The organism is Sinosporangium siamense (assembly GCF_016863435.1).
GTDB lineage: Bacteria > Actinomycetota > Actinomycetes > Streptosporangiales > Streptosporangiaceae > Sinosporangium > Sinosporangium siamense.
In genome coordinates this window covers 1-45,267 of record NZ_BOOW01000005.1, presented here as the reverse complement: position 1 = coordinate 45,267, position 45,267 = coordinate 1, and the positions used below count along the sequence as shown (strand labels likewise).

The 45,267-nt window shown below is 69.6% G+C and carries 41 protein-coding genes; 18 read left to right on the top strand and 23 right to left on the bottom strand.

The window, feature by feature from the left end; translation table 11 throughout:
- Positions 1–46: 46 nt before the first annotated feature.
- The 4 genes from Ssi02_RS02025 to ctaC all read right to left on the bottom strand — a co-directional run bounded on the left by Ssi02_RS02025 (position 47) and on the right by ctaC (position 4,424).
- On the bottom strand, positions 47–1,276 hold the full coding sequence (locus Ssi02_RS02025) for a L,D-transpeptidase (protein ID WP_239128526.1): 1,230 nt from the start codon (positions 1,274–1,276) through the stop codon (positions 47–49).
- A gap of 267 nt (positions 1,277–1,543) precedes the next feature.
- The gene (locus tag Ssi02_RS02020; protein WP_204020441.1) at positions 1,544–1,939 is read right to left on the bottom strand and encodes a cytochrome c oxidase subunit 4; all 396 of its coding nucleotides are present in this window, start codon (positions 1,937–1,939) and stop codon (positions 1,544–1,546) included.
- The gene (ctaD, locus tag Ssi02_RS02015; protein ID WP_373870074.1) at positions 1,936–3,543 is read right to left on the bottom strand and encodes an aa3-type cytochrome oxidase subunit I; all 1,608 of its coding nucleotides are present in this window, start codon (positions 3,541–3,543) and stop codon (positions 1,936–1,938) included. The genes Ssi02_RS02020 and ctaD overlap by 4 nt, the downstream gene beginning before the upstream one ends.
- A 62-nt stretch (positions 3,544–3,605) precedes the next feature.
- The gene (ctaC, locus tag Ssi02_RS02010) at positions 3,606–4,424 is read right to left on the bottom strand and encodes an aa3-type cytochrome oxidase subunit II (RefSeq protein WP_204020437.1); all 819 of its coding nucleotides are present in this window, start codon (positions 4,422–4,424) and stop codon (positions 3,606–3,608) included.
- A gap of 133 nt (positions 4,425–4,557) precedes the next feature.
- Here ctaC and Ssi02_RS02005 point away from each other — a divergent pair, with 133 nt between their 5' ends.
- Genes Ssi02_RS02005 through Ssi02_RS01995 form a run of 3 tightly spaced genes read left to right on the top strand, consistent with a single transcriptional unit; the run spans position 4,558 to position 6,437 of the window.
- The gene (locus Ssi02_RS02005) at positions 4,558–5,691 is read left to right on the top strand and encodes a cysteine desulfurase family protein (RefSeq protein WP_204020435.1); all 1,134 of its coding nucleotides are present in this window, start codon (positions 4,558–4,560) and stop codon (positions 5,689–5,691) included.
- Complete coding sequence (locus tag Ssi02_RS02000; RefSeq protein WP_373870072.1) at positions 5,691–5,948, top strand: sulfurtransferase TusA family protein; 258 nt, start codon at positions 5,691–5,693, stop codon at positions 5,946–5,948. The genes Ssi02_RS02005 and Ssi02_RS02000 overlap by 1 nt, the downstream gene beginning before the upstream one ends.
- 54 nt (positions 5,949–6,002) lie before the next feature.
- Positions 6,003–6,437 carry a CBS domain-containing protein gene (locus tag Ssi02_RS01995; protein ID WP_204020431.1) on the top strand — a complete coding sequence of 145 codons (435 nt, stop codon included), beginning with the start codon at positions 6,003–6,005 and terminating at the stop codon, positions 6,435–6,437.
- A 207-nt stretch (positions 6,438–6,644) separates the two neighbouring features.
- On the opposite strand, the gene Ssi02_RS01990 is transcribed toward Ssi02_RS01995, so the two are convergent.
- Together Ssi02_RS01990 and Ssi02_RS01985 are read right to left on the bottom strand one after the other, a co-directional pair.
- Positions 6,645–7,631: a carbohydrate kinase family protein gene (locus Ssi02_RS01990; RefSeq protein ID WP_204020429.1), complete on the bottom strand. Its 987-nt coding sequence runs from the start codon at positions 7,629–7,631 to the stop codon at positions 6,645–6,647.
- 173 nt (positions 7,632–7,804) lie between these two features.
- Positions 7,805–8,164, bottom strand: coding sequence for a HesB/IscA family protein (locus Ssi02_RS01985; protein WP_204020427.1), 360 nt, complete (start codon positions 8,162–8,164; stop codon positions 7,805–7,807).
- Positions 8,165–8,436: 272 nt separating this feature from the next.
- Between Ssi02_RS01985 and nadA the strand changes: the two genes are divergently transcribed.
- Positions 8,437–9,591, top strand: a complete 1,155-nt coding sequence (gene nadA, locus Ssi02_RS01980; protein WP_204020425.1) for a quinolinate synthase NadA — start codon at positions 8,437–8,439, stop codon at positions 9,589–9,591.
- A gap of 57 nt (positions 9,592–9,648) precedes the next feature.
- Here nadA and Ssi02_RS01975 read toward each other — a convergent pair whose 3' ends face one another.
- The 7 genes from Ssi02_RS01975 to Ssi02_RS01945 all read right to left on the bottom strand — a co-directional run bounded on the left by Ssi02_RS01975 (position 9,649) and on the right by Ssi02_RS01945 (position 17,991).
- On the bottom strand, positions 9,649–10,398 hold the full coding sequence (locus Ssi02_RS01975; protein WP_239128525.1) for an SIMPL domain-containing protein: 750 nt from the start codon (positions 10,396–10,398) through the stop codon (positions 9,649–9,651).
- A gap of 80 nt (positions 10,399–10,478) precedes the next feature.
- On the bottom strand, positions 10,479–13,886 hold the full coding sequence (gene lysX / locus Ssi02_RS01970; protein WP_204020422.1) for a bifunctional lysylphosphatidylglycerol synthetase/lysine--tRNA ligase LysX: 3,408 nt from the start codon (positions 13,884–13,886) through the stop codon (positions 10,479–10,481).
- A gap of 49 nt (positions 13,887–13,935) precedes the next feature.
- Positions 13,936–15,432, bottom strand: a complete 1,497-nt coding sequence (locus Ssi02_RS01965) for an alpha/beta fold hydrolase (protein WP_204020420.1) — start codon at positions 15,430–15,432, stop codon at positions 13,936–13,938.
- The gene (gene pspAB, locus Ssi02_RS01960; RefSeq protein WP_204020418.1) at positions 15,429–15,989 is read right to left on the bottom strand and encodes a PspA-associated protein PspAB; all 561 of its coding nucleotides are present in this window, start codon (positions 15,987–15,989) and stop codon (positions 15,429–15,431) included. Before pspAB ends, Ssi02_RS01965 begins: the two co-directional genes overlap by 4 nt.
- A gap of 23 nt (positions 15,990–16,012) precedes the next feature.
- Entirely contained in the window at positions 16,013–16,912 is a 900-nt protein-coding gene (gene htpX / locus Ssi02_RS01955; protein ID WP_204020416.1) for a zinc metalloprotease HtpX, read from the bottom strand.
- A gap of 9 nt (positions 16,913–16,921) precedes the next feature.
- A complete protein-coding gene (gene pspAA / locus Ssi02_RS01950) occupies positions 16,922–17,200 on the bottom strand; it encodes a PspA-associated protein PspAA (RefSeq protein WP_204020414.1) in 279 nt (92 codons plus the stop codon).
- On the bottom strand, positions 17,197–17,991 hold the full coding sequence (locus tag Ssi02_RS01945) for a PspA/IM30 family protein (RefSeq protein WP_204020412.1): 795 nt from the start codon (positions 17,989–17,991) through the stop codon (positions 17,197–17,199). The genes pspAA and Ssi02_RS01945 overlap by 4 nt, the downstream gene beginning before the upstream one ends.
- Positions 17,992–18,139: 148 nt before the next feature.
- On the opposite strand from Ssi02_RS01945, the gene Ssi02_RS01940 reads away from it, so the two are divergent.
- Positions 18,140–18,760 (top strand): DUF3043 domain-containing protein, encoded by a 621-nt coding sequence (locus tag Ssi02_RS01940; RefSeq protein WP_204020411.1) that lies wholly within the window; start codon positions 18,140–18,142, stop codon positions 18,758–18,760.
- A 235-nt stretch (positions 18,761–18,995) separates the two neighbouring features.
- On the opposite strand, the gene Ssi02_RS01935 is transcribed toward Ssi02_RS01940, so the two are convergent.
- From Ssi02_RS01935 to Ssi02_RS01910, 6 genes are all read right to left on the bottom strand, one after another.
- On the bottom strand, positions 18,996–20,186 hold the full coding sequence (locus tag Ssi02_RS01935; RefSeq protein ID WP_204020409.1) for an SMI1/KNR4 family protein: 1,191 nt from the start codon (positions 20,184–20,186) through the stop codon (positions 18,996–18,998).
- A gap of 393 nt (positions 20,187–20,579) precedes the next feature.
- Positions 20,580–23,381, bottom strand: a complete 2,802-nt coding sequence (locus tag Ssi02_RS01930; RefSeq protein WP_204020447.1) for a DUF5682 family protein — start codon at positions 23,379–23,381, stop codon at positions 20,580–20,582.
- 248 nt (positions 23,382–23,629) lie between these two features.
- Positions 23,630–24,745: an ATP-binding protein gene (locus Ssi02_RS01925; protein WP_204020407.1), complete on the bottom strand. Its 1,116-nt coding sequence runs from the start codon at positions 24,743–24,745 to the stop codon at positions 23,630–23,632.
- A gap of 10 nt (positions 24,746–24,755) precedes the next feature.
- The gene (locus tag Ssi02_RS01920) at positions 24,756–26,045 is read right to left on the bottom strand and encodes a VWA domain-containing protein (RefSeq protein WP_204020445.1); all 1,290 of its coding nucleotides are present in this window, start codon (positions 26,043–26,045) and stop codon (positions 24,756–24,758) included.
- 239 nt (positions 26,046–26,284) lie between these two features.
- Entirely contained in the window at positions 26,285–27,790 is a 1,506-nt protein-coding gene (locus tag Ssi02_RS01915; RefSeq protein WP_204020405.1) for a hypothetical protein, read from the bottom strand.
- Positions 27,790–28,281, bottom strand: coding sequence for a hypothetical protein (locus tag Ssi02_RS01910; RefSeq protein ID WP_204020402.1), 492 nt, complete (start codon positions 28,279–28,281; stop codon positions 27,790–27,792). The genes Ssi02_RS01915 and Ssi02_RS01910 overlap by 1 nt, the downstream gene beginning before the upstream one ends.
- Before the next feature lie 288 nt (positions 28,282–28,569).
- Here Ssi02_RS01910 and Ssi02_RS01905 point away from each other — a divergent pair, with 288 nt between their 5' ends.
- Entirely contained in the window at positions 28,570–29,568 is a 999-nt protein-coding gene (locus Ssi02_RS01905) for an aldo/keto reductase family protein (protein WP_204020400.1), read from the top strand.
- A gap of 196 nt (positions 29,569–29,764) precedes the next feature.
- Here the strand turns inward: Ssi02_RS01905 and Ssi02_RS01900 are convergent, their stop codons facing one another.
- Positions 29,765–29,971 (bottom strand): hypothetical protein, encoded by a 207-nt coding sequence (locus Ssi02_RS01900; RefSeq protein WP_204020398.1) that lies wholly within the window; start codon positions 29,969–29,971, stop codon positions 29,765–29,767.
- A 466-nt stretch (positions 29,972–30,437) separates the two neighbouring features.
- On the opposite strand from Ssi02_RS01900, the gene Ssi02_RS01895 reads away from it, so the two are divergent.
- The 3 genes from Ssi02_RS01895 to Ssi02_RS01885 all read left to right on the top strand — a co-directional run bounded on the left by Ssi02_RS01895 (position 30,438) and on the right by Ssi02_RS01885 (position 33,003).
- Positions 30,438–30,983 (top strand): EF-hand domain-containing protein, encoded by a 546-nt coding sequence (locus Ssi02_RS01895; protein ID WP_204020396.1) that lies wholly within the window; start codon positions 30,438–30,440, stop codon positions 30,981–30,983.
- Between the two features lie 350 nt (positions 30,984–31,333).
- Positions 31,334–32,260 carry a bifunctional adenosylcobinamide kinase/adenosylcobinamide-phosphate guanylyltransferase gene (locus Ssi02_RS01890; protein ID WP_239128522.1) on the top strand — a complete coding sequence of 309 codons (927 nt, stop codon included), beginning with the start codon at positions 31,334–31,336 and terminating at the stop codon, positions 32,258–32,260.
- Positions 32,257–33,003, top strand: a complete 747-nt coding sequence (locus tag Ssi02_RS01885) for an adenosylcobinamide-GDP ribazoletransferase (protein ID WP_204020392.1) — start codon at positions 32,257–32,259, stop codon at positions 33,001–33,003. The genes Ssi02_RS01890 and Ssi02_RS01885 overlap by 4 nt, the downstream gene beginning before the upstream one ends.
- Here Ssi02_RS01885 and Ssi02_RS01880 read toward each other — a convergent pair.
- Genes Ssi02_RS01880 through Ssi02_RS01870 form a run of 3 tightly spaced genes read right to left on the bottom strand, consistent with a single transcriptional unit; the run spans position 32,944 to position 35,285 of the window.
- Complete coding sequence (locus Ssi02_RS01880; RefSeq protein WP_239128521.1) at positions 32,944–33,897, bottom strand: CPBP family intramembrane glutamic endopeptidase; 954 nt, start codon at positions 33,895–33,897, stop codon at positions 32,944–32,946. The two genes, Ssi02_RS01885 and Ssi02_RS01880, sit on opposite strands and share 60 nt — an antisense overlap.
- A 34-nt stretch (positions 33,898–33,931) precedes the next feature.
- A complete protein-coding gene (locus tag Ssi02_RS01875; protein WP_204020390.1) occupies positions 33,932–34,912 on the bottom strand; it encodes a hypothetical protein in 981 nt (326 codons plus the stop codon).
- Positions 34,913–34,937: 25 nt separating this feature from the next.
- The gene (locus Ssi02_RS01870; protein ID WP_204020388.1) at positions 34,938–35,285 is read right to left on the bottom strand and encodes a GntR family transcriptional regulator; all 348 of its coding nucleotides are present in this window, start codon (positions 35,283–35,285) and stop codon (positions 34,938–34,940) included.
- Between the two features lie 68 nt (positions 35,286–35,353).
- Here Ssi02_RS01870 and Ssi02_RS01865 point away from each other — a divergent pair, with 68 nt between their 5' ends.
- The 9 genes from Ssi02_RS01865 to Ssi02_RS01825 all read left to right on the top strand — a co-directional run.
- Entirely contained in the window at positions 35,354–36,886 is a 1,533-nt protein-coding gene (locus tag Ssi02_RS01865; protein ID WP_204020386.1) for a leucyl aminopeptidase, read from the top strand.
- A gap of 106 nt (positions 36,887–36,992) precedes the next feature.
- On the top strand, positions 36,993–38,372 hold the full coding sequence (gene lpdA, locus Ssi02_RS01860; protein WP_204020384.1) for a dihydrolipoyl dehydrogenase: 1,380 nt from the start codon (positions 36,993–36,995) through the stop codon (positions 38,370–38,372).
- A gap of 28 nt (positions 38,373–38,400) precedes the next feature.
- The gene (gene sucB / locus Ssi02_RS01855) at positions 38,401–39,903 is read left to right on the top strand and encodes a 2-oxoglutarate dehydrogenase, E2 component, dihydrolipoamide succinyltransferase (RefSeq protein WP_204020383.1); all 1,503 of its coding nucleotides are present in this window, start codon (positions 38,401–38,403) and stop codon (positions 39,901–39,903) included.
- 221 nt (positions 39,904–40,124) lie between these two features.
- On the top strand, positions 40,125–40,847 hold the full coding sequence (locus Ssi02_RS01850; RefSeq protein ID WP_204020380.1) for a VOC family protein: 723 nt from the start codon (positions 40,125–40,127) through the stop codon (positions 40,845–40,847).
- Positions 40,848–40,857: 10 nt separating this feature from the next.
- Positions 40,858–41,751, top strand: a complete 894-nt coding sequence (locus Ssi02_RS01845; protein ID WP_204020378.1) for a TIGR01777 family oxidoreductase — start codon at positions 40,858–40,860, stop codon at positions 41,749–41,751.
- 95 nt (positions 41,752–41,846) lie between these two features.
- Positions 41,847–42,581: a Type 1 glutamine amidotransferase-like domain-containing protein gene (locus Ssi02_RS01840; protein WP_204020376.1), complete on the top strand. Its 735-nt coding sequence runs from the start codon at positions 41,847–41,849 to the stop codon at positions 42,579–42,581.
- A gap of 32 nt (positions 42,582–42,613) precedes the next feature.
- The gene (gene lipB, locus Ssi02_RS01835) at positions 42,614–43,300 is read left to right on the top strand and encodes a lipoyl(octanoyl) transferase LipB (RefSeq protein WP_204020375.1); all 687 of its coding nucleotides are present in this window, start codon (positions 42,614–42,616) and stop codon (positions 43,298–43,300) included.
- A 63-nt stretch (positions 43,301–43,363) separates the two neighbouring features.
- A complete protein-coding gene (lipA, locus tag Ssi02_RS01830; RefSeq protein WP_204020374.1) occupies positions 43,364–44,293 on the top strand; it encodes a lipoyl synthase in 930 nt (309 codons plus the stop codon).
- Between the two features lie 93 nt (positions 44,294–44,386).
- Positions 44,387–45,267, top strand: an 881-nt coding sequence (locus Ssi02_RS01825; protein ID WP_373870073.1) for a glycoside hydrolase family 3 protein, incomplete at its 3' end; no start/stop codon positions are given.

Sequence of the window (45,267 nt, the reverse complement as noted above, 5' to 3'; positions counted from 1 at the left end):
CACTACGGCGAAGCACTGGCCGGCTTCCGCCGTACACGACCTCGCGTCACAGTTTTTCGGTGTCGAAGCCCAGGGAGACGGCGCTGCCCTTGACCCAGCGGTGCCAGGGCATCTGCCACTGGCCCCAGCCGTTGAAGGGTTCGAGCTCGCGCGGGCTGCCCGTGACGTTGATGGGGTCGCCGCGCAGGGTGTTGCGCATGAACCACCTGGCGTTCTCCGGAGCGACGTTGACGCAGCCGTGGCTGACGTTGGCGCTGCCCTGGGAGCCGACGGACCAGGGGGCGCCGTGGACATACTCGCCGCTGTTCGAGATGCGCACGTTGCTGTAGACGGTCTGCCGGTAGTAGCCGGGGCATCCCGGGCCGCAGCCGACGGTCGAGGAGTCCATGATCACGACGGGTTCCATGGACATGGCGATGTGTTTGCCGTTGGTGGTGTAATACTTCGTCACGCCGCCGCGGCCGGCGCTGATCCCGAAGTTCCTGATCACCCTGCCGTTTCGCCGCACCTTCATCATGTGCGTGTCGGTGTTCACCGTGCTGACCTGAGTGCGGCCGACGGCGAACTCGTGGGTGAAGTCCTGGGTGGCGTAGCGCCCGTTGTCGACCTCGACCCCTCTGAGCTGGCCGATGAGTTTGACCTTGGTGTTGCTCGGCCAATACTCGCGGGGGCGGAAGTGCACCGTGGTGCCGTCCACCCAGTGCCAGGCGCCCTCGACGCGCTTGGAGGTGACGACGCGCAGGTTGCGTTCGACGTCGACCCGGTTGTTGACCTCGCGGTCGAAGGTGATCATGATCGGCATGCCCACCCCGACGGTCTCCCCCTTGGTGGGCGTGATGTCCTTGATCGCGAAGGGTGCGGTGGACTTCACCGTGCTGAAGGTGCTGTCGACCTTCGTGGCCTTCCCTGAGGGGTTGGCCGCGGTGGCGCTGACGGTGTAGGTGGTGCCGGGCGCCATGCTGCGGCTGCTGCGCCACTGGGTGCGGTCGGCGCTGAGCACGCCCTTGACGGCCTCACCCCGTCCTCCGGCCGCGCGTACGGTGACCGCCGTCAGGGTCCCTCCGTACGTCGAGATGAGGACCGTGGTGTCGGGGGTGACCGGCCCCACCCTGCCCGAGGGAACGACGCTGATGGCCGCCTCGGCCGTCGTGGGCGCCTTCCCGTCCCCTGACTCCTCCCCGGCGCCGCCGACGGCGCAGGAGGCGATGAGGGCCATACCGAGCAGACCGGCGCCGTGGAGCGTTCCACGTAGTGAGTGACGTCCCTGTACGACCACGTGAATCCCCCCGTCACGTCACCGATCTTCCCATTCGGAGTTATTACCCCGGGATGATCCGCAGGCACATCGAACACACCAAGCGAACGGCAAAGAAGCCCAAAAGCGGGTGCCCCTAAAAGGGGCACCCGTTCTATTTCTCCGTTATCACCGACGGAACCAGGTTTCACGGACACAGCTATAAGCACCGGCACGAAACGACGATCAGGGCGGAACAACAAGAGGGCCCCTCCTGAACGGAGGAGCCCTCTCATCAAACACGCCGGGTCAGTGCGAGAAGTTGCCCCGGTAGTACTGGAAGACGAAGCCGATCATGGACATGATGACGGCGAACACGCCGATCATGAACAGCCACCAGCCGATGACGAACCCGAAGAAGGTCAGCGCGACGGCGAGGCAGACGAACAGCGGCCACCAGCTGTGCGGCGGGAAGAAGCCGAGCTCCCCCGCGCCGTCACTGATCTCACCCAGCTTGTCGTCCTCCGGCTGGTCCCCGATCCGCTTAGCGGTGTACATCAGGTAGTAGCCGATCATGAAGGCGAACCCCGTGGAGATCGCCAGCGCCGCGGTGCCCGCGGGCTCACGTGACCAGAACCAGTAGACGACGTCGGCCGCGGCGAAGAAGATGCCGCAGAGCAGGAAGAGCCACCCCTGGACCTTCATGAGGACTCACCCTCCAACTGAGGCTTGGCCGAAACGTGCGGGTAGTGCAGGTCGAACGCGGGACGCTCGGACCTGATGCGCGGCAGCGAGGTGAAGTTGTGCCGCGGCGGCGGGCAGGAGGTCGCCCATTCCAGCGAGCCGCCGAAGCCCCACGGGTCGTCCACCGTGACCTTAGGCGCGTTACGCCAGGTGGTCCACACATTGTAGAAGAAGAACAGCGTGGAGGCACCGAGGACGAAGGCGCCGATCGACGAGATCATGTTGAGGTCGGTGAAGTCGTCGATCGGGCTGTAGTCCGCGTAGCGCCGCGGGAAGCCGACGACGCCCAGCCAGTGCTGCACGAGGAAGGTCGCGTGGAAGCCGATGAACAGCGTCCAGAAGTGCCACTTGCCCAGCTTGTCGTTGAGCATCTTGCCGGTGAACTTCGGCCACCAGAAGTAGAAGCCGGCGAACATCGCGAAGACGACGGTGCCGAAGACCACGTAGTGGAAGTGGGCGACGACAAAGTAGCTGTCGCTGATCGCGAAGTCGAGCGGCGGCGAGGCCAGGATGACACCGGTCAGACCACCGAGAAGGAAGGTGATCAGGAAGCCCACCGAGAACAACATGGGTGACTCGAAGCTGAGATGCCCTCGCCACATCGTGCCGATCCAGTTGAAGAACTTCACTCCGGTCGGCACCGCGATGAGGAAGGTCATGAAGGAGAAGAACGGCAGCAGCACTTGCCCCGTCGGGAACATGTGGTGGGCCCACACGGTGACCGACAGGCCGGCGATGGCGATGGTCGCGCTGACCAGGCCAATGTAGCCGAAGAGCGGCTTGCGGCTGAAGACCGGGAAGATCTCCGTCACGATGCCGAAGAACGGCAGGGCGATGATGTAGACCTCGGGATGGCCGAAGAACCAGAAGAGGTGCTGCCACAGCATCGCGCCGCCGGTCTCGGGAGCGAAGATCAGCGTCCCGAGCTTACGATCGGCCTCAAGGGCGAGCAGCGCGGCGGCGAGCACCGGGAAGGCCAGCAGCACCAGGATCGAGGTGAGCAGGACGTTCCAGGTGAACATCGGCATGCGGAACATCGTCATGCCGGGGGCGCGCATGCAGATGATCGTGGTGATGAAGTTGACGGCGCCGAGGATGGTGCCGAGGCCCGACATCGCCAGACCCATGATCCACAGGTCTCCACCCATGCCAGGCGAGCTGATCGCGTTGGACAGCGGCGTGTAGGCGAACCATCCGAAGCTGGCCGCGCCGTTGGGGGTGAAGAAGCCCGAGACGGCGATGATGCTGCCGAAGAGGTAGAGCCAGTAGCTCACCATGTTGAGACGCGGGAAGGCCACGTCGGGGGCGCCGATCTGGAGCGGCATCAGCTCGTTGGCGAAACCCGCGAACAGCGGGGTCGCGAACATCAGCAGCATGATCGTGCCGTGCATGGTGAACAGCTGGTTGAACTGCTCGTTGCTCGTGATCTGCAGACCGGGCTGTGCCAGCTCGGCCCGCATGATCAGCGCCATCACGCCGCCGATCAGGAAGAAGATGAACGACGTGATGAGGTAAAGGTGACCGATGATCTTGTGGTCGGTCGTCGACAGCCATTTGGCCAGCACGTGCCCGCGGCTGGTCGGCTTGGCGCCCCCGAGGGACGGGCGGACCGGGTGGTCGATGGCGGTCACTGGGTCCTCCCAGCCTGGCCGGCGATGTAGGCGTCGTATTCGGCCTGAGGCACGAGCTTCACCGAGAACAGCATGCGGCTGTGGTCGGTACCGCAAAGCTCGGCGCAACGGCCCGCGTAAATGCCGGGCTTGTTGAGCGTTGTGATCTCAAACTTGTTGTTCTTGTTGATGTTGCCCGGGATCACGTCGCGCTTGAAGAGGAACGACGGCACCCAGAAGGAGTGGATGACGTCGGGCGAGTGAAGCTCGAACAACACCTTCTTGTTGACCGGCAGCACAAGCTGCGGGCCCTTGTCGTAGTCGCTCACCGGCACGCCGACGACCTCGGCCTTCTTGCCCTGGTAGTCGGTGGTGAAGCGCCAGCTCCACTGGAAGGCCTCAACCTTGACCTTGACGTCCGGGGACTTCGAGAACTCACCCAGGTAGTTCTGGTCGCGCGCGGTGAAGTAGAAGAACACCGAGACCATGACGATCGGGACGACCGTGTAGAGGATCTCGATCGGCAGGTTGTAGCGCACCTGCGGCGGAAGCTCTTCCTTGCTGTTCTTCTTCTTCCGGTGGAAGAGGCACGCCCACAGGATGAGAGCCATAACGACAACACCCGTGGCGATGGCGGCGATCCAGGACCCGTTCCAGAGGTTCTGGACTACCTCGGCCTGCTCGGTGATGTTGACGGGCATGCCGCCACGGGACCACTCGTCAAGTGCCTCACTGCTGCAGCCCGTCGCGGACACCACCAGCAGCGCCAGAGCCGCCGCACGTGGCACCCTGCGCCGGGCCAACGGACGCCGTACAGCACGGCGGGTCGGACTCACGGATCGCCTACCCCACAGAATGAAAGCCCAGGGCGGAAGCCCGGGGCGGTCGTTTCGATATTCACGCATTGGTGGGGACACATTAGCGCGGACTGATGCCGCCCCTGTTCCCAGCCCCCGTTAGTGTCGAGCTGTGGCGTACTTCGACGCGGCGTCGACCGAGCCGCTTCATCCCCAGGCCAGACAGGCACTGATCGCGGCGCTGGACGTCGGCTGGTCAGATCCCTCCCGACTCTACGGGCCGTCGCGGCGTGCACGCATGCTTCTCGATCAAGCGCGCGCGGAGATCGCCGAGGTGCTGGGGGCACGGCCCGACGAGGTGTCGTTCACCACGTCGGGCACCCAGGCGGTGCACCTCGGCGTGCTCGGCACGCTGTCGGGCAGGCGCCGGGCCGGCCGCCGGCTGGTGACGAGCGCCGTGGAGCACTCCAGCGTGCTCCACGCCGCCGGCACGCACGAGCGTGACGGCGGCACGGTGGAGACCGTGGGCGTCCGGCGCACCGGCGCGGTGGATCCTGCGGCCTTCGAGGCGGCGGTGCTGGAGCCGGGCACGGCTCTGGCCTGCCTGCAGACGGCCAACCACGAGGTGGGCACCCTCCAGCCGGTGGCGGCGGCGGCCGAGGCGTGCCGTAATGCCGGGGTGCCGCTCCTGGTGGACGCGGCCCAGACGGCGGGGCGCGTGCCGGTTCCCGCGGGCTGGTCGGTGCTGACGGCGAGTGCCCACAAGTGGGGCGGCCCCGCGGGTGTGGGCGTGCTGGCGGTGCGCAAGGGCACCCGCTGGCGCTCGCCGCTGCCCGAGGACGAGCGTGAGGGCCGCCGCGTGCCCGGCTTCGAGAACGTGCCCGCGGTGGTGGCCGCCGCCGCGGCGCTGCGGGCGATGGCGGCCGAGGCGGGCACGGAGATGACCCGCCTGTCGGGATTGATCGATCGCATGCGCAAGACCATCCCGGAGATCGTGCCGGACGTGGAGATCATCGGAGATCCGGACGAGCGGGCGCCGCACATCCTGACCTTTTCGTGCCTCTATGTCGAAGGTGAGGCGTTGTTGACTGCATTGGACACCCTTGGTTTTGCGGTTTCGTCAGGAAGCTCCTGTACGGCGAGTACGCTTCGTCCATCGCATGTTTTGGAGGCCATGGGCGTGATCACACATGGAAACGTGCGTGTGTCGCTGCCGCGGGGTGTGGCGGCGGCCGAGATCGACCGGTTCCTCGCCGTCCTCCCGGATGTCGTGCGCCGGATTCGCGAAGACGCTGGGGTGAGATGATGAGCAGGCCGACCGAGACTGCGCCGCAGCCCGCGCTGACGATCGACGCGCTGGGCAAGAAGTGCCCGATCCCCATCATCATGCTCGCGGAGCAGATCAACCAGGTGCCGATGAACTCGGTGGTCGCGGTGCTCGCCGACGATCCCGCCGCCTTCACCGACGTGCCCGCCTGGTGCAGGCTCAAGTCCCACCACCACGTCGGCAGTTACGACCTGCCGCAGGGGGGCTGGGCCATTCACGTGCGCAGAAATTACTGAACCCGGACAAAAGGGGTATGACCCACTAAGTCATCTCATTTCAGGGGGGACATGATGACTTGTGGAGAAACCCATGAGCACGCCCGCGATCTGATGACTGCGGGTGCACGCTGCGTCGAAGCCCATGAGACTCTCGACAGAGCCGCCCAGATGATGCGGGACATGGGCGTGGGGGCCCTGCCCATCTGCGGCAGCGACGACCGGCTCAAGGGCATCATCACCGACCGCGACATCGTCGTCAGGTGCGTGGCCGAGGGCCACGACCCGAGCACGGTGCGGGCGGGTGACCTCGCCACCGGCCTGGTGTGGGTCGACGCCGAGGCCGGTGTGGCCGAAGCGCTCTCGATCATGGAGCGGCACCAGATCCGCCGGCTGCCCGTCATCGAGAACCACAGGATCGTCGGCATGATCAGCGAGGCCGACCTCGCGAGACACCTGCCCGACGACCAGCTCGCACACTTCGTGCACAGGATCTACGCCGGAGTGTGACCGGCACCGCTCCCCGCCGCCCGCCGGGCCCCGCGTCCAGGGGCTCAGGCGGGCGGCGGGAGCCCGAACCGCCCACGAGAACCCCGGAGTGCTCTCAGAGCCGTGCGCGCCCGCCGTCCAGGCCGTGCGCCGAGCCGGCGATCGCCGTACAACCACTGAGGGGAAAGCCCCGGCGACGATCCCTAGAACGGAAGGCCCGCGGGGCTCTCAGGCGTGGTGGCACCGCAGGTGGGGGGCCACCTCGGCGGCTGCGTCGGCGCCGTAGGCCGAGGAGAGGCGGTCGAGGAAGACCTGCCGCTTGAGCTCGTATTCCTGGCAGCCGACGCGCTCAAGCACGTGGGTGGCCGTGAGGTTGCCGACCTGCGCGCAGCGCTCCAGGGACAGGCCCCAGGACAGGGCGGACAGGAAACCGGCCCGGAAGGCGTCGCCGACGCCGGTCGGGTCGGCCTTGCCGAGCTCGGGGGCCGGCGGGATGTGCAGGGAGGGCTCGCCGACGCGGTCGACGCGGGCGCCCTTGGGGCCGAGCGTGGTGACGCGGACGCCGACGCGCTTCAGGAGCTCCTCTTCGCTCCAGCCCGTCTTCTGCTCGATGAGGGCCTTCTCGTAGTCGTTGCCGAACAGGTAGGCCGCGCCCTCCACGAGGGTCTTGATCTGCTCGCCGTCCATGCGGGCGAGCTGCTGGGAGGGGTCGGCGGCGAAGGGGATGCCGCGCGTGCGGGCCTCGTCGGTGTGGCGGAGCATGGCGTCGGGGTCGTTGGGGCTCACGACCACCAGGTCGAGGCCGCCCACCCGGTCGGCGATCGGCTGGAGCTCGATCAGCCTGGCCTCGGCCATGGCGCCGGTGTAGAACGAGGCGATCTGGTTGTGGCTCTCGTCGGTCGTGCACAGGAAGCGTGCGGTGTGGTGGAGCTCGGAGACGTGCACCGACGAGCAGTCGACGCCGTGGCGCTCAAGCCACGAGCGATAGTCCGCGAAGTCCGCGCCCACGGCGCCGACGAGGATCGGCGTCAGACCGAGGCAGCCCATGCCGAAGCTGATGTTCGCCGCGATGCCTCCCCGCCTGATCTGCAGATCGTCGACGAGGAACGACAACGACACCCGGTCGAGCTGATCGGCGATGAGCTGATCGGAGAACCGGCCGGGAAAGGTCATCAGGTGGTCGGTCGCGATGGAGCCGGTGACGGCGATGCGCACGGGGTTCTTCTCCTCGTTGTCAGCATCTTTCGAGGGCAGAGACGGTGCCGGGACAGAATCGGGACCGCCGGTGAACCACGCAAGAATACGCGAAGGCTCCGCTCACCCCCAAGGTGAACGGAGCCTCGCGACGATCATGTGGGCCGGCCGCTGGGGCGGACCTGGTGTGATCGTTAGTTGAAGGAGTCACCACAGGCACAGGAGCCCGTGGCGTTGGGGTTGTCGATCGTGAAGCCCTGCTTCTCGATCGTGTCGACGAAGTCGATGCTGGCGCCGATGAGGTAAGGCGCGCTCATGCGGTCGGTCACCACGCCGACGCCGCCGAAGTCGGTCACCACGTCGCCGTCCATCGACCGGTCGTCGAAGAAGAGCTGGTAACGAAGGCCGGAGCAGCCGCCCGGCTGCACGGCGACGCGAAGCTGGAGGCCTTCCTCACCCTGCTGCTCAAGCAGGCTCCTGACCTTGGCCGCCGCGGCGTCGGTCAGGATGAGCCCCTGCTGCTGCTCAGTGGTGTGGCCGCTCTCAACCGTCATGTGCTGCTCCCGCGTGTGGATAGCCGCCGCCGCGGGCGACTGTCTGAATGTGACGTCTCTCCTTAGACGCTACCAACACCCGTCGTGCGCCACACATTCCATGGCGGTGCCACAGATTTCGCGAGCCTCCCAGGAGCCTCTGCCGTCCGGCAGGTAGACGGCGCTCCCACCCCCGTACCTGCGGTTTTGTCATAGTTAGACCCCCCGGACCGGACAATTCACTTCTCGTATGCCATCATTAGTCGTCAGTTCGACGATAAGGGGGTGTGGTCGTGTCGACCACCCAGATCGGTCTTCCGCTCTTCGTCCTCGGCCAGTCAAAGGACCCGCACAGCGAGCGCGGGGTCGACTGCCCCGGCGAGCTTCCGCCCGCCTCGGATCCGGCGCTGGTGCAGCGGGCTCGAAGGGCCAAGGCGGCGCTCGGCGACCGGCTGTTCGTGCTCGGCCACCACTACCAGCGTGACGAGGTGATCCAGTTCGCGGATGTGACGGGCGACTCGTTCAAACTGGCCAGAGAGGCGGCGGCGAGACCGGATGCGGAGTTCGTGGTCTTCTGCGGTGTGCACTTCATGGCCGAGTCGGCCGACATCCTCACCGGCGACCACCAGAAGGTGGTGCTTCCCGACCTCGCCGCGGGCTGCTCGATGGCCGACATGGCGACCTTCGACCAGGTCGAGGAGTGCTGGGAGGTCCTGGAGGACGCCGGGATCGCCGGAGTCACCGTCCCCGTGACCTACATGAACTCAAGTGCCGACATCAAGGCCTTCTGCGGCAGGAACGGCGGCGCCGTCTGCACCTCGTCCAACGCCAAGCGCGCGCTCACCTGGGCGTTCGAGCAGGGCGAGAAGGTGCTCTTCCTGCCCGACCAGCACCTCGGCCGCAATACGGCGGTGCTGGAGCTCGGCCTGTCCCTGTCGGACTGCGTGGTCTACAACCCGCACCGCCCGAACGGCGGCCTCACCGAGGCCCAGCTGCGGGATGCGAAGATCATCCTTTGGAAGGGCCACTGCTCGGTGCACGGCCGTTTCACCGCCGAGAGCGTCGACGACGTGCGTGAGCGCGTCCCGGGCGTCAACGTGCTCGTGCACCCCGAGTGCCGCCACGAGGTCGTGACCAAGGCCGACTACGTCGGGTCGACCGAATACATCATCAAGCGGCTCCAGGAGGCCCCCGCCGGCTCGTCGTGGGCGATCGGCACCGAACTCAACCTGGTCAAGCGGCTCGCCACGATGTTCCCCGACAAGAACGTCTCCTTCCTCGACAAGACGGTCTGCTACTGCTCCACGATGAACCGCATCGACCTGCCCCACCTCGTGTGGGCGCTTGAGTCGCTCGCCGCGGGCACGCTCGTCAACCAGATCACCGTCGACGAGGACACCACCCACTGGGCCAAGGTCGCCCTCGACCGCATGCTCGCCCTGCCCTAGCCGCGAGGGGGGTACGGCACACGCCACGCGGGCCTGTGCCGTACCCCGCTCGGGTCGTCAGCGGAGTTCGAAGACCACGCGGGCGGTGACGGCGACTGTCTCCCGCCCGGCGCTGACCGACGCCTTGTCGGAGGCGAACTCGGCGCTCATGAGCATGGGCCGGGACGGGCCGCCGGTCTCCTCGCTGACCGTGACGACGCGGCCGAGCTCGCGGCCGGCGAGCCGGGCGTATTGCCGCGCCTTCTTGGACGCGTCCTCGAAGGCGCGCTCGCGGGCGACCGTGAGCGCGTCGCGGCGGTTGGACAGCTCGAACGAGATGCCGTTGAGCCGCACCTCCTCCCCCACCGTCGCCACGGCCTCGATGACCTTGTCCGCCGTGGCGACGTCGCGGACGACGGCCTGCACGCCCTGGGTGGCGCGGTAGCCCGAGATCCTCGAGTGCACCTCGAACTCCGGGCCGAGGCTCAGGTCGTTGGTCTGCAGGTCCTTGGCTTCGATGCCCTGCTCCAGCAGAGCCTTGGTCAGCCTGGCTGCCGCGGCGCGGGCCGCGGAGAACGCCTCGGCGGCCGTGGGGCGGCGCCCCTCGACGCCGGCGTTGAGACGCATGATGTCGGGGGCGGCGGACACTCTGCCCTCTCCGACGACGGTTACCCTCGGAGTTTCGTTCTGCATTGTCACCTTCGGTGTGGGAGAGTCGGCGTGGGCGATCCCCCCGAGCACAGACAGCCCGAAAACCGACGGTCCGCAGACGGACAGTCCGGCCAGCGCGGCGGCGACGGCGGCCACCGCACGAGTCATCTTGATCATGAGGGGATGTCACCAGCGGGCGCGGGGATGCACCGTGCGCCGCGCCCGGACTTGACGCTATCCGCAGGCACCCAAAAGGTCTACCGGAGGTGCAGCGGGCCCAGCCGTACCAGCGGGAAGGTCAGGGTCTGCCGGATCGACGCGCCGGTGAGAAACATCACGAGCCGGTCGACGCCGAGCCCGAGGCCGCCGGTGGGGGGCATGGCGTGTTCGAGCGCGAACAGGAAGTCCTCGTCGAGCCGCATCGCCTCGGGGTCGCCCCCGGCGGCGCGCAGGGACTGCTCGGTGAGGCGGCGGCGCTGTTCGAGCGGGTCGGTGAGCTCGGAGTAGGCGGTGGCGATCTCGGTGCCGTAGGCCACGAGGTCCCACCGTTCGGCCAGGCGCGGGTCGCCCCGGTGGGGGCGGGCGAGCGGGCTGGTCTCGACGGGGAAGTCGATGTAGAAGGTGGGGTTCACGGTGCGTTCCTCGACGAGCCGTTCATAGAGTTCGAGGACGACCGCTCCCCTGCCCCAGTGCCGTTCGAGCGGGACGTCCAGCCGTTCGGCGATGACCAGCAGCTCGTCCGCCGGGGTGTCCGGGGTGATCTCCTCGCCCGCTGCCGCCGAGATCGCGTTGTATACGGTGACCACCGGCCATTCGCCTGAGATGTCGGTCGAGGTGTGCTCCCGGAGCACCACCGGGGAGCCGTAGACGGCGGTCGCGGCCTGCTGGATCAGTTCGCGGGTCAGGGTGAGCATGGTCCCGTAGTCGGCATATGCCTGATATGCCTCCAGCATCGTGAACTCGGGGTTGTGGCGGTAGGACACCCCTTCGTTGCGGAACGACCGGCCGAGTTCGAAGACCTTCTCCACCCCGCCGACGCAGAGCCGTTTGAGGTAGAGCTCCGGGGCGATCCGCAGCTGCAGCGCCATGTCGTACACGTTGATGTGCGTCGTGAAGGCCCGCGCGAGCGCACCCCCGTGGAGCGGCTGGAGCATCGGCGTCTCGACCTCCAGGAACCCCCGCCCGGCCAGCGCGCCGCGCAGTGCGTGCAGCACGGTGCTCCGCACGCGCAGCATCTCGCGTGCCTCCGGCCGCACCACGAGGTCCAGGTAGCGCCGGCGTGCCCCGGCCTCGGCGCCGGACAGGTCGTGGTGGGCCCGCGGCAGCGGGTGCAGGCACTTGGCGGTGATCACGCACTCGGCGGCGCGCACCGAGATCTCGCCCGCGCGGGTGGTGACCACCTCGCCGCGGCAGCCGACGTGATCGCCGAGGTCCACGGTGCGCCGCCAGCTCGACAGGAGGTCCGGGTCGGTCAGCATGAGCTGAAGATCGCCGCTCCAGTCGGCGATCGTGGCGAACATCACCCGGCCGTGGTCGCGCACCAGCATGACGCGGCCCGCCACCGCCACCTCCTCGCCGGTGGCCTGGTCGGGGTCGAGGCCTGCGTGGCGGCGCCGTACCTCCGCGCAGGTGTGGGTCCGGGGGAACATCGGCGGGTAGGGGTCGGCGACCTCCGACAGCTTGCGCAGCCGCACCCGGGACTGCTCGGAGGCGGCAAGGGGCACCTCGGCCTGAGGGGCGGCGCGGATCTCGGGCGTCGCCGCGGACGAATCCACGGGCGTTCCGGCGGGGATCTCGGTGGGCGCCTCGGTGAAGGCGATCGGCGCGGCCTCCGCACGGCCGGCCCGCACTCCGGCCCGGGCCTCGGCGCCGGCCTCGCCCCGGTGGAGCAGGGTGCGCAGGCTGCTCGGCAGGAAACCCTCGGCGGCCGCGAGGGCGATGCCGACCTTGGGCAGGTCGCGGATCTCCCCGTAGGCGAGATAGCGCGGCACCCATAGGGGGCGATATTTCACATTGGACCGGTAGATCGATTCGAGCTGCAACCAGCGGGAGACGAAGAGCAGCGTGCGCCGCCAGGCGCGCAGCACCGGCCCGGCGCCCATCCGCGCGCCCTCCTCGAACACCGAGCGGAAGACCGCGAAGTTCAGCGAGACGCGGTCGACCCCCAGTGCGGGGGCCCGCTCGACCAGCCCCGCCACCATGAACTCGATCAGGCCGTTGTCGGACAGCCGGTCCCTGCGCATGAGGTCGAGCGACAGACCGGTGCGCCCCCACGGCACGAAGGACAGGATCGCGGCCTCGTCCCCCTCCGCGGTCAGCGCCTCCACAAGCACGCACCGCCCGTCGGCGGGGTCGCCGAGCCGGCCGAGCGCCATGGAGAAGCCGCGTTCGGTCTCGGCGCCGCGCCAGGCGCGGGCGCGGTCGATCACCCGGCGCATCTCCTGCGGGGCGAGATCGCTGTGGCGGCGCACCCGCAGCGTGTAACCGGCGCGTTCGACCCGGTTCACGGCCTGCCGTACGGCACGCATGCCCCGCCGGTCGATCGAGAAGGTGCCGACGTCGAGCACGGCCTCGTCGCCGATCTGAAGCACATGCAGGCCGCTGCGGTCGTAGGCGCGGGCGCCCTCCTCCCCCGCGCCGACGACCGCCGCGGTCCAGCCGTGCACCTTGGCCTGGTCGAGAAACGCCTCGATCGCGGGCGGCCACGCCTCGGGGTCGCCGAGCGGATCGCCCCCCGCGAGGCTCACCCCCGCCACGACCCGGTACGACACCGCCGCCTTGCCGCTCGCGGAGAAGATCGCGGCCCGGTCGCGGCGGGTGGCGAAGTAGCCCAGCGAGTCGCATTCGCCGTGTTCGGTGAGCAGCGCGCGGATGCGGGACTCGTTCTGCGGATCGAGTACGGCATGAGCCCGCTGTGACCTGAACAGCACGATGAACCCCGCCACGAGGGCCGTGGCGCTGAAGAGGCCGATCAGGAAGGACACCCAGTGGGGCGGCTGGCCGGTCGCGTCGAAGTCGAAGCTGATCGCCCCGCCGAGGGCCTTCTCCAGGACCCAGGTGATGTGCTCGTGCACGGGGAGGGTGCCGGGGAAGAAGGTGACCAGGAGCAACCCGACGGTGAAGGAGACCAGCAGCAGCGCGATGACGGTGGAGACGGCCTTGCGGAAGGAGGCGTGCTGGACCCTGGCGTAGAACTCGCTGTAGGCGGCGATCAGCACGACCAGCAGGGCGGTCATGAGGACGATGTTGAACGAGCTGGCGATGAGGAAGCGCAGCGGCAACTCGCTGCGGAGCTCGGGCACCAGCAGATAGACCGGGATGGTCACGACGTCGGCGAGCAGGGTGATCACGACGAGGGCGACGAGCACCCAGTAGGCGACCCGTTTGCGCCGGGCCACGGCGCCGGCGAGCAGCGCCATGAACACCGCGTAGGCCAGGTTGGCCTCCAGGGTGAACACCCCGAAGATGAACACCTCGGTGAAGGGCCGCAGGAAGTGCCGCAGGGGCGGGACCAAGGTGATGGCGGCACTGTAGATCGCGAGGACGGCGAGGATCGTCGCGAGCACTCTGGGCACGCCGGACAGGAAGCGCGACCACCGCTCCCCCCGTGCGGTGTGCCCGCCTCCGGCCTCGGGCTCGACCCGGTAGACCTGAGCGCGCCCCATCGCCATCCCCCCGAATGATGATGATCCACTTGGTAAGAGAAATACCCCTTTACCAGGGGAGATATCCGTCTATCCCATCTTGTTTACCATCGACGGGACGCCCCCGGACCCCGGGCTGACGACCTTGGACGGCTTCCACCACGTGCCGCACCGCCGCCGCCACGGCCTCCGGCCGCTCCACGTGCACCTGGTGCCCCGCGTCCGGAAGCACGACCCGCTCGGCGTTCAGGGCGGCGGCCAGGTCCCTGTGGCACGGGTTCTCCCGTCCCGCGGTGATCACCACGGTCGGGACGGCGGGATAGGGCAGCTTGCCGCGGAGCGCGGTGAGATCGTCGGCCATGTCGCGGTAGGCCAGCCACTCGCCGAGCGAGGCCGCGGCCACCCTGGCACTGCCGTACACCTCTCGCGCCCTGCCGTCGACCCGCGCGCCACCCGCCAGGCGGTAGGCCGCCGGGCCGGACAGGCGAGTGATCACGACGGCCCCCAGGGTGTGGCCGAGCGCCGGGAGCGCCCGGCCGAGCAGCCTGCCGGCCGGGGAGGTGCCTCTCCTCGGCCGGGACTCGCAACTGGGGTCCAGCAGCACCACACCCCCCACCAGCCCCGGCCAGAGCCGGGCGAACGCCTCGGCGTGCCAGGCCGCGACCGAGTGCGCCACCACCACTACGGGGGTGTCGCCGGTCAGGGCCAGCAGGCGCACGGCTTCGCGCCGCAAGGTCGGCGGGACGACCGGGGCGGGGCTGAGGCCGAGCCCAGGGCGGTCGAAGCGGACGACGGTGAGGTCGCCCCGGAGCTGCTCGGCGACAGCGTCCCAGTGGTACCAGGCGCCCGCCATGCCCGACGTCAGAACGACCTGCGGCGCCGCCTCGACGCCCTCCCGCACCACGTGCACGCCGGCCGGACGCCGCACCTGGCGCTCCTTCGGCAGTCCCACCGCCAGTGTCAGCAGCCAGAGGGTGAACACCGCCACCTGGATCCGCTGGGCGAGGCCGACCTCGGCGCGCAGGACGACCGCCACCAGCGTCCAGACCGTCGCCACCAGGGCTGCGAGGGTCCAGGCGGCTCCGCCGTACCTGATGAGGGGGCGGCGCGAGCCGATCACCAGGGTCGGCAGGCTGAGCAGCACCCCCGCGGCGGCCAGGCCGCTCGTCGCCATGTGCACGTAATGGGAGAACGACGCCTGGCCGGAGATCTCACGTGCCATGCACTCCGGGTTGCTCAGCGACGCGCAGTCGAGCGCGAAAACGCCGTCGGCGAGCGTCGCCGCGCCGAAGACCGCGAGCCCGAGCCAGCCGGCGCCCCGCCAGGGACCCGGCCGGGGATCGGGCACGAGGGCTACAGCGAGCAGGCACGCGGCCCCGGCGACCACGTCACCGAGCCTCGCCATCCACGACCAGGGCTGATCGAGGGCGCCCAGTTCGCTGAGGTAGCCGAGGGCGCGGTGGACGCCGGGGTTCATGTACTGCAGAGGCACCCACAGGCTGTAGGCGACGGCGGCCAGGACCAGCAGCCAGGCCGAGGCGAGTGCGAGGGCTCGCGTGGTGATCACGTAAGGCCCGGGGCTCCCCAGACCGGGAACCACCTGCTCAGATCCGCTTCGATCGGGAGCTCGTCCTGCAGAACCCCGCGCACCTGGATTTCGAGGGCGTTGTCCCGATGCTCATTCGGGAGCGGGGCGAAGGGGTAGAAGGTGCCCCGCTTGTAGAGGTAGACCAGGGCGAGGGGGGCGCCAGGGGAGCCGGTGAAGGAGATCAGGGAGCACAGCAGCGACGGGCCGAACCCGGCCGACTCCAGGGAGGAGTTCACCGCGTGCAGGTCGGTGACCAGGCCGCTCACGTCGTCCGGCAGGTGCGTGACCGTGACCCAGGTGTAGCCGTAGGAGTCGGCGGAACGCTCCGCGCGCTCCCCGATGAGCGCCTGCGCCTCGGCCGTGAGGTCGGTGAACACGCCGCCCTCGGCCGCACGGAAGCTCACCGAGCCCCGGCCGGTCGGGGTGAGGCCGGTCGCCGCCTGAAGCGTCACGGCGGCCGACGGCAGCCGGAACAGCGCGTCGAGGTTGGGCGCGGCCGGCTTGGTGCGGCCGAGCAACGTGTCCCACCACCCCATGGAAACCCCCTTCCCCCGGGGACTTACGGACGGCCGAGCTGCGCGCTGATGCGGGCGAGCTGTTCGAGGCGGCGCTCCAGCGGGGGGTGGGTGGCGAACAGCGCCGCGAGGCTCGCGCCGGGGGCGAGCGCGGGCGCGAAGTAGAAGGCGTTGTACGGCGCGGCCTTGCGCAGGTCCTCGGTGGGAATGCGGGACATGTCCCCGCTGATCTTGGTGAGCGCGCTGGCGAGGGCGGAGGGGCGCTGGGTGAGCAGGGCACCGGCGCGGTCGGCGGCGAGCTCGCGGTAGCGGGACAGGGCGCGGGTGAGGAGGAAGCTGATCGCATAGACGATCATGGAGACCAGCATGACGATCAGGCCGATGGGCAGGCCGCCGCGGTCGTCGCGGCTGCGGCCGAGGCCGGTGTAGAGCGCGAACCTCGTCATCAGGCCGGCCACGATGCCGAGGAACGAGGCGATGGTCATCACGGCGACGTCGCGGTGGGCGACATGGGACATCTCATGGGCGAGCACGCCCTCCAGCTCCTGCGGCGAGAGGCGGCGCAGGATGCCCGTGGTCACGCAGACGACGGCGTGCTTCTGGTCGCGTCCGGTGGCGAAGGCGTTGGGGACGTCGGTCTCGGCGATCGCCACGCGCGGTTTGGGCATGTCGGCCATGGCGCACAGGCGGTCGATGAGAGCGTGGAGTTCGGGTGCCTCCTGCGGGGACACCTCCCGGCCTCCCATCGCGAAGAGCGCGATGCGGTCGGAGAAGAAATATTGCACCAGCAGGAAGCAGCCTGCGATCACCAAAACGGTGATCGCTCTGGCTCCCAGAGCGATCAACACGGCCACGAATGCCACATAGAGCAGCCCCAGCAGGAACATGGTGAGCACCATGCGCCGGCCGAGACCCCGGTCTGCGGCAAACCGGGTGCGAGTCATGCCCCCAAGCTAGCCGGGGATAAGCCCGGAATCTCCAAGCATTGACTGCACTTCGTCCATGGAAGCGTCAGGCGGAGGCAAAATCAGCTCGGAAGGCTCCAAGCTGTCGTCGGGCAGCGGGCTGCCCACCTCGCGCACCTTGTCAAGCAGGTCGTGCAACCGGCCGCGGAACTCCCCCTCGTCCCCGGCCCGGATGGCCGTCTCCAGCTTGTCGTCAAGCTCGTTGAGCACGTCGATATCGCTCTCCGCGATCTGGACCTGCCCCTCGCCCATGATCCTTGCGATCACAAGCCCTCCCCCGGTTGGCGGTAGTTCTGAGTCTGCGGCTGGGGCTGCTGCTGCGGCTGCCCCCCGGACTCGATGGCGCTCTTCGGCGCGGGTGCCTGCCCAAGCTCGGCGCGCATGCGCTGAAGCTCCAGCTCGATGTCGGTCGTCGCGCCCATGCGGTCGAGCTCGGCCTGGATGTCGTCCCGCTTACCGGTGAAGTCCTCAAGCGCACCGCTGGCGAGCAGCTCGTCGATGGCCCCCGCGCGCGCCTGCATCTGCGCCGTCTTGTCCTCGGCCCGCTGGATCGCGAGACCCACGTCGCCCATTTCCTCGGAAATGCCGGAGAAAGCCTCGTTGATCCGCGTCTGCGCCTCGGCTGCGGTGTAGGTGGCCTTGATGGTCTCCTTCCGCGTACGGAAAGCGTCCACCTTGGCCTGGAGCCGCTGCGACGCCGTCGTCAGCTTCTCCTCCTCGGCCTGCAGGTTGTCATGCTGGATGCGCAGGTCGGCGATCTGCGACTGCAAGCCGGAACGGCGGGTGAGCGCCTCACGCGCCAGATCCTCGCGGCCCACCGTCAGCGCCTTGCGGCCCTGGTCCTCAAGGCGGGCACCCTGCTGCTCAAGCTGGTTGATCTGGAGTTCAACGCGCTTGCGGGAGGTGGCGACGTCGGCCACGCCCCGGCGGACCTTTTGCAGCAGCTCGATCTGGCGCTGATACGAATAGTCCAGAGTTTCGCGTGGATCCTCCATCTTGTCCAAGGCTTTGTTGGCCTTGGACTTGAAGATCATCGAAAGTCTCTTCATCACGCTCATGCGCGTCGGCCGTCCCCTTCTTCGTGGTCGTGCTTGGGTCGCCCCCTGCCGGACCGCCCCCCTGGGATCAGCGGAGCCGCCTATGGGTTCACCCTACGCATAACGCACGAGGGCGTCACTAAGTTGCACTCCCGGTAGGCTGAACGTCGTGTTCCGACGTCGTACCCAGCAAGCCGTGGAAGAGTCCCCCTCCACCGCAAATGATGCTAAATCCGGGGGCAAGGGACGCCCAACCCCTAAGCGCCGAGATGCCGAGGGACGTAGGCGCCAGCCCGTGACGGCTCCCAAGACCCGTAAAGAAGCCTACCGCCAACTCCGCGAACGGCAGGCGTCCCAGCGGGCCCGCGTCCAAGAGGGCCTCGCCCGCGGCGACGAGCGCTACTACCAGCCGCGCGACCGCGGCCCCGTGCGCAAGTTCGCCCGCGACTGGGTGGACTCGCGGCGCATCGTCAGCCAATACTTCCTGCCGTTCTCCCTGGTCATTCTGATCTTGACCTGGGTGCCCTTCCCCGTCGCCATGCGGCAATACATCTACTTCGGCGTCATCACGGTCGCGTGGCCGGTGATGATGGTCAGCGTGCTGATCACCGCGATCTGGGTCGGGTGGCGGGTCAAGAAGGTGGCGCTGGAGAAGTTCCCCGGGGAGAACATGAAGGGCATCGGCTTCTACGCGGCGATGCGCGCCATGCAGATCCGCAGACTGCGCTTCCCCAAGCCGATGGTCAAGGTCGGCGGGGCTCCTATGCCCACGCCTTCTTCACGCCGCTGAGGGTTCTGCCCTGGTTTTGCCCTAGTTCGGGCTGGCTCCTGCCTTGTCCGGCTCGCGGTTCGGCCCGTTCGGGCCGGCTCCCGCCCGGCCCGGCTCACGGCCGCCCTTTCCCATGCCGCTTGGCTGGCTCACGGCCGTTCCGTCCCCCGCTGTTTAGGTTGTCCGGCTCACCCTCCGTCCGGCTCCTACCGTCCCTTCCGGGTCGTTCGTAGCCGACGCGGGTACACGACCGCGCTCACTGATCAGTGGACTCACTCACGGTTCGGTGGACAGGTCCCGGCCACGACGACGGCCACTTCGACCAGTCCGTCCGCTCGGTCGAGGCCCGGTCCTGCGGCGCCGACGCGCCTCCCACCGGCACCCATCGGAGCACACCGTCGACGGCCCTCGCCCGGCGGCCGTCGAGGGGGCGCCCGGTGGTCAGCGCGTCCGCGGCCGCCCGTAGCGCGGCGTAATACGTCCTGCTGGGGGCGTCCTCGTCGCCGCCGCCCTGGTCGATCGTCTTCCCTGTGACCGCGTGCACCTCCGCGCGCTCGGCGAACGGGATCCAGCCCACCGGGTAGTCGCCGTTCACGGCCTTCCCCGGGCACGACGCGAGCCAGGCGTCGCGAAGCTGGCGTATGCCGTACAACTCGCCCGTCCCGAGGGAGAAGGCGGCGGGGCCGATCGCGCCGTTGTGGCGCAGGAGCGAAGCCCGCAGGGAGTCGGGGATGTTCAACATCATCTGCGCCTCGGCGACCGCGATCGCACGCGCTGTCGCGGGCGGGCGCAGGCTCGCGTAGGTCCGCGGGGCGTTGGTGCGCAACCATCGCTCGATCCGCACCCATTGGCGGTTCACCGCGCGCCGCATGGCGGGAGTGAGCGGGCGGACCGTCAGGCGGGAATACCGCTCGTGGCAGCGGGCCGGGTTGCGCTCTACGGCATATGAGTTCGTCGACGATGAGGCCATCGCGCTGCCGGGGTCGCGTGGGGCGGCATTCGCCTGAAGCGGCAAGGGCGCCGGCCGCGCCGGCTTCTGGGCGAACGTCAAGGTCTCGAACCCCTCGACCAGCACCAGCAGCACCACCAGCGCCGCTCCGGCCAGGGCGAGGCGCTCCAGCAGAGGGTTCGCCTTCCTCGGCGGGCGGGGACTCCTGGGGGCCGCGAGCGCGTCCTTGAGGGGCGCCGGCTTGGCATAGCGCGCGAGATCGTCCGCCGAGGGCACCCCGAGCACCTGTACGGAGCCACCCTGATCGGCCTTGAGCGGAGGGGGTGGAGCGTACAGCTTGAGCGCCCCGGATCTCAGCCGAGCCCTCGCCTGAGCCCGCTCTCTCCGCGCCAGAAGCTCCCGCTCCCGGGCGATGCGCCGCTGCCTGACGACCCGCACGACGATCGCGGTCACGATGACCACGAGCAGCGTCCGCCGCACCATCCGTGAACCGCTCAACCGCCGCACTCGCGGCACACTATCTTGAATCCCGGCAGCCCATCTCACACATGATCCATCGGGTAGGGCTCCACCAAACCCCCGTGTCGGGTTTCACCCGATCTGTCGCCCCGGCCACCCTCTTTTTCCATACCGCTCCAGCATCACTTTGAATTGCGCGGATGGGCCGAGACGACGATCGTCGTCAGGTTCTGGATGCTCAGCGCGCTCTTTGTGGCGATTGGGCGTGCGGTGTTCTATATGGAATGGATACCACTCCAGAGATCATTTCCCCCAGACGGTTAGCCGCCGCTCGCCCAACTCGTCGGCGCCCAGGTCACCCCGTCACCCACCCGGCCGACCGGGCTCACGCCGTGTATCCCGGGCCGAGGCGAACCTCGGCCCGGGAGGGGGTCAGGTGAGCAGGGCCGCGACCGCGAGGGCCGTGGCGGGGTGGGTGGACAGCAGCGTGTTCACCTCTGGGTTGCCCGGTGTGCCGGCGGTGGCCCATGGGTCGTCGTAGCCGAGGAGGACGGCGGCCGCGTCGCACGCTGCCCGGTGGGACATGAGCAGCTCGGCCACCGGGCCGCCCGCCGGACGTGTGGCGGGGCGGGTGGGGACGGATGGGGCCGACCATGGGGGTGTCCAGGAGTCCAGGCCTGCCAGGGTGCCGGGGAAGGTGCGGCCGGCCTCGCGCACCAGCAGCGGCATCGACTCGGCGGCCTGATCCTTGAGCATCGTGATGAGCTTCGGCAACCACGGCAGCAACACGTGGTCGGGCAGCAGGCCGAACGCCTTGGAGACGACCTCCACCACAAAGCCCGTCAAGGCGGGGACGGGTTCGGCGGCCTGGACGAAGCCGGTGAGGTAGAGCGGGAACGACGGGACGACCAGCGGGTTGTCCAGCAGTTCGTCGCAGCGGGACCGCAGCTCGGCCAGTGGCAGCAGTCCGAGGTGGCATTCGGCGGCCCACACCAGCGCGACCTTGGCGGGCTGCTCGGGGGCGCACTGCCGCACCGCGAGTTCGAGCTGGGTCCTGTCGCAGCCGAGGGCCAGCGCCACGCTCTCCATGCTGAACAGGAAGCCGAGCATCGCGCCCACCTGCCGCACGCCCGTGTCGCCGTCGGCGCACGCGGTCGGCAGCAGCGTGCAGTAATGCGCGTAGCCCACGGTGGCGAACTCGGCGCACCAGCCGGGCAGGTCGGTGCCGCGGCCGCGATAGTAGGCGAGCAGCCTGCGGATCCTGCGCAACACCTCGGGCGCGCTGTCGACGGTGCGCTCGGCGGCCAGCAGCTCCACCGCCCGCGCCCCGAGCTCGTCGGCGAGCCGGTCGCCGCCGAGGAAGACGACGGCGTCCTCGACGGCGCTCAAAGCGGTGGCCGCGGTCGCCTCCGGGTCCCACACCCTGCGGCGGAGCCGCTGCTCAAGCACCTGTTCGACGGTGACGCCCTCGTAGCCCAGCTCGATGATGTCGCGCTGGTGACGCCCTAGTGCCAGGTCCCAGCTCTCCTGGATGGACCGCTCGCCGAGCCCCCGCTCCCCCATGATGGGGCGCACGGCCCCCTGCGGCAGGAGGAAACGCAGCCGCCACAGCAGATCCGAGCACGGGACGAGCTCGGGTGAGGCGGTGAGGTCCATCAGCGAACGCTGCACCGTGCGTTTGGACAGGTCGAGCCCAAGCGGCTCCAGCCGGTCGAACACCTCGCGGGCCAGGGGCGGCAGCGCCTCGTAGCCCACGACCCCGACGCGGTCGCCGCCGAGGAGGATCTCGCACAGGCGGCGCACGTCGCGCCGCCCCGGCACGGAGTCCTTCTCGATGCAGGTGACCGCCGCGTCCTGAAAATCGTATGGCGTGGGCCTGGCTCTGCCACGCATCCCCGCCAGCAGGATCGACGTCTCGAACACGGCGATGGCGTCGGCCGTGCTTGAGAGGTAACCGTTGCGGCGGGCCAGCCGCACGATGTCGACGCACCAGCCGAGCAGCTCGGCCTCGTCGAGTTTGTCGAGGGTGCGCGGCTGGGCGAGGAAGCCCGACAGCCGGTCGACGACCTCGTGCGGCCCGTCCGGGGCCGGCGCGGGCGCGGGTTTGGCCTTGCCGCCCCGCTTGGCCGCGCCCTTCTGACCGGCGAGCCGGAAGGTCTCCACGCCTTGGCGGGAGACGGCCTTGCTCCAGGTCGCGGCGGCCACCGACACCGAGCCGGGGGCCAGGCCGAACTGCGCCTCGATGGCCGAGTGGCTCGATGGGATGAGACCGTAGAGCCAGCGGGTGGCCGTGCGCGGGCTGATCTCGAACGACGTGGCGGGTGCGGCCAGGCCGAACTCCTCGACGCGGCTCGCGGCGTGGAACGCGCCGCACACGTAGACGCAGTCCGCCGGGTCGGCGCCCGACGTGGCGAGGTGTTCGCGGATGCGGGTCCACATGTAGCGTTCGCGGTCCTCGTCCACGGTGCGGCGTTCGCCGCGGGTGGGGCGCAGGCGGCGGAACAGGCTGCCGATCAGCACCATGACCTGGCGGTAGGTGTCGTAGTCCGCGGAGACGAGCGGCTGCTCGACGTATTGATCCCACCACTCCGACCAGTGGCGCACCTTGCCGTGGTGCAGGAGGAACTCCTCCAGCTCCGCGAAACCGGGGCGCAGGTCGCCGATCTCCAGTCCGACCGCGTCGCCGTGCAGGTTGGCGTCCTCGCCGTGCTCGGCCTGCTCTTTGGGGGCGTCGCCTTCGCCGGCTTCCTGCCCCTTCTCCTGGGGCAACCACTGGAAGACGTGGTCGCACGAGCGGTCCACCAGCACGAGCTCGACGCCAGGCGTCTCCAGTGCATAAGCGATCGCCTGATATTCCGCCGACGCCTCGGTGATGGGGGCCACCACGCTGAGCGGCCCGGCGGCGGGCGGGAACCCGTCGAGGTCGGAGGCGAACGCCTGCAGCGCCACGGGCAGGCGGCAGTTGCGCAGCTCGGTCAGCAGCGGCGTGAGATCCTCACACAACTCCAGGTAGATGACCTTGGGCCGCTTCTCGTGGAGACGCCGCACCATGCTGAGCGCGGACGCCGGCGAGTGGTGGCAGACCGGGAAGATCTCCAGCTCTTCGCGCAGCGCCCGATCGACGTCGTCGACGAGCCCCGACAGGATCTCCGCCAGGCTGCCGGAAGCCCCGGCGAACTCGGAGGCGGCACCTAGCAACTGCTCCCTGAGGGCACCGAACGCACCTGAGTGCATATCGGTGCCGGAGGCCCTCGCGGGCGAACCGGCGCGCGGGTTTTCGCGTGGGGCGCCGGGCGTGCTCATGGCAGGAGCGCTGGACGAACCTGAGGCCAGGGTCCTGGACGGACCTGAGGCCAGGGTCCTGGACGGACCTGAGGCCAGGGTCCTGGACGGACCTGAGGTCAGGGTCCTGGAGGGACTGACGCCGGACGGGTTTGAAGGCAGGGCGCCGGACGGGCTCGCAGGAGCGGCGCCGGTGGGGCTCATGAGAGCGTGGCGATCGCCTGGCGACCGCCGTCCAGGAAGTCGCGCCACTCCCCGCCGTCCTTCTTGCTGCGGGGCTCGATCACCCCGTGCCAATATTTGTTGAGGATGGCGAGGTCCTCGGGGCTGCGCCGGGCCAGGGAGCCGACCAGAGAGCCGGCCAGGGTCTGACCGCTGAGGGTGCCCTCGCCGAAGAAGTTGCTGTGCAGGATGGCGTCCTCAAGCACACCGATCTGCTCGGCGGTGGACAGCGCCGACTCCAGCTTCTCGTCGTCGCTGCCGGCCGACGCGGCGGCGGCGCGCAGGTCGGCGAAGCTCTGCAGCAGGATGTCGAGCAGCGTGGGCGGCACGTCGAGCGCGATGTTGTGCCTGTTCATCAGCTCTTCCGTGCGGAAGCGCACGATCTCCGCCTCGCTCTTCTTGTTCGTCACCACGGGGATGCGCACGAAGTTGAACCGGCGCTTCAGCGCGGACGAAAGGTCGTTCACACCCCGGTCGCGGCTGTTGGCGGTGGCGATGATCGAGAAGCCGGGCTGGGCGAACACGATGTTGTCGTCGTCGAGCTCGGGGATCGACACGTATTTCTCCGACAGGATGGAGATGAGCGCGTCCTGCACGTCGCTGGTCGACCGGGTGAGCTCCTCGAAACGCCCGATCACGCCCTGCTCCATCGCGGTCATGATGGGCGACGGGATCATCGACTCCCGCGACTGCCCCTTGCCGATCACCATGGAGACGTTCCACGAATATTTGATGTGGTCTTCGGTCGTGCCCGCCGTGCCCTGCACCACAAGGGTGGAGTTGCGGCAGATGGCGGCGGAGAGCAACTCGGCGAGCCAGCTCTTGCCCGTGCCCGGGTCGCCGATCAGCAGCAGACCGCGGTCCGACGCCAAGGTGACGATGCTGCGCTCGACGAAACTGCGGTCGCCGAACCACTTCTGCGGAATCTCACGGTCAAGGCCGTCGGAACGTTCCGAGCCGAGCACAAACAGCCGCACCATGCGGGGGCTGAGCCGCCACGAGAACGGCTTGGGCCCGTCGTCGATCGACTCCAGCCAGTCAAGCTCCTCGGCGTATTTCACTTCGGCGGGGGCGCGCAGCATGTTGTCCGTCATGTGGGGGCTCCTAGGTGAGAAAGTTCTTCAACTCGACGACGAGCTTGCGGATATGGCCTGAGATCACGGGGGTGCCCAGGTCTTTGAATTTCTGGCGATACCACGGGTCGATGCTGTTGCGGCCGGAGCTGTTCACCGAACCGACGGGGATGAGCTTCACCCCGGAGCGGTGGACCGACTCGAAGTCGGTGATCAGCGTGCGGACCTCGTAGAAGTCGGAGATCCACACCATCACCGTGTTGCGCGGATCGGTGATCTTGGGCCGGGCGAGGTTCATCGCCACGTGGCCGTCGTTGCCGCCGCCGAGGTCGGTGCGCAGCAACACCTCGAACGGGTCGTGCACCCACGGGGTGAGGTCGAGGGCACGGGTGTCGAAGGCGATGAGATGCACGTCGACCTTGGGAAGGCCGGCGAAGATGGAGGCCAGGATGGTGCAGTTGACCATCGAGTCCACCATGGACCCCGACTGGTCGACCACGACGATCAGCTTGGCCGGGGTGGTGCGGCGCGCGGTCTGGCGGTAGAAGAGCCGGTCCACGTAGAGCCGCTGGTCCTCCGGGCTCCAGTTGGTGAGGTTCTTCCAGATCGTGCGTTCGATGTCGAGGTTGCGGAACACCCGTTTCGGCGGCACCGACCTGTCGATCACACCCACGCTGGTCTGCTCGACCTGGGTGCGCAGCACCTCGGCGACCTCGTCCACATATTTGCGGATCAGCGCCTTGGCGTTGGCCAGTGCCACGCCCGACAGGTTGGACTTGTCACGCAAGAGCTGCTCGATGAGCGACATGCTCGGCGTGAGCTGCCTCGCCAGGTAGGGATCGGCGAGAACCTCACGCAGGCGCATCCGTTTGACGAGGTCGCCCTCCAGAGTGGTGAGGACACCCGCCACCTCGGCGTCGCCGTCCGGCCCGCGCAACCCGCCGGGCTCGCAGCCCATGCCGCGCTCGAACCACTCCGCGTCCTTCTTCCACCGGGCCAGGTCACCCGCCGTGACGGTGCCGCTCCCGGTCGCGAACACATTGAGCAGCAACTTGGACACCAGCGCCGCCCTGCGCACCTCGTCACCACCGGAGTGCTCCCGCGCCGCCATGAGGTCGCACAACTCGCCGGCGAGCGCGGGGAAACGCTGCACCAGGTTGTCGACGGAGACCTCCGGATCAAGCAACGTGGCAGGCAGGCCCAGCTCCTCGACGACCGCCATGGAGGCGGTCTCCAGGGTGGGCTGCTCCTCGGCACCGAAGAGCCGGGACAGGAGCCGCCAATAGAGCACCTGCCGCCGATGCGCGACCCCCGCGGCCATGGGGTCCCCGGACACCTCCGCAAGTGCCGAGGTGCCCGGGGGCACCACATCCTCCGCGAGCGTTGAGGTGCCGGGGGACGCCCCATCCTCCGCAAGTGCCGAGGTGCCCGGGGACAGCCCATCAGCCGGCGTGGAGTACGGCGAAGCCCCCGGGAGGCCGGCCGACGAGGCGGACAACACGGAACGGCCGGACGGATCGGCGGACGTGGCAGGGGATGCGGGACCGCCGGAGAAGTCACTCATCGCCTCAGCAGCCTTCGCGCTCGTTCCCGGAGCACGGCGACCGCGTCGCCGGCCTTCGCCTCGGCCTTGACCACCTTGGGATCGGTGGGGCCCATCGCCCAGTCGCCCGTGTGCGCGACGACCGCCTTGCGTTTGACCGTCGCCTGCACCGCGAGCGGCTGCAGCAGCCAGCGCCCGCCGTCCCAGCGCATCAGACCGATGCAGGCCGAGGAGGCGGCCACAAGCCCGGCCGTGACCGGCCCATGCGCCGGCAGCCGATCGAGATCGACGGGCAGTGCTGTCTCGCCGAGCCGCACCAGCCGGCCGTCGGACGAGTAGCCCTCCACCAGCACAGGTTCGGCGATCTGCACCGGGTGGCGGTCGAGCGGCGTCACCGGCGGCGCCGACGCCTCGGCGAGCTGAACCCGCGCGGTCGTGAACGGGTCGGCGGGCGTGCTCGCCATAGCCCGGTCGTCATGCCAGACCAGGTCGCCACCGGCCAGAAGCGGCATGTCGGTGATCTCCACACTGCGGTGGTCGGCCAGCGCGCCCATCAGCACGGGATGCGCGCCAAGCAGGCGCCATACGGCGGAGCCGACGATCGTCTCCACCTTCGCCGCCGCGACACTCGTGCGCACCAGCCGCGACGGCCGGCCGCCCGCGGGCTCCAGGACCGCATACACCTGCGCCCTGACCGCCGTGCCGTGCTCTTGCACGTCCACGCCGAGGAGCAGCAGCCGCCCCGACACCACCTCGGCCACGTCGCCGTGCCACGCCCCGGCCTGCGCCAGCAGCAACCCGCGCGCCCACATGTCGGCCCACCGGCGTGCCGGAACGCGCTCCGCCGTCGCGAGCGGACTCAACGCCCGCAGCTCCGCCGCGAGCCCGTCGACCAGCACGGCGAGCCCCCGCAACCCCGGCACGGCGAGCAGCGCCTCAACCACCCGATCACACGCCGTCGTCAGCTCGTGGTCGACACCACGCCACCCGGTGATGGCCACCTCGCGCAACCACGCCCGGCACCCGGCCAGAGCCCCCACCACGGAAGCCGAGGCCGCGCCCGCGGCGTCATCGCCCAGGGTCTCGGTGGCCGCCTCAGCGGAATCCGAAGTCGCCGCCCCACCACCCGAGCCTGTGGACGCCGCCGCGGCACTTGATGGGGTCACCGCGGCGTCAGGAGTCGTCTGCCATGCCGTGCGCGAGCGCCCGAGGGCCTCGTCGAGCCCGTCAAGCAGGGCGTCGTGGACCGCGCCGAGCACAGCGGACCGGCCACCGGCCAAAGCAGCCAGGTGCTCGTCGGAGACGGAGCCGGCGACCGCCTTCTCCACCGCCTCGCCGAGCCGCGCTCCGAGCGGCGTGCCCGCGAGGGCGCCGGCGAAGGCCGTCAGCGCCTCCGCCCGCTCCGGCCCCAGCCGGGCGAACCCCGTGACAAGAGCCTCGTCCAGACCCGCCACCACGTCGAGCGCCGCGTCGACCCCGGCCGGCGCGCCGTCAAGCAGGGCCTTCAGCTTCACCTCAAGCATCAGCGCACCGCCTGCGACGTCGGAAACCACTGCATCTCGGCGAGCGGCTCGGTGCTGTCGGGCACCTCAAGGTAGGTCAGGTGCCGCAGGAAGCGGCTGAACACGACCGCGGCCGGCGCACGCTCCACCTGACCGCGCAACGCACCGATCAACCTGCCGTCCTCGGGCACCTCGACCCGCAGATAACGCGCGACCCGATCGACGCCGTATTGCACCACCGCCTCGTCGACCAGCGAACCCAGGTGTTTGCAGGCCGTGCCGTGCAGCCCCCCGCAGGGGCGGTTGTTGTTGGTGCTGCAACTCATGGCGTGGCTGCCCGCGGCGATCGACGACACGTAGACCCGCTCGATGTCGGACCCGCTCGACACCACCCCTTGCAACCGCCCGTCCGCCAACTCGACGAACGGCACCTTCGCCAGCTTGCGCGGCGCCACCGGCGGCACGACCCGCAGCACACTGTGCCGCTCCCAGGCTGCCTCGTCAGCGTCCATGTCTCACCTCCCAGCCATAGGGCCCGCGCATGCCGGCAAGGCGCCGGCCACAGCGCGGGCGACCGATCACGAACCGGGAAGCTACTCGACCCCACCGACATCCCGGGGCGCCTTCCAAGATCGCCCCGAGAGGTAACGACACTTCCCTCCGCTTCTGCCGATGGAAGTCCGGTTCCTCATCGCCTCCCGAACCCGCCTGAACGGCACCGCGTAAGTCACGCCGTCATGTGCGCCATGCCTCGGTTCGTTGGAAGGATCTCCCCTGAGCTGGGGCGTAGGGTGAGATGTATGGAATTCCGCTATCTCGGTCGTAGTGGCCTGAAAGTCAGTGAGATCAGCTACGGCAACTGGATCACTCACGGCTCGCAGGTCGAAGAGGACGCCGCAAAGGCGTGTGTTCAGGCGGCGCTCGACGAAGGCATCACCACCTTCGACACCGCCGACGTCTATGCAGGCACGAAGGCGGAGGAAGTGCTCGGGCGTGCCCTCAAGGGCGTGCGCCGGGAATCTTTGGAGATCTTCACCAAGGTCTATTGGCCGACCGGTCCCGGCCCCAACGACCGCGGACTTTCGCGCAAGCACATCATGGAGTCCCTCCACGGCTCGCTGCGCCGGTTGCAGACCGATTATGTGGATCTCTACCAAGCCCACCGCTATGACGTGGAGACGCCGCTCGTCGAGACCCTGCGGGCCTTCGACGACCTCGTACGGCAGGGCAAGGTGCTCTACATCGGCGTCAGCGAATGGCCTGCCGACCGCATCGCCGAGGCGCTCAAGCTCGCCGACGAGATGGGCTTCGACCGGATCATCTCCAACCAGCCGCAATATTCAATGCTTTGGCGGGTCATCGAGTCAGAGGTCGTGCCGCTGTGTGAGAAGGAGGGCATCAGCCAGATCGTCTGGTCGCCCATCGCCCAGGGTGTGCTCACCGGCAAGTATCTGCCCGGCCGGCCGCCGCCGGTCGGTTCCCGCGCCACCGACGCGGGCGGTTCGACTTTCATCTCCCACTGGCTGCAGGACGATGTGCTCACCCGGGTGCAGAGCCTCAAGGCCATCGCCGGCGACCTCGGCATCACCATGGCCCAGCTCGCGGTCGCCTGGGTGTTGCAGAACCCCAACGTGGCCTCGGCCATCATCGGCGCCACACGCCCCGACCAGGTGCGCGACAACGTCAAGGCCTCCGGGGTCAAGCTCGGCGCCGAGGTGATGAAGAAGATCGACGACATCCTCGGCCCCGTGGTCGAGCGCGACGCGAGCCTCGTCAGCGTGCCCGCCGAGCGCCCGTAACCAAGCTCCGGCGACGCCGCCGGTCAACGGACAAGAGCCCGCCCGCTCCGGATATCCGGAGCGGGCGGGCTCTTGTCCGTTCCGCCCGCCATGGAGGAGACACGCCGATCCGCCGAGGTCACTCCGCGCGGAGCGGCAGAGCGACGGTGCCGGACCGATGCCACCCCACCCAGGGCACATGCCGGTTCCCCAGGTTTCACCCCACCCGGAGTGACATGCCGGAATATTCGACGCGGTCGTCCTCCAGCAGGGTCACCTGCTCGACTCCAAGACTCAACAACTCAGACCAGTTCTCGCCCAGCCATGACTCGGCGTCGGACTGGTTCTGGAACACATCTCTCGGCAGCGGCTGATCGGTGACCTCGCCACCGTTCGCGTTCTCATACCGCCAGCGCCAGGTCATCTCCACGCTCCTCTTCCCACACTTCACGACCAAGCTCGCGGCCACCCCTCGCGCGAGGTGACGCCGGGACGAAATCAACCGGCCGCACGAACCCTATCCGTCCCACCTGTACCTCTCGTCAGCAGTGGAGAACGCCGCACCGCCCGGTCTTCAGTCCCCCGCCGGCAAACCCCCAAGACGGCACGACGGGTTATGAGATCATTACTCTCCGCAACTCAATTCACCTTCGCCCCCTAGCCTTTCGTAGTCATATAGTTACTCTCAGTCTCGGCACTTCCGGCCAACCTGATCACACCCGCGAAGCCCTCCCCTCATCAGACGGACCCACCATGCCTCGGTCCGCGCACGGCACTCCCCGCACGACGCCGGTACGGCACAACCGTCGCGAACCACGCATCCGGCACGGCAAACGATGCTCCGCCGTACCCCCGAAGGCCCCGCATCTGAGAAAGGACCCCCCGGGATCATGCTGACCGATTTGCAGACACGTAAGTTCAACCGCCTCTTCGACTTCCTGGACGCCGACGGAAACGGCGTCATCGAGGTCGCCGACTACCTGCGTTTCGCCGACCTCTCCGGAGACGACCTCACCGCCCTGCCGGGTTCAACGGCCGGACAGCCGCTGCGGGAGAGCCTCAGCCCCCTTTGGGAGCGGGCCATCGCACCTCTCGACGCAAGCGGCGCGGGGACGGTGGAACGCGACGTGTTCATCAAGGCAATGCAGCAACTGATCACGCAGGCCGATCTCTTCGACGACGTGCTGGTCCCCATCGCCGATCTGTTCTTCACCCTGCTCGACCTCGACGACGACGGCTCGGTGACGCAGCGGGAATACACCCAGGCCATGTCGCTCTTCGGCCTTCCCGTCGCCGACATCGACGCCTTCTTCACCCACGCCGACACCGACGGCGACGGGCGGCTCACCCGCGACGAGTTCCAGGTCCTCGTCCGCGAGTTCTACTTCTCCGACAATCCCACCGACATAGGCAACGTGCTCCTGGGCCCCATCTAAGACCGGGCTGACCGAACCCCGCCCCACCAGAGAAGAACCGCCGGGCGAACATCTTTCGTTCGCCCGGCGGTTCCGACGTCCCCGTTTGTCCGCTCACCCGGCTGTCCTCGGGATACATCGTGAGCCGGTAGGAGAAGAGGTGCCCCCCGTATCCCCCATTGACCCCGCAGCTCCTCTCGACGCGCAGGCCGTTTCACCGTTCACCCCGCGGCTCCTTGAGTCCCGGGGTGCGACAGTGCCTGCTGCCGGGGGCCGCGTAGGCTTGCTCACCGATGAAGGTCGTGATCAATGGGTCGGCGGGTGGGGCGGGCTGGCCGGAGTCCGGGTGTTTGTGTGCCTCATGTGCGCGGGTGGCGCACCTTGTGCATCGGCCCCTTGAGATCGTGGTTGACGAGCTTCTCCGGCTGCCGGGCGAAGGGGCTCCGCCGGGATTCGAAACGGTGGAGACAAGCGAGGGGCTGAGTGTCACGGGGCAGGACGGGGCGCGGCTGCTTCTCGCGGGCCCCGGGCCGTACGGCACAAGCACGCCTTACGACGTGGTGATTCTTGACGTGCTCGACCGGCCGGAGCGGCTGGGGGAGCTGCGGAGGTCCGGGCTTGTGGGACCGGGCACGCATGTGGTGGCGGCGGGGTTCGACCACCGGGTGCCCTCACCGGGGGAGCTCGCGCGGCGGGCGAAGCTGTGGGGGGTGCGGGTCGCGGCCGATGGAATGGTGATCGACTCGTCCCTCCCCGCCCCCCAGGCCGAGCCGCAGCCGAGGCGGACGCTGCTCTTAGGGGGGTCGCGGTCGGGCAAGTCGGCGGAGGCGGAGCTGCGGCTGGCCGGTGAGCCATACGTTACTTATGTGGCGACGGGCCCCTCGGGAGGGGACGATCCTGAGTGGCGGCGGCGGGTGGCCGAGCACCGGGGCCGGCGGCCGGGGCACTGGGAGACGGTGGAGAGCACCGATCTTGTGCCGCTGCTGCGGCAGGCGGAGGGAGCCCTCATGATCGACGGGCTGGGCACGTGGGTGGCGGCGGTGTTCGACGAGTGCGGGGCCTGGGAGGGCTCCACGGCGGGTGTGGCTGAGCGCTGCGCGGAGCTCGTGCGGGCGTGGCGGGGCGCGCGGGCGCGGGTGGTGGCGGTGTCGGACGAGGTGGGGTCCGGTGTGGTGCCGGCGACGTCGAGCGGGCGGCGGTTCCGCGACGCGCTGGGGCGGCTGAACCAGGCGATCGCCGCCGAATCCGACGAGGTGGCGCTGGTGGTGGCCGGGCGCCTGACGCCCCTGCCGGTATGAACTATATGAATGCGTTGCGGCTGGCGTTCGGGTTGCTGAGTGTGGCCCCCGTACGGTTCCCCGAGGTGACCCGGACCTCGGCGGGTCAGGCGATGGCGCTGGCCCCGGTGGTGGGTGTGGCGCTGGGGGGCGCGGCGGCGCTGCTGATGTGGGCGGCGGAACTGAGCAGCGGGGGTTTTCTGCCCGCCGCGCTCGCGGTGGCGGTGGTGGCGCTGCTCACGCGCGGGTTGCATCTCGACGGGCTGGCCGATCTGGCCGACGGGCTGGGGAGCGGCAAACCCGCCGATGCCGCCCTAAATATCATGAAAAAATCGGACATCGGGCCGTTCGGTGTGGTCACGCTGGTGCTGACGTTGCTCGTCCAGGTGGGCGCCGCCGTCGAGGCCGGGCCATACTCGCTCCTGGTGGCGGTGGTGACCGGCCGGCTGGCGCTCACGTGGGCGTGCGGGCGGGGGGTGCCGCCCGCACGGCCGGACGGGCTGGGGGCGATGGTGGCGGGCACGGTCCCCCGCGCCGCCCAGGTGGCCGCGACGGCGCTCGCGATGGCGGGGGCCGTGCTCGTGTCGCTCGCCGGGGGCGTCTCCCCCGTCCTGTTCCCGGCGGCGGTGGCGGCCGGGCTGCTGGCGGCGTGGGGCCTGCGGCGCCGCGCCGTGCGCAGGCTCGGCGGGATCACCGGCGACGTGCTAGGCGCCCTGGTGGAGACGGCCACGGTCGCCGCCCTGCTGGTCGCCGCCCTGCTGTGAGGTGACGGGCCACACCCGCATGACGAGGAGGGTGAGACCGGCGAGTACGGCCCAGCCGACGAAGCCGATGATCCCGGCGACGGTGAGGTTGGGCGGGTCGGCGGTGGAGCCGAGGATCAGCGGCATGGCCGCGGCCGCGTTGAAGGCGCCGTGGCCGACGACGGCGGGCCAGACGCTGCCGGTGCGGAGCCTGGTCCAGCCCAGCAGGGAGCCGTAGATCACGCAGAAGCCGACGAAGACGAGCGCCGCCCAGGGCCCGAGCTCGGGATAGTTGTAGCCGCGCAGGGTGAGCGGCGCGTGCCAGAGCCCCCAGATGATCCCGGAGACGAGGAACGCCCCCCACACGCCGCGCCCGCCGCGCAGGAGCCGGGGCAGGAGCCACCCGCGCCACCCCCATTCCTCACCGAAGGCCGCGACGGAGTTGATGAGCGGCGCGATGGTGAACGCCGTGGCGATCTGGGCGATGACGAGGACCTGCGGATCGGGGGCCGGTCCGCCCTGAAGCGGAGCCTGGGCGAGCCCGGCGCGGAACAGGCTGAAGTTCTCAAGGTCGAGGGTGAGCAGCCCGAGGGCGGCGCTGAGCGCGGCGACGAGCAGGATGATCAGCGGTGTGCCCAGCCACATCAGGGCGACCATGGCGACGGTGCCGCGCCTGCTCGTGCCGAAGGTGAGGCCGGTCTCGCGGGCGAGGGCGCGGAAGCCGGTGGTGCGGCGATTGCGCATCCAGACGGCGATCACACCGAACGCGGGGGTGAACATCATGGCCACGCTGGTGACCGTCACGACGGGGGTGCCGAGCCGGGCTCCGCCGATCCAGACGGGAAGCATGATCAGCCAGGACAGGCCGAAGGCCACGGCGAGGAAGACGGTCAGGTCGGATCTTCCGTACGTCAAAGGTGTCTCCAAACGGAGGTCGGAAGCCGGGGGATCAGGCGACGTGGTGGGAGCGCTCCGCCGCGAGGGCGTTCAGGAGCGACGCGCCGCGGGCGGCGTCGTCGACGCTGACGGCGACGCGCTTGCCGGAGGTCTCGGCGACGACCAGGCACTCTCCGCCCCGGAGCATGAGAGTCGTATTACCGGGCAGGCCGCGCCAGCCCCATCCGCCGACCTGAGCCGGGGTGCGCTGCTCCGTCCAGGCGGATTCGATGCGGTCGAGCGGGATGTGCTTCCCCGGCCATCCGAAGGGGCCGAAACCGATCGCCAGGCCGTGCTCGCCGATGCGCACCCTGACGGTGCCGGTGAAAGCGCCGGCCACGGCGATCAGGAGGAGGCCGGGCATGATCCAGAGCGCATCGGCGGGAAGCAGGCCGACGAGCATGGTCGCGCCGGCGACGACGACGACCGCCACACCGATCACCGACGAGATGATCATGCTGAGACTCACGACGCGGCCGACCCACACGGTGCGCCGCCCGGGGTGCAACCGGACGGTGGGCAGGTCCGCGGGGGCGGGGTTCGGCTGGTCGGGCGCGCCCCTGCCGAGGAAGCCGGCGAGCGCGGCGCCGCCGAAGGCCACGGCGAGGACCAGCGCGATGTCCCACCCGGGCGAGCCGGCGAGGCGCGCCTCGGGAGCGTCCAGGTTGGCGTAGACGATGGAGCACGTCATGGAGACGGTGAGCAGGCCCCAGCCGACGAGGGAGGCCCACCAGCCGCTCCGCCCGGCGCGGGTGCGCGGCTGGGCGAACAGCATGACGCCGACGAGGACCGCCCACGGCAGGAGCCAGAACAGCAGGGTGAACACCGTCATCCCGGTGGCGGACGTGGTGCCGTCGATCCCGCTTGAGCCCCAGTGCGTGGCGAGAGGGTCGGGGAGGCGGTCGCTGAGGGCCGCCGGGACGGCCAGGATGGCCGCGGCCACAAGGGCGCCCCATGGGACGGCGACGGCAAGTGCGCGGGTTCTGTCGGTCATTGTGCCTCCCTGCGGCATGGCGGGGTCATGGGAGCCCCCTGAGAATCTCGATCACGTCGTCTTTGCTGTAGCCGTAGCGTCCGGCTTCCTCCACTAACTCGCGGGCCAGGGATTCCAGGGCGGATTTGGGGTCGGGGAGCCGCTGCACGCTGACCCCGCGCCCGCGCCGGAACTCAAGCAGTCCCTCGTCGCGCAGCTCGCGCAGAGCGCGCAGCACCGTGTTGGCGTTGATGCCGAGGGCGTCGGCCAGGTCCCGGGCGGGCGGCAGGCGGTCTCCGGGGACATAGGTGCCCTGGGTGATCGCGCGGCGGATCGCCGCGGCCACCTGGTCGTGGATGGGGCGCGGGTCGCTGAGGTCCAGTGAGAGCAGCATGGTGCTATTGACAGTAGCACTATTTCGTTTATGACGCCATTACCGATTGGTAGGATGAACCCTCGTTTATGACTACACATGAACCAGGGCTAGCATCGGGCTGTGTGACCACTGTGCGGCTGAACACAACTGACCCCACCACGATCGACACAGGCGCGCTCGTGATCGGTGTCCACGCCGGTCCGGACGGCATTCGCCCCGCTGCGGGCGCCGAGTCGGTCGACCAGGCGTTCGACGGCAAACTTTCCGCCACCCTGACCGCGATGGGGCTGAAGGGCGTCCCCGGCGAGGTCGCGAAGATCCCGACTTTCGGCGCGATCACCGCGCCGCTGCTCGTCACCGTCGGTCTCGGCGACGTCTCGGAAGGCGACCCCGGCACCGACGCGGGCCTGGAGGCCCTGCGGCGCGCCGCAGGTGAGGCCACCCGCGCCCTCGCGGGCGTCGAGAGCGCGGCGCTCGCGCTTCCGGCCGCCACCGCGGCACAGGTGGGGGCCGTAGCGCTTGGCGGCGCCCTCGGGGCATACGGTTTCCACCGCTACCTGACGAACGGGCAGCGGAAGGAGCCGGTCGGTGAGATCACGGTGCTCACCTCCGCCGAAGGTGCCGGCGAGGCGCTTGAGGCCGCACAGACGCTGGCGGGCGGCGTGACGCTCACCCGCGACCTGGTCAACACTCCCCCGTCGGACCTGTGGCCGGCCCGCTTCGCCGAGATCGCCGAGGAATACGGCGCTCGCAGCGGCTTCACGGCCGAGGTGCTGGACGAGCACGCCCTGCGTGAAGGCGGCTACGGCGGCATCGTCGGCGTCGGCCAGGGATCGACGAACCCGCCGCGCCTGGTCCGGCTGGCCTACTCCCCGGCCGGCGCGAGCAAGACGGTCGCGTTCGTCGGCAAGGGCATCACCTTCGACTCCGGCGGCCTGTCGCTCAAGCCCTCGGCCTCCATGGACTGGATGAAGTCCGACATGGCGGGCGCGGCCGCGGTGCTCGGCGCGATGGTCTCCATCGCCGGGCTGGGGCTCCCCGTCAACGTGGTCGGCTACCTCTGCCTGGCGGAGAACATGCCGAGCGGCACCGCGCAGCGGCCCTCCGACGTGCTCAAGACGTTCAGCGGCAAGACGGTCGAGGTGCTCGACACCGACGCCGAGGGCCGCCTCGTGCTCGTCGACGGCATCGCCAGGGCCGCGCAGGACCAGCCGGACCTCATCGTCGACGTGGCGACCCTGACCGGCGCGCAGATCGTCGCGCTCGGCTGGCGCGTCGCCGGCGTGATGAGCAACGACGACGCCGTCCGCGACGAGGTCGTGGCGACCGCGTCCAGCGTGGGCGAGGCCACCTGGGGCATGCCCCTGCCCGAGGAACTGCGCAAGGGGCTCGACTCGGCGGTGGCCGACATCGCCAACGTCCACCCCGAGCGCATGGGCGGCATGCTGACCGCGGCACTCTTCCTGCGGGAATTCGTGCCGGACGGCATACGTTGGGCACACGTCGACATGGCGGGGCCGAGCTTCAACAAGGGCGAACCGTACGGCTACACCCCGAAGGGCGGCACGGGGGCCATCACCCGCACGCTCGTGGAGCTGGCCGGACGCTACGCGGAGTGACACGCGCGAGCGGGTCACCTACGGCGTGGACAAGTGAAAAGATGCTATTGCCGGGGGCGGGTTCAGCGCCCGTCGCCGGCGGATCGATCTGACAAGGAGCAATCCTGTGGCTGAAGGCAGCGGCCCCTACGACATCGTGATCCTCGGGGGCGGTAGCGGCGGCTATGCGTGCGCGTTGCGCGCGGCTGAACTGGGCAAGTCGGTCCTGCTGATCGAGAAGGACAAGATCGGCGGCACCTGTCTGCACAGAGGGTGCATCCCCACGAAGACCTTCCTGCACGCCGCCGAGGTGGCCGACGAGACCCGCGAGGCCTCGAAGATCGGCGTCAAGGCGCGCTTCGAGGGCATCGACGTGCCCGGCGTGCTCGCCTTCCGGGACAAGATCGTCAACCGTGCCTGGAAGGGCGTCCAGGGCCTGCTCAAGGGCGCGGGCGTCACGGTCGTCGAGGGTGAGGGACGCCTGGCGGGCCCGAGCCGCGTCGCCGTCGGCGGCACGGTCTACGAGGGCCGCAACGTCGTGCTGGCCACCGGCTCCGCCCCGAGGTCGCTGCCCGGCCTTGAGATCGACGGCGAGCGGGTCATCACCAGCGAGCACGCGCTCGTGCTCGACCGCGTGCCCACCTCGGTCATCGTGCTCGGCGGCGGCGTGATCGGCGTCGAGTTCGCCAGCGTGTGGCGTTCGTTCGGCGCCGAGGTCACCATCGTCGAGGCGCTGCCGCACCTGCTCCCGCTGGAGGAGGAGTCGAGCTCCAAGCTGCTGGAGCGTGCCTTCCGCCGCCGCGGCATCAAGTCCGAGCTCGGCGCCCGCTTCGAGAGCGTCAAGAGCAACGACACCGGCGTCGTCGTCACCCTGGAGGGCGGCAAGACCCTGGAGGCCGAGCTCCTGCTCGTCGCGGTCGGCCGCGGCGCGGTGACCGCGGGCCTCGGTTACGAGGAGGCCGGCGTCGCCCTTGAGCGCGGCGCGGTCGTCGTCGACGCCCACTGCCGCACCAGCGTGCCCGGCGTCTACGCCATCGGCGACGTCAACCCGACCCTCCAGCTCGCCCACGTGGGCTTCGCCGAGGGCATCCTGGTCGCCGAGCACATCGCGGGGCTCAACCCCGCGCCCATCGACTACGACGGCGTCCCCCGCATCACCTACTCCGACCCCGAGGTTGCCTCCGTCGGCATCACCTCCGAGGTCGCCAGGCAGCGCGGCTACGAGATCGTCGAGATGACATACGACCTCGCGGGCAACCCCAAGAGCCAGATCCTGCAGACGCAGGGAGCCGTGAAGGTCATCGCCCAGAAGGACGGCCCCGTCCTCGGGGTGCACATGGTCGGCCGCCGCATCGGCGAGCTGGTGACCGAGGGTCAGCTCATCTACAACTGGGAGGCTCTGCCCTCCGAGGTGGCCCAGCTCATCCACGCGCACCCGACCCAGTCCGAGGCCGTCGGCGAGGCCATGCTGGCCCTGGCCGGCAAGCCGCTCCACCTGCACACCTAAGCCAAGCCCTCACAGGAGAAGAACCATCATGCCGGTCTCCGTAACGATGCCCCAGCTCGGCGAGAGCGTCACCGAGGGCACGGTCACCCGTTGGCTCAAGAAGGAAGGCGAGCGCGTCGAAGCCGACGAGCCGCTCCTCGAAGTGTCGACCGACAAGGTCGACACCGAGATCCCCTCGCCCTCCGCGGGTGTGATCACCAAGATCGTGGTCGCCGAGGACGAGACGGTCGAGGTCGGGGCCGAGCTCGCGATCATCGACCAGAACGGCTCCGCGGGCGCGAGCGCCCCCGCGCCCGAGGCGGCCCCCGCGCCGGCCCCCGAGGCCGCCGCCCCCGTCTCCTCGATCCCGCAGCCCGCTCCGGCGGCGCCGCCGGCTCCCCCGGCCCCGGCCCCCGCTCCGGCCGCCCCCCCGCAGCCGCAGCAGGCCGCTCCCGCCGCCCCGCCGGCTCCGCCCGCGCCTCCGGCTCCGGCTCCGGCCCCCGCCCCGGCCCCCGCGCCGCAGGCCGCCGCTCCGGCTCCCGCCGCTCCTGCCGCTCCGGTGACGACGGGTGAGAGCCCCTACGTCACCCCGCTCGTGCGCAAGCTCGCCGCCGAGCACGGCGTCGACCTCGACTCGCTCAACGGCACCGGTGTCGGCGGGCGCATCCGCAAGCAGGATGTGATCGAGGCCGCCCGCGTCCAGCGGGAGCGCGCCGCCGCCCAGGCCGCCGCGCCCGCCCCGGCCGCACCCGCCGCGGCGCCTCAGGCCGCCGCCCCGGCGCAGGCCGCGCCGGCCGCCCCCGAGCCGGTGGTGGTCGACACGACCCTGCGCGGGCGCACCGAGAAGATGCCGCGCATCCGGCAGACCATCGCCCGGCGCATGGTCGAGTCGCTGCAGGTCTCGGCGCAGCTCACCACGGTCGTCGAGGTCGACGTGACCAAGATCGCCCGGCTCCGCGACCAGGCCAAGGGCGAGTTCGTGCGGCGTGAGGGCGTGAAGCTCTCGTTCATGCCGTTCTTCGCTCTGGCCGCCATCGAGGCGCTCAAGCAGCACCCCAAGCTCAACGCCGTGATCAACGGTGAGACCAACGAGGTCACCTACCACGACGTCGAGCACCTCGGCATCGCGGTCGACACCGAGCGGGGCCTGCTCGTCCCGGTGATCAAGGACGCCGGCGACCTCAACATCGCCGGTCTCGCCCGCAAGATCGCCGACCTCGCGGAGCGCACCCGCGGCAACCGCATCAGCCCCGACGAGCTCGGCGGCGGCACGTTCACGCTGACCAACACCGGCAGCCGCGGCGCGCTGTTCGACACGCCGATCCTCAACCAGCCGCAGGTCGGCATGCTCGGCACCGGCGCCGTGGTGAAGCGCCCTGTCGTGCTCGACACCGAGGCGGGCGAGGTCATCGCCGTCCGGTCGATGGTCTACCTGGCCCTGACCTACGACCACCGCCTCGTCGACGGCGCGGACGCGGCCCGCTTCCTCACGACGATCAAGCGTCGTCTGGAGGAAGGCCGCTTCGAGAACCAGCTCGGCCTCAACGCCTGAGTCGGCCGGCCGTCAAGGCCAGGCACGTCAAGGATTGAGTAAAACGAAGGACCGGCCCCGGCTGCGGGGCCGGTCTTTCGGCTTTCACCCCGTCCCGGGTGGGTATGCCCTGTCGCAGTGAACCTTTTTCATCCCAGGGTGCGACCTGCGGCGTGGGCCCGCAGCGGGTCGCGGGGTGGGGCTGAAAGGCTTCAGTCACGAGCTGACCGGGGGGAACGGCTATGGCGGGGAGCGATCGGCTACGGCGGGGCGATGTGGGATACGCCGCCCTGTGGACGCGGGACGTCAAACGCGCCGAGGAGTTCTACGGCAGGGCGCTCGAATGGGAGATCATGCCCGGGACCAGCCCCCAGTCGCGGCTGGTGAAGGGCCTCTCCCCCAAGCACGGCCTCTGGGGCGGCCATGAGCGCCCGACCCTCTTCCTCGCCTTCGAGGTTGACGACGTCGCGGCCGTCGCGGAGAAGGTCCGGGCGGCCGGCGGCAAGGCGGAGGATCCCAAGGAGGAGCACTACGGCACGGTCTCGCTCTGCGAGGACGACCAGGGCCTGCCGTTCGCCGTCTATCACGACACCACCGGCGCCGAGCCCGCCGTCACCCCGAAGACCGGCGATCTCGCCTACATCACCATGGAGACACCCGACTCCAAGCGGGCCCGCGCGTTCTTCGGCGCGACGCTCGGCTGGGAGTTCCGCCCGGGCCGCTCGGAGGACGGCTGGGGCGTGACCGTCGGCGGCGCCGACCTGCGTCCGATGACCGGGCTGCGGGGCGGGCGCAAGGCGGCCTGCGTCGTACCGCTGTATGTGGTGGCCGATGTCGAGGCCGCCGTGGCCAAGGTGCGGGAGGCGGGCGGCACGAGCACCGATCCCGAACACCACTCCTACGGCGACAGCGCCGACTGCTCCGACGACCAGGGTTTGCGGTTCTTCCTCGCTCGACTGGGCTAAGAATAGATCTATGACAGTGATCGTGACTGGATCGTCGGGACTGTTGGGATCGGCCCTGGTTCGTTCCCTAAGAGACGACGGCCGGCGAGTCCTGTCCCTGGTACGGCGGGAGCCTGCGGGGCCGGACGAGGCGTCCTGGAACCCCGCCACGGGGGAGCTGGACCCCGCCGTGCTGGAGGGCGCGGAAGCCGTCGTGCACCTGGCGGGGGCCGGCATCGGCGACAAACGCTGGACTCCCGAGCACAAGCGGGAGATCAGGCGCAGCCGGGTCGAGGGCACCCGCACGATCGCGCGGACGCTGGCCGGGCTCTCCGCCAGGCCGCCGGTGTTCGTCTCGGCGTCCGCGGTCGGCTACTACGGCGACACGCGGGACCGGATCGTGGACGAGACGTCCCCGCCGGGCACGGGTTTTCTGGCCGAGGTCGTGCGGGCCTGGGAGGAGGAGACCGTCCCGGCGGAGGAGGCGGGCATCCGCACCGTGCGGCTGCGGACCGGCCTGGTGCTCAGCGGGAAGGGCGGGGCCCTGGCACCGATCCTGCCGATCTTCAAGCTGGGACTGGGTGCCCCGCTGGGGTCGGGGCGGCAATACTGGCCGTGGATCTCCATCGTGGACTGGGTGGGGGCCGTGCGGCACGTGCTCGATCACGGCGACGTGGCGGGGCCGGTCAACCTGACTGCGCCGGAACCGGTCACCAACGCCGAGTTCACCAAGGCGCTGGGCAAGGCGCTCGGCCGGCCGACGCTGCCGCTGCCCGTGCCGGGGTTCGCGCTGCGTCTGGGGCTCGGCGAGTTCGCCGAAGAAGGCGTGCTGATCGGCACCAGGGCGGTGCCTAAGCGACTAATCACCGCGAACTACACCTTCCGTCATACCGACCTTGGCGACGCTCTTGCGGACGTACTCTAGGGTGCCGTTCGTCCGGAGCGCGTGATCCTCCGCGTTTCCTCCCCACCAAGTCCGGACCACCGCGTCCGGACGGGGTCTCACGCTAAGGAGCAGCATTGAGCAGGGTTGGCCAGTCACACATTCTCGCCATCGGCGGTGGTTCGTTCCGCCCCTCCAGCCGGAACGGTTCGATCGAGCCCAGCGCCCTCCTCCGATACGCACTCGACCTCACCGGCCAGGACAGACCCCGTCTCGGCCTGCTGGCGACCGCCACGGGTGACGACGCCGACTGGTTGCTCAAAATGTATGGCGCGTTCCGGGAATGGGACGTCGAGGTGAGCCACCTGGCCCTCTTCCCCATGCCCAACGTGGAGGATCCCCGCGAGTGGGTGCTCTCCCAAGACGCGATCTACGTGTCCGGGGGCAGCGTGGCCAACCTCGCGGCGCTGTGGCGGCTCCACGGGCTCGACGACGTCTTCGAGGAGGCCTGGCGGGCCGGGGTGGTCCTATGCGGCCAGAGCGCCGGGGCGCTCTGCTGGCACGTCGGCGGCAACACCGACTCCTTCGGCCCCACGCTGCGTCCGTGGGCCGAGGGTCTGGGGCTTTTGCCGTTCTCGTGTGGTGTGCATTATGACTCGGATCCGCAGCGGCGGGAGTTGCTCCACCGGTCGGTGGCCGAGGGGGAGCTGCCGGAGGGTTACGCGGCCGACGAAGGGGTCGCGCTGCACTATGTGGGCACGGACTTCATTCAGGCGGTGTCGGCCGACGGCGGCTCGGCCTACCGCATCGAGCGGGACGGCGCGGGCGGGGTCAAGGAGTTCCGGATCGAGCCGAGAAGGCTGACCACCTGAGAAGCGTCGGGCCGGTCAACTAATCTTAAAGCGTGAACAAGCTGGCGGTCGTCCGACTGGGCGTTGATGTCCCTTACGAGCAAGCATGGGCGCTTCAGCGACGCGTTCACGCGTGGCGCGCCGACGACCGGGGGCCTGATGTCGCCCTCCTGCTGGAGCATGCGCCCGTCTATACGGCGGGCAAGCGCACCACGGAGGGCGAACGCCCCACCGACGGCACGCCCGTGGTCGACGTCGACCGGGGAGGCCGCATCACCTGGCACGGCCCGGGGCAACTCGTGGGTTATCCCATCGTCAAACTGAGCGGCGAGATGGACGTCGTCGCCTATGTGCGGTCGCTGGAGGAGGCGCTGATCAACGTGTGCGCCGACTTCGGCATCGCCGCCGGGCGCGTCGAGGGGCGCAGCGGCGTGTGGGTGCCGGGCGACCCCGCGGTGGGGCTGCCCGACCGCAAACTCGGCGCGATCGGCATCCGGGTCTCCCGGGGCACAACGATGCACGGGTTCGCCCTGAACTGCTCAAACGACCCGAGCTGGTTCAACCGCATCGTTCCCTGCGGCATCGACGACGCCGGGGTCTCGTCCCTGTCGGCCGAGACGGGGCGGCGGATCGTGGTCGACGAGGTGCTGCCGTTCGCCGAGAAGCGGGTGGCCGAGGCTCTCGGGTCCGAGCCATACGACTTGCACGAAGAGGATCTCTCGGCGATGCTGCGCGCCTGACCTCCGGCGGCTTGCGGCGGGGGCCGTGCCCCCGACTCGCGGTGCGGGACATAAGCTGTGGTCGTGACCGTAGCTCCAGAAGGCCGTAAGCTCCTCCGCCTGGAGGTGCGCAACAGCCAGACCCCCATCGAGCGCAAGCCGCCGTGGATCAAGACGAAGCTTAGGACCGGTCCCGAATACACCGAGCTGAAGTCGCTCGTGAGGCGGGAGGGTCTCCACACCGTCTGCGAAGAGGCCGGCTGTCCCAATATCTACGAGTGCTGGGAAGACCGTGAGGCGACGTTCCTCATCGGCGGCGACCAGTGCACCCGGCGTTGCGACTTCTGCCAGATCGACACCGGCAAACCCGCGGAATACGACCGGGACGAGCCCCGTCGCGTGGCCGAGTCCGTCCAGCAGATGGGGCTCAAATACGCCACCGTGACGGGGGTGGCCCGTGACGACCTGCCCGACGGCGGCGCTTGGCTCTACGCCGAGACCGCCAGGCAGATTCACGCCACCGTCGAGGGATGCGGCGTCGAGCTCCTCGTGCCCGACTTCAACGGCGACCGGGCCCAGCTCGAAGAGGTGTTCTCCAGCCGGCCCGAGGTGTTCGCGCACAACATCGAGACCGTGCCGCGCATCTTCCGCCGCATCCGCCCCGCCTTCCGCTACGAGCGGTCGCTCCAGGTCATCACCATGGGGCGTGAGGCGGGTCTGGTGACCAAGTCCAACCTGATCCTCGGCATGGGCGAGGAGCGGGAGGAGGTCGTCCAGGCGATGCGCGACCTGCACAACGCAGGGTGCGACCTGCTGACCATCACGCAATACCTGCGGCCGTCGCCGCGCCACCACCCGGTGGACCGCTGGGTCAAGCCGCACGAGTTCGTGGAGCTTCAGCAGGAGGCCGAGGCCATCGGATTCGCCGGTGTGCTGTCCGGGCCGCTTGTGCGCTCGTCATACCGGGCAGGACGTCTTTACAAGCAGGCCGTGGAGGCTCGCCAGAAGGCCTGACGCCGGATTCGTGGGGAGCGCCTCTTGAACCTCGACCACCTCGTCGCCGGACTGGACCTCCCCACGAAGATCCGACTGCTGACGGGCGCCGACATGTGGTCGTTGCCCGCCGTTCCCGAGATCGGGCTGTCGCGGCTCGTCATGAGCGACGGCCCGATCGGCGTACGCGGCGAGCGATGGTCGTCGGGCGACCCTTCGATCGCGCTGCCCTCCCCCACCGCCCTCGCCGCCACCTGGGACGTCGCGCTGGTGCGGCGGGCCGGGCGGCTGCTCGCGCAGGAGGCCGCGCGCAAGGGCGTGCACGTGCTCCTCGCCCCCACGCTCAACCTGCACCGCAGCCCTCTCGGCGGGCGGCATTTCGAGTGTTTCTCCGAGGACCCCTACCTGACCGGTGAGATCGGCGCGGCCTACGTCGAAGGCGTGCAGGAGGGCGGAGTCGCCGCCACCGCCAAACATTTCACCGCCAACGACTCCGAGACCGAGCGTTTCACCGTGGACGTGCGGGTCGGCGAGCGTGCCCTCCGCGAGCTCTACCTCGCCCCGTTCGAGCGGGTGGCACGCGCCGGCGCCTGGGCCGTCATGGCCGCCTACAACCAGGTCAACGGCACCACCATGAGCGAGCACCGCTCACTCCTGCGCGACGTTCTGAAGGGCGAGTGGGGCTTCGACGGCGTCGTCGTGTCCGACTGGACCGGCGCCCGCACGACCGAGGCCACCGCACTCGGCGGCCTCGACATCGCGATGCCCGGCCCGCGGGGGCCTTGGGGCGAGCGGCTGGAGACGGCGGTCCGCGAGGGACGCGTGCCGGAGAAGGTGATCGACGAACAGGTGCGCCGCGTCCTGCTCCTCGCCACACGCACCGGCGCCCTGGAGCCCCCGGGCCACCGCGGCCCCCCGGCCTCCGGCCACGTGGAGCCTGGCTCCGCCGTACCCGGCTTGGGTGAGCCCGGCCCTGCGGCACACCACCTCGGGGA

What these genes read in the sequence shown, in the direction of transcription:
- Ssi02_RS02020 (WP_204020441.1), bottom strand. Translation starts at nt 1,939, where the DNA reads ATGAAGGTCCAGGGGTGGCTCTTCCTGCTCTGCGGCATCTTCTTCGCC.
- Ssi02_RS02000 (WP_373870072.1), top strand. Translation starts at nt 5,691, where the DNA reads ATGAGCAGGCCGACCGAGACTGCGCCGCAGCCCGCGCTGACGATCGAC.
- Ssi02_RS01995 (WP_204020431.1), top strand. Translation starts at nt 6,003, where the DNA reads ATGACTTGTGGAGAAACCCATGAGCACGCCCGCGATCTGATGACTGCG.
- Ssi02_RS01985 (WP_204020427.1), bottom strand. Translation starts at nt 8,164, where the DNA reads ATGACGGTTGAGAGCGGCCACACCACTGAGCAGCAGCAGGGGCTCATC.
- Ssi02_RS01975 (WP_239128525.1), bottom strand. Translation starts at nt 10,398, where the DNA reads ATGATCAAGATGACTCGTGCGGTGGCCGCCGTCGCCGCCGCGCTGGCC.
- lysX (WP_204020422.1), bottom strand. Translation starts at nt 13,886, where the DNA reads ATGGGGCGCGCTCAGGTCTACCGGGTCGAGCCCGAGGCCGGAGGCGGG.
- pspAB (WP_204020418.1), bottom strand. Translation starts at nt 15,989, where the DNA reads ATGGGGTGGTGGGACACGTTGCTCGGCCGCACCAAGCCGGCCGCGCCC.
- htpX (WP_204020416.1), bottom strand. Translation starts at nt 16,912, where the DNA reads ATGACTCGCACCCGGTTTGCCGCAGACCGGGGTCTCGGCCGGCGCATG.
- Ssi02_RS01945 (WP_204020412.1), bottom strand. Translation starts at nt 17,991, where the DNA reads ATGAGCGTGATGAAGAGACTTTCGATGATCTTCAAGTCCAAGGCCAAC.
- Ssi02_RS01930 (WP_204020447.1), bottom strand. Translation starts at nt 23,381, where the DNA reads ATGCACTCAGGTGCGTTCGGTGCCCTCAGGGAGCAGTTGCTAGGTGCC.
- Ssi02_RS01925 (WP_204020407.1), bottom strand. Translation starts at nt 24,745, where the DNA reads ATGACGGACAACATGCTGCGCGCCCCCGCCGAAGTGAAATACGCCGAG.
- Ssi02_RS01920 (WP_204020445.1), bottom strand. Translation starts at nt 26,045, where the DNA reads ATGGCCGCGGGGGTCGCGCATCGGCGGCAGGTGCTCTATTGGCGGCTC.
- Ssi02_RS01915 (WP_204020405.1), bottom strand. Translation starts at nt 27,790, where the DNA reads ATGCTTGAGGTGAAGCTGAAGGCCCTGCTTGACGGCGCGCCGGCCGGG.
- Ssi02_RS01910 (WP_204020402.1), bottom strand. Translation starts at nt 28,281, where the DNA reads ATGGACGCTGACGAGGCAGCCTGGGAGCGGCACAGTGTGCTGCGGGTC.
- Ssi02_RS01905 (WP_204020400.1), top strand. Translation starts at nt 28,570, where the DNA reads ATGGAATTCCGCTATCTCGGTCGTAGTGGCCTGAAAGTCAGTGAGATC.
- Ssi02_RS01900 (WP_204020398.1), bottom strand. Translation starts at nt 29,971, where the DNA reads ATGACCTGGCGCTGGCGGTATGAGAACGCGAACGGTGGCGAGGTCACC.
- Ssi02_RS01895 (WP_204020396.1), top strand. Translation starts at nt 30,438, where the DNA reads ATGCTGACCGATTTGCAGACACGTAAGTTCAACCGCCTCTTCGACTTC.
- Ssi02_RS01885 (WP_204020392.1), top strand. Translation starts at nt 32,257, where the DNA reads ATGAACTATATGAATGCGTTGCGGCTGGCGTTCGGGTTGCTGAGTGTG.
- Ssi02_RS01875 (WP_204020390.1), bottom strand. Translation starts at nt 34,912, where the DNA reads ATGACCGACAGAACCCGCGCACTTGCCGTCGCCGTCCCATGGGGCGCC.
- Ssi02_RS01870 (WP_204020388.1), bottom strand. Translation starts at nt 35,285, where the DNA reads ATGCTGCTCTCACTGGACCTCAGCGACCCGCGCCCCATCCACGACCAG.
- Ssi02_RS01865 (WP_204020386.1), top strand. Translation starts at nt 35,354, where the DNA reads ATGACTACACATGAACCAGGGCTAGCATCGGGCTGTGTGACCACTGTG.
- sucB (WP_204020383.1), top strand. Translation starts at nt 38,401, where the DNA reads ATGCCGGTCTCCGTAACGATGCCCCAGCTCGGCGAGAGCGTCACCGAG.
- Ssi02_RS01850 (WP_204020380.1), top strand. Translation starts at nt 40,125, where the DNA reads ATGGCGGGGAGCGATCGGCTACGGCGGGGCGATGTGGGATACGCCGCC.
- Ssi02_RS01845 (WP_204020378.1), top strand. Translation starts at nt 40,858, where the DNA reads ATGACAGTGATCGTGACTGGATCGTCGGGACTGTTGGGATCGGCCCTG.